This window comes from Agrobacterium sp. AGB01 (assembly GCF_014851585.1).
Lineage (GTDB): Bacteria > Pseudomonadota > Alphaproteobacteria > Rhizobiales > Rhizobiaceae > Agrobacterium.
In genome coordinates this window covers 806,766-862,915 of sequence record NZ_JACVAB010000002.1, presented here as the reverse complement: position 1 = coordinate 862,915, position 56,150 = coordinate 806,766, and the positions used below count along the sequence as shown (strand labels likewise).

Annotated in this window: 57 protein-coding genes and 3 tRNA genes (1 of these 60 only partly in view); 28 read left to right on the top strand and 32 right to left on the bottom strand. The window is 55.6% G+C overall.

From position 1 onward, the window contains the following. Window positions 1–422: 422 nt before the first annotated feature. Both IB237_RS10770 and IB237_RS10765 read left to right on the top strand, forming a co-directional pair. Window positions 423–626, top strand: coding sequence for a hypothetical protein (locus IB237_RS10770; RefSeq protein ID WP_192488617.1), 204 nt, complete (start codon window positions 423–425; stop codon window positions 624–626). Between the two features lie 279 nt (window positions 627–905). After that, the gene (locus IB237_RS10765; RefSeq protein ID WP_192488616.1) at window positions 906–1,145 is read left to right on the top strand and encodes a hypothetical protein; all 240 of its coding nucleotides are present in this window, start codon (window positions 906–908) and stop codon (window positions 1,143–1,145) included. A gap of 215 nt (window positions 1,146–1,360) precedes the next feature. Here the strand turns inward: IB237_RS10765 and IB237_RS10760 are convergent. Continuing rightward, window positions 1,361–1,434: transfer RNA gene (locus tag IB237_RS10760), tRNA-Gly, on the bottom strand. 25 nt (window positions 1,435–1,459) lie between these two features. Then, a tRNA-Tyr gene (locus IB237_RS10755) sits at window positions 1,460–1,544 on the bottom strand. Between the two features lie 213 nt (window positions 1,545–1,757). On the opposite strand from IB237_RS10755, the gene rlmB reads away from it, so the two are divergent. The 3 genes from rlmB (at window position 1,758) to IB237_RS10740 (ending at window position 4,046) form a co-directional block, all read left to right on the top strand. Further along, complete coding sequence (rlmB, locus tag IB237_RS10750) at window positions 1,758–2,651, top strand: 23S rRNA (guanosine(2251)-2'-O)-methyltransferase RlmB (RefSeq protein ID WP_192488615.1); 894 nt, start codon at window positions 1,758–1,760, stop codon at window positions 2,649–2,651. Window positions 2,652–2,731: 80 nt separating this feature from the next. Beyond that, on the top strand, window positions 2,732–3,592 hold the full coding sequence (locus IB237_RS10745; protein ID WP_210323878.1) for an AraC family transcriptional regulator: 861 nt from the start codon (window positions 2,732–2,734) through the stop codon (window positions 3,590–3,592). 82 nt (window positions 3,593–3,674) lie between these two features. After that, window positions 3,675–4,046, top strand: coding sequence for a cupin domain-containing protein (locus IB237_RS10740; RefSeq protein ID WP_192488614.1), 372 nt, complete (start codon window positions 3,675–3,677; stop codon window positions 4,044–4,046). Between the two features lie 94 nt (window positions 4,047–4,140). On the opposite strand, the gene IB237_RS10735 is transcribed toward IB237_RS10740, so the two are convergent. Then, the gene (locus IB237_RS10735; RefSeq protein ID WP_192488613.1) at window positions 4,141–4,353 is read right to left on the bottom strand and encodes an alkylphosphonate utilization protein; all 213 of its coding nucleotides are present in this window, start codon (window positions 4,351–4,353) and stop codon (window positions 4,141–4,143) included. A 163-nt stretch (window positions 4,354–4,516) separates the two neighbouring features. Here IB237_RS10735 and IB237_RS10730 point away from each other — a divergent pair, with 163 nt between their 5' ends. Next, window positions 4,517–4,906 (top strand): acyl-CoA thioesterase, encoded by a 390-nt coding sequence (locus IB237_RS10730; RefSeq protein ID WP_192488612.1) that lies wholly within the window; start codon window positions 4,517–4,519, stop codon window positions 4,904–4,906. Window positions 4,907–4,981: 75 nt separating this feature from the next. On the opposite strand, the gene IB237_RS10725 is transcribed toward IB237_RS10730, so the two are convergent. The 3 genes from IB237_RS10725 to IB237_RS10715 form a co-directional block, all read right to left on the bottom strand. Continuing rightward, a complete protein-coding gene (locus IB237_RS10725; RefSeq protein ID WP_192488611.1) occupies window positions 4,982–5,803 on the bottom strand; it encodes a hypothetical protein in 822 nt (273 codons plus the stop codon). A gap of 141 nt (window positions 5,804–5,944) precedes the next feature. Continuing rightward, a complete protein-coding gene (locus IB237_RS10720) occupies window positions 5,945–7,126 on the bottom strand; it encodes a DUF1501 domain-containing protein (RefSeq protein WP_192488610.1) in 1,182 nt (393 codons plus the stop codon). Window positions 7,127–7,129: 3 nt separating this feature from the next. After that, window positions 7,130–8,695, bottom strand: a complete 1,566-nt coding sequence (locus IB237_RS10715) for a DUF1800 family protein (protein WP_246787794.1) — start codon at window positions 8,693–8,695, stop codon at window positions 7,130–7,132. 186 nt (window positions 8,696–8,881) lie between these two features. On the opposite strand from IB237_RS10715, the gene IB237_RS10710 reads away from it, so the two are divergent. Both IB237_RS10710 and IB237_RS10705 read left to right on the top strand, forming a co-directional pair. Further along, a complete protein-coding gene (locus IB237_RS10710; protein ID WP_192488609.1) occupies window positions 8,882–9,286 on the top strand; it encodes a DUF2946 family protein in 405 nt (134 codons plus the stop codon). Window positions 9,287–9,338: 52 nt separating this feature from the next. Continuing rightward, window positions 9,339–10,778 carry a PepSY domain-containing protein gene (locus IB237_RS10705; protein ID WP_192488608.1) on the top strand — a complete coding sequence of 480 codons (1,440 nt, stop codon included), beginning with the start codon at window positions 9,339–9,341 and terminating at the stop codon, window positions 10,776–10,778. A 50-nt stretch (window positions 10,779–10,828) separates the two neighbouring features. Here IB237_RS10705 and IB237_RS10700 read toward each other — a convergent pair whose 3' ends face one another. Together IB237_RS10700 and IB237_RS10695 are read right to left on the bottom strand one after the other, a co-directional pair. Then, window positions 10,829–11,287: a GNAT family N-acetyltransferase gene (locus IB237_RS10700; RefSeq protein WP_246787854.1), complete on the bottom strand. Its 459-nt coding sequence runs from the start codon at window positions 11,285–11,287 to the stop codon at window positions 10,829–10,831. Window positions 11,288–11,315: 28 nt separating this feature from the next. After that, window positions 11,316–11,708 carry an Imm50 family immunity protein gene (locus IB237_RS10695; protein WP_192488607.1) on the bottom strand — a complete coding sequence of 131 codons (393 nt, stop codon included), beginning with the start codon at window positions 11,706–11,708 and terminating at the stop codon, window positions 11,316–11,318. Window positions 11,709–11,848: 140 nt separating this feature from the next. Between IB237_RS10695 and IB237_RS10690 the strand changes: the two genes are divergently transcribed. Beyond that, a complete protein-coding gene (locus IB237_RS10690; RefSeq protein ID WP_192488606.1) occupies window positions 11,849–12,298 on the top strand; it encodes a hypothetical protein in 450 nt (149 codons plus the stop codon). A gap of 93 nt (window positions 12,299–12,391) precedes the next feature. On the opposite strand, the gene IB237_RS10685 is transcribed toward IB237_RS10690, so the two are convergent. Further along, the gene (locus IB237_RS10685) at window positions 12,392–12,745 is read right to left on the bottom strand and encodes a DMT family protein (RefSeq protein WP_192488605.1); all 354 of its coding nucleotides are present in this window, start codon (window positions 12,743–12,745) and stop codon (window positions 12,392–12,394) included. A gap of 293 nt (window positions 12,746–13,038) precedes the next feature. Between IB237_RS10685 and uvrB the strand changes: the two genes are divergently transcribed. The 3 genes from uvrB (at window position 13,039) to IB237_RS10670 (ending at window position 17,371) form a co-directional block, all read left to right on the top strand. Then, window positions 13,039–15,951 carry an excinuclease ABC subunit UvrB gene (gene uvrB / locus IB237_RS10680; protein WP_192488604.1) on the top strand — a complete coding sequence of 971 codons (2,913 nt, stop codon included), beginning with the start codon at window positions 13,039–13,041 and terminating at the stop codon, window positions 15,949–15,951. An 88-nt stretch (window positions 15,952–16,039) separates the two neighbouring features. Continuing rightward, window positions 16,040–17,008: an alpha/beta hydrolase family protein gene (locus tag IB237_RS10675; RefSeq protein ID WP_192488603.1), complete on the top strand. Its 969-nt coding sequence runs from the start codon at window positions 16,040–16,042 to the stop codon at window positions 17,006–17,008. Between the two features lie 156 nt (window positions 17,009–17,164). Next, entirely contained in the window at window positions 17,165–17,371 is a 207-nt protein-coding gene (locus IB237_RS10670; protein ID WP_192488602.1) for a hypothetical protein, read from the top strand. Window positions 17,372–17,386: 15 nt separating this feature from the next. Here the strand turns inward: IB237_RS10670 and IB237_RS10665 are convergent, their stop codons facing one another. Next, window positions 17,387–17,827, bottom strand: a complete 441-nt coding sequence (locus IB237_RS10665; RefSeq protein WP_192488601.1) for a DUF1801 domain-containing protein — start codon at window positions 17,825–17,827, stop codon at window positions 17,387–17,389. A 164-nt stretch (window positions 17,828–17,991) separates the two neighbouring features. On the opposite strand from IB237_RS10665, the gene IB237_RS10660 reads away from it, so the two are divergent. The 3 genes from IB237_RS10660 to IB237_RS10650 all read left to right on the top strand — a co-directional run bounded on the left by IB237_RS10660 (window position 17,992) and on the right by IB237_RS10650 (window position 19,745). Next, on the top strand, window positions 17,992–18,471 hold the full coding sequence (locus IB237_RS10660; RefSeq protein ID WP_192488600.1) for a PRC-barrel domain-containing protein: 480 nt from the start codon (window positions 17,992–17,994) through the stop codon (window positions 18,469–18,471). A 218-nt stretch (window positions 18,472–18,689) separates the two neighbouring features. Further along, window positions 18,690–19,076 carry an ACT domain-containing protein gene (locus IB237_RS10655; RefSeq protein WP_246787792.1) on the top strand — a complete coding sequence of 129 codons (387 nt, stop codon included), beginning with the start codon at window positions 18,690–18,692 and terminating at the stop codon, window positions 19,074–19,076. A 72-nt stretch (window positions 19,077–19,148) separates the two neighbouring features. After that, window positions 19,149–19,745, top strand: a complete 597-nt coding sequence (locus tag IB237_RS10650; protein ID WP_210323915.1) for a DUF922 domain-containing Zn-dependent protease — start codon at window positions 19,149–19,151, stop codon at window positions 19,743–19,745. A gap of 27 nt (window positions 19,746–19,772) precedes the next feature. Here IB237_RS10650 and IB237_RS10645 read toward each other — a convergent pair whose 3' ends face one another. From IB237_RS10645 to IB237_RS10630, 4 genes are all read right to left on the bottom strand, one after another. Continuing rightward, complete coding sequence (locus tag IB237_RS10645; RefSeq protein ID WP_192488599.1) at window positions 19,773–20,393, bottom strand: J domain-containing protein; 621 nt, start codon at window positions 20,391–20,393, stop codon at window positions 19,773–19,775. Between the two features lie 380 nt (window positions 20,394–20,773). After that, window positions 20,774–20,849, bottom strand: a tRNA-Thr gene (locus IB237_RS10640). 122 nt (window positions 20,850–20,971) lie between these two features. Next, entirely contained in the window at window positions 20,972–21,328 is a 357-nt protein-coding gene (locus IB237_RS10635) for a nuclear transport factor 2 family protein (RefSeq protein WP_192488598.1), read from the bottom strand. 164 nt (window positions 21,329–21,492) lie between these two features. Beyond that, on the bottom strand, window positions 21,493–22,602 hold the full coding sequence (locus tag IB237_RS10630; RefSeq protein WP_192488597.1) for an endonuclease/exonuclease/phosphatase family protein: 1,110 nt from the start codon (window positions 22,600–22,602) through the stop codon (window positions 21,493–21,495). A gap of 232 nt (window positions 22,603–22,834) precedes the next feature. Here IB237_RS10630 and IB237_RS10625 point away from each other — a divergent pair, with 232 nt between their 5' ends. Next, window positions 22,835–23,581 carry a GGDEF domain-containing protein gene (locus IB237_RS10625; RefSeq protein WP_192488596.1) on the top strand — a complete coding sequence of 249 codons (747 nt, stop codon included), beginning with the start codon at window positions 22,835–22,837 and terminating at the stop codon, window positions 23,579–23,581. A gap of 34 nt (window positions 23,582–23,615) precedes the next feature. Here the strand turns inward: IB237_RS10625 and IB237_RS10620 are convergent, their stop codons facing one another. The 5 genes from IB237_RS10620 to IB237_RS10600 all read right to left on the bottom strand — a co-directional run bounded on the left by IB237_RS10620 (window position 23,616) and on the right by IB237_RS10600 (window position 29,681). After that, window positions 23,616–24,644 (bottom strand): ABC transporter ATP-binding protein, encoded by a 1,029-nt coding sequence (locus tag IB237_RS10620; RefSeq protein WP_192488595.1) that lies wholly within the window; start codon window positions 24,642–24,644, stop codon window positions 23,616–23,618. Continuing rightward, the gene (locus IB237_RS10615) at window positions 24,632–26,326 is read right to left on the bottom strand and encodes an iron ABC transporter permease (RefSeq protein WP_192488594.1); all 1,695 of its coding nucleotides are present in this window, start codon (window positions 26,324–26,326) and stop codon (window positions 24,632–24,634) included. Before IB237_RS10615 ends, IB237_RS10620 begins: the two co-directional genes overlap by 13 nt. An 8-nt stretch (window positions 26,327–26,334) precedes the next feature. After that, a complete protein-coding gene (locus IB237_RS10610) occupies window positions 26,335–27,318 on the bottom strand; it encodes an ABC transporter substrate-binding protein (RefSeq protein ID WP_192488593.1) in 984 nt (327 codons plus the stop codon). 89 nt (window positions 27,319–27,407) lie between these two features. Next, window positions 27,408–28,286 (bottom strand): PhzF family phenazine biosynthesis protein, encoded by an 879-nt coding sequence (locus tag IB237_RS10605; protein WP_192488592.1) that lies wholly within the window; start codon window positions 28,284–28,286, stop codon window positions 27,408–27,410. Between the two features lie 150 nt (window positions 28,287–28,436). Beyond that, window positions 28,437–29,681 carry a PLP-dependent aminotransferase family protein gene (locus IB237_RS10600; protein WP_192488591.1) on the bottom strand — a complete coding sequence of 415 codons (1,245 nt, stop codon included), beginning with the start codon at window positions 29,679–29,681 and terminating at the stop codon, window positions 28,437–28,439. A gap of 298 nt (window positions 29,682–29,979) precedes the next feature. Between IB237_RS10600 and IB237_RS10595 the strand changes: the two genes are divergently transcribed. Next, a complete protein-coding gene (locus IB237_RS10595) occupies window positions 29,980–30,432 on the top strand; it encodes an RbsD/FucU family protein (protein ID WP_192488590.1) in 453 nt (150 codons plus the stop codon). 59 nt (window positions 30,433–30,491) lie between these two features. Here the strand turns inward: IB237_RS10595 and IB237_RS10590 are convergent, their stop codons facing one another. The 4 genes from IB237_RS10590 to IB237_RS10575 all read right to left on the bottom strand — a co-directional run bounded on the left by IB237_RS10590 (window position 30,492) and on the right by IB237_RS10575 (window position 33,523). Then, window positions 30,492–30,881 carry a DUF4440 domain-containing protein gene (locus IB237_RS10590; RefSeq protein WP_192488589.1) on the bottom strand — a complete coding sequence of 130 codons (390 nt, stop codon included), beginning with the start codon at window positions 30,879–30,881 and terminating at the stop codon, window positions 30,492–30,494. Window positions 30,882–31,244: 363 nt separating this feature from the next. Next, the gene (ilvC, locus tag IB237_RS10585; protein WP_192488588.1) at window positions 31,245–32,264 is read right to left on the bottom strand and encodes a ketol-acid reductoisomerase; all 1,020 of its coding nucleotides are present in this window, start codon (window positions 32,262–32,264) and stop codon (window positions 31,245–31,247) included. Between the two features lie 70 nt (window positions 32,265–32,334). Then, window positions 32,335–32,958, bottom strand: a complete 624-nt coding sequence (locus IB237_RS10580; RefSeq protein ID WP_192488587.1) for a TetR/AcrR family transcriptional regulator — start codon at window positions 32,956–32,958, stop codon at window positions 32,335–32,337. A gap of 160 nt (window positions 32,959–33,118) precedes the next feature. Beyond that, window positions 33,119–33,523 (bottom strand): helix-turn-helix domain-containing protein, encoded by a 405-nt coding sequence (locus IB237_RS10575; RefSeq protein WP_192488586.1) that lies wholly within the window; start codon window positions 33,521–33,523, stop codon window positions 33,119–33,121. 160 nt (window positions 33,524–33,683) lie between these two features. Between IB237_RS10575 and IB237_RS10570 the strand changes: the two genes are divergently transcribed. After that, the gene (locus IB237_RS10570; RefSeq protein WP_192488585.1) at window positions 33,684–34,568 is read left to right on the top strand and encodes an SDR family oxidoreductase; all 885 of its coding nucleotides are present in this window, start codon (window positions 33,684–33,686) and stop codon (window positions 34,566–34,568) included. Between the two features lie 159 nt (window positions 34,569–34,727). On the opposite strand, the gene IB237_RS10565 is transcribed toward IB237_RS10570, so the two are convergent. Then, entirely contained in the window at window positions 34,728–35,636 is a 909-nt protein-coding gene (locus IB237_RS10565; protein ID WP_192488584.1) for an AraC family transcriptional regulator, read from the bottom strand. Between the two features lie 188 nt (window positions 35,637–35,824). On the opposite strand from IB237_RS10565, the gene IB237_RS10560 reads away from it, so the two are divergent. Next, window positions 35,825–36,871, top strand: coding sequence for an NAD(P)-dependent alcohol dehydrogenase (locus IB237_RS10560; protein WP_192488583.1), 1,047 nt, complete (start codon window positions 35,825–35,827; stop codon window positions 36,869–36,871). 83 nt (window positions 36,872–36,954) lie between these two features. Here IB237_RS10560 and IB237_RS10555 read toward each other — a convergent pair whose 3' ends face one another. Both IB237_RS10555 and IB237_RS10550 read right to left on the bottom strand, forming a co-directional pair. After that, a complete protein-coding gene (locus IB237_RS10555) occupies window positions 36,955–38,220 on the bottom strand; it encodes an NAD(P)/FAD-dependent oxidoreductase (RefSeq protein ID WP_192488582.1) in 1,266 nt (421 codons plus the stop codon). A gap of 83 nt (window positions 38,221–38,303) precedes the next feature. Beyond that, window positions 38,304–39,059 carry a pyridoxine 5'-phosphate synthase gene (locus IB237_RS10550; protein ID WP_192488581.1) on the bottom strand — a complete coding sequence of 252 codons (756 nt, stop codon included), beginning with the start codon at window positions 39,057–39,059 and terminating at the stop codon, window positions 38,304–38,306. 384 nt (window positions 39,060–39,443) lie between these two features. On the opposite strand from IB237_RS10550, the gene IB237_RS10545 reads away from it, so the two are divergent. Beyond that, entirely contained in the window at window positions 39,444–40,142 is a 699-nt protein-coding gene (locus tag IB237_RS10545) for a MerR family transcriptional regulator (protein WP_192488580.1), read from the top strand. A gap of 19 nt (window positions 40,143–40,161) precedes the next feature. Here the strand turns inward: IB237_RS10545 and IB237_RS10540 are convergent, their stop codons facing one another. Next, window positions 40,162–41,289, bottom strand: coding sequence for an ATP-dependent RecD-like DNA helicase (locus tag IB237_RS10540; RefSeq protein ID WP_192488579.1), 1,128 nt, complete (start codon window positions 41,287–41,289; stop codon window positions 40,162–40,164). 104 nt (window positions 41,290–41,393) lie between these two features. Here IB237_RS10540 and IB237_RS10535 point away from each other — a divergent pair, with 104 nt between their 5' ends. From IB237_RS10535 to IB237_RS10515, 5 genes are all read left to right on the top strand, one after another. Further along, window positions 41,394–42,686: an SDR family oxidoreductase gene (locus tag IB237_RS10535; protein ID WP_192488578.1), complete on the top strand. Its 1,293-nt coding sequence runs from the start codon at window positions 41,394–41,396 to the stop codon at window positions 42,684–42,686. 6 nt (window positions 42,687–42,692) lie between these two features. Beyond that, the gene (locus IB237_RS10530) at window positions 42,693–43,172 is read left to right on the top strand and encodes a DUF2269 domain-containing protein (protein WP_192488577.1); all 480 of its coding nucleotides are present in this window, start codon (window positions 42,693–42,695) and stop codon (window positions 43,170–43,172) included. Window positions 43,173–43,284: 112 nt separating this feature from the next. Continuing rightward, entirely contained in the window at window positions 43,285–43,659 is a 375-nt protein-coding gene (locus tag IB237_RS10525; protein WP_192488576.1) for a hypothetical protein, read from the top strand. Further along, the gene (locus IB237_RS10520) at window positions 43,643–44,203 is read left to right on the top strand and encodes an RNA polymerase sigma factor (RefSeq protein WP_192488575.1); all 561 of its coding nucleotides are present in this window, start codon (window positions 43,643–43,645) and stop codon (window positions 44,201–44,203) included. The genes IB237_RS10525 and IB237_RS10520 overlap by 17 nt, the downstream gene beginning before the upstream one ends. Next, entirely contained in the window at window positions 44,200–44,985 is a 786-nt protein-coding gene (locus tag IB237_RS10515) for an anti-sigma factor (RefSeq protein ID WP_192488574.1), read from the top strand. The genes IB237_RS10520 and IB237_RS10515 overlap by 4 nt, the downstream gene beginning before the upstream one ends. 6 nt (window positions 44,986–44,991) lie before the next feature. On the opposite strand, the gene IB237_RS10510 is transcribed toward IB237_RS10515, so the two are convergent. Then, entirely contained in the window at window positions 44,992–45,585 is a 594-nt protein-coding gene (locus IB237_RS10510) for a LysE family translocator (RefSeq protein WP_192488573.1), read from the bottom strand. Between the two features lie 170 nt (window positions 45,586–45,755). On the opposite strand from IB237_RS10510, the gene IB237_RS10505 reads away from it, so the two are divergent. Then, window positions 45,756–46,601 (top strand): aldo/keto reductase, encoded by an 846-nt coding sequence (locus IB237_RS10505; protein WP_192488572.1) that lies wholly within the window; start codon window positions 45,756–45,758, stop codon window positions 46,599–46,601. Window positions 46,602–46,992: 391 nt separating this feature from the next. Beyond that, a complete protein-coding gene (locus tag IB237_RS10500; RefSeq protein WP_192488571.1) occupies window positions 46,993–48,873 on the top strand; it encodes a methyl-accepting chemotaxis protein in 1,881 nt (626 codons plus the stop codon). Between the two features lie 104 nt (window positions 48,874–48,977). Here IB237_RS10500 and IB237_RS10495 read toward each other — a convergent pair whose 3' ends face one another. The 4 genes from IB237_RS10495 to IB237_RS10480 form a co-directional block, all read right to left on the bottom strand. Beyond that, on the bottom strand, window positions 48,978–50,612 hold the full coding sequence (locus IB237_RS10495) for a cisplatin damage response ATP-dependent DNA ligase (RefSeq protein ID WP_192488570.1): 1,635 nt from the start codon (window positions 50,610–50,612) through the stop codon (window positions 48,978–48,980). A gap of 7 nt (window positions 50,613–50,619) precedes the next feature. After that, window positions 50,620–51,630, bottom strand: coding sequence for a ligase-associated DNA damage response exonuclease (locus IB237_RS10490; RefSeq protein WP_192488876.1), 1,011 nt, complete (start codon window positions 51,628–51,630; stop codon window positions 50,620–50,622). Window positions 51,631–51,758: 128 nt separating this feature from the next. Next, window positions 51,759–52,331: an acetolactate synthase small subunit gene (gene ilvN, locus IB237_RS10485; RefSeq protein ID WP_192488569.1), complete on the bottom strand. Its 573-nt coding sequence runs from the start codon at window positions 52,329–52,331 to the stop codon at window positions 51,759–51,761. Between the two features lie 20 nt (window positions 52,332–52,351). After that, window positions 52,352–54,145, bottom strand: coding sequence for an acetolactate synthase 3 large subunit (locus IB237_RS10480; RefSeq protein WP_192488568.1), 1,794 nt, complete (start codon window positions 54,143–54,145; stop codon window positions 52,352–52,354). A gap of 365 nt (window positions 54,146–54,510) precedes the next feature. On the opposite strand from IB237_RS10480, the gene IB237_RS10475 reads away from it, so the two are divergent. Next, window positions 54,511–56,150, top strand: partial view of an ATP-binding protein gene (locus tag IB237_RS10475; protein WP_192488567.1) — the 5' portion only. It continues 343 nt past the right edge of the window; 1,640 of the gene's 1,983 nt are visible here — the first part of the coding sequence; the start codon lies at window positions 54,511–54,513; its stop codon lies off the right edge, out of view.

Genomic DNA, 56,150 nt, shown 5'->3' with positions numbered 1-56,150 from the left:
GGGCCCGGAACGCCTCATGATGAGGTGTCTTGCATGGGATGTACCATATGTTTATCGACGCTATCGTTACCCTTACTTTGATTATTGCGCCTCTCTATCTTTTCTTCCGCTGGGTTCAGGCGGATTCGGAAAGACAGGACAAGCCCACATCAAACGGATCTGCTTCCTTTCGATAAAGACAGCAGCACCGACAGTACGCGGCGATAAACCGCTCCGCCCCTCCCGGCTTTCAAATTCTCTTTCATAGCTTGTGATCCGCTTTTGCTTTTACGGTTCCGTACCGTAGGAATGCGATGCACATCACCCAAATGGGGCATTACAACAGCCTATTCTGGTGTTGAATTAACATCTCGTTCACCATAAGCTATCTGCTTCCGCGCCCGTATCGTGCAGGCGCGGCTGCAAAAACCCTGAAAGAGTTCATGCACACACCAGTCCTGATCACCGCCTATGTGCTGATTGCAGCCATTTTCATTGTCTATACCGGCATTGAAATCCTGCGCCACAATACAAAGCCGTGTTTCGCTCACTGGATTGGCATGAGCCTGTGCACCCTCTGGCCGGCACTGGTTGTCATGGCACTCATTTCGGTCTTTACAGGCAGAATGCGCCTCAGACAAAACTGAGTCCAAAGCAAACCGACATCACGTCATCTGTGACCATACACATCGAGACAAACCGCCTGTAAACATGGCTGCGACAGCCGTAAATCCTCTCCTGCCATCACCCCGGAATCACGACCCCGCCCGCCTCAGGAATAGGTGACGGCGGCTAGCGCCCTGATCTCTTGAATGTGAAAAACAACTGCGCCTGCGGTTCCAGCGTCTTTTGCGTCGCTCGATCAAAACGCCAGATTGACTCTTGTTTAAAATGAGAACATTTATAGAACAGATTTGAGGGACATTATGGCTCAGGCTGAAAAAATCATTGTAATGACGTTCAAGAAGAACCGCGGAGGCATCGTTCCCGGTGAAATGCGGACCGCTTCAAATGCAGTAGCAGCAGAGAAGATCGCCGCCGCGATGGCACCGCGTCACGTTGGCGTGGCCGCCTACAAGGTGATGGTTGACGATGAAAGCGGCGACATGGCGTCACCCATCCTGATCGCGTCTCACGGTGAGATTGCCGATCTGGACGGCGACTGATTGGTGACCTTCTTAGGCACACGCTACTCGCAAAAAACTGCGATTTTCTTGCTGAAAAAACGGTCTGAATCGCTCTGCTTTTTTACGGAGCTTGCGAAGCGTGGCGAATTTTCCGCTGCCGAATCGAAAAAAAACACGCAGCCACAATCGACCCGCGTGGACTGACATGCAGTGACACAAGCGAAGCAATATAAGATGTAAGTGATTGAATTGATTGGAGCGGGTAGCGGGAATCGAACCCGCGTATTCAGCTTGGAAGGCTGCTGCTCTACCATTGAGCTATACCCGCGGCGGTGATTTCGATCCGTGCAGAATGGTGGAGGAAGTTGGATTTGAACCAACGTAGGCTGAGCCAACGGATTTACAGTCCGTCCCCTTTAACCACTCGGGCATTCCTCCAGTATTCTGCGAGGATCAAGCTACCAAGCTTTAGTTCAGATTTCCGTGTCCGGCGCGTCGCCGTTCGTCGTCTGTGGCCGGGTATATGACTGCCCGATCTTCATCTGTCAACACGCCCTGTCACGAATTTTTCGAAAAAAATTCAATTGCCTTACACAGGCTGTGGATAGCGCGGGGGCTGGTGTGATGAGATCGCCGGAGATATAAGGCGCTATGAGCAACGACGATCAAAATGACAAATCCACCCGCGACACGCACTACGCTAACCTGCGTCGTGCCGTACGCGATGCAAAACGCGAACGGGGTGAGATTCCCACCCCCGCCTTCCAGAAACGCAAGCGCCAGGGCGCTGATGATTGGAAGCCACCGCAGCTGAATGCCGATCAGGTCTATCTGTATGGCCTGCACACAGTCCGCGCGGCACTTTCCAACCCGGAGCGGCAGATTATCAAGCTGTCGGTCACGCAAAATGCGCTGGCACGTCTGGAAATCGGCACCGCCGAAGAACAGAAGTTCCCGGTGGAAATGGTATCGCCGCAGGAAATCGACAAAGTTCTGGGACCAGAAGCCATCCATCAGGGCGTGATGCTGGAAACCCGGCCGCTTCCAGTGCGTAAATTGTCTGCCCTGAAGGACAGCCCGCTTATTCTGGTGCTGGATCAGGTCACAGACCCGCACAATGTCGGTGCCATCATGCGCTCTGCCGTTGCCTTCAAGGCTGGCGCCATCATCACCACCATCCGTCACAGCCCCACAGAATCGGGCGTCATGGCGAAATCTGCCTCCGGCGCGCTGGAAATGATCCCTTATATCCAGATCACCAATTTGGCCGATGCGCTGGGTGAACTGCACAAGCTGGGCTTTTTCTCGGTTGGTCTTGATTCGGAAGGTCCAGCCCCGATCGAACAGACATTCAGCGGCGAAAAGGTCGCTCTTGTTCTTGGCGCGGAAGGCAAAGGCCTTCGCCAGAAGACCCGCGAAACCGTCAGCGCACTGGCACGGCTGGATATGCCGGGCGAAATCAAGTCGCTCAACGTTTCCAACGCAGCCGCCATTGCACTTTACGCAACGCAGCAGTTCCTGGCTGGCGCGACATCTCGTAAGTAACCCACGCGTTTCGAGATCGCCCACATGACATCTTCCTTTCCCGAATATCCGAAAACACATTCGGGAAAGGTCTTCTGGCCATGAAAGATGTCGGCCACGGTTCTGTGCTTGCGCAGGGTGAAATGAGGAAAAACGGCTGGATCAGCCACGCCAACGATCCCGTCGGCATGGAACGCATCGAAGCCTTCTTTGCGGCGCGCGGTTATGAAATGCACCGCCACGATACATACGCCATAGGGCGAACCCTCTCCGGCATCCAAAGCTTCAATTACCGTGGCGCTCTGCGTAACAGTCGTCCTGGCGGCACCATGGTCCTGCATCCGGACGAAAAACATGACGGGCAGGCTGGCGCCGAAGATGGTTTTCATTACCGCATTGCCTATATCGAACCGGCCGCGATCCAGTCTGTGTTGCGCGGTCGCCCCCTGCCCTATGTGCATGGTGGCATTTCCGACGACCCACGACTGTTTGCGGCCACCGGCCGTATTCTGCGCAGCGTAGAGGACCGTATCGAGACCTTCGAATATGATGACGCCCTTTATGATCTGGCCCACGCCCTGGAGGCTGCAGCGGGCACGCCACCGGCCAGCGGCAAAAAACTGATCGATTACCATTCCGCTGAAATGGCACGGCAATATCTGCACGAGTTGCCGCAAACAGCGACGATGGAATATCTGGAGCGACTGTGCGGGCGCGACCGCTGGAGCCTGTCGCGCGATTTCCGCACCCTCTTTGGCACAAGTCCCTATCGTTACCTGACGATGCGCCGCCTCGATGCGGTCAAAACTGCACTACGCACCGGGCAAACATTGGCAGACACCGCCTTTTCCTCAGGTTTTGCCGACCAGAGCCACATGACACGGCAGTTCTCAAAAGCCTTTGGTATCAGCCCTGCCCGCTGGCTGGGCCTGCTATATCACCGACAGGTGACAACGAGATAACCAGCTGAAACGCTGCACGATCGTTCAAGACGTCGGTTGTCATCACGCCTAATGCTCAGGGCTTTCCAACAGGATGCCTGACATGCAGAAAACCTATACACCCGTCCGTTTCGACGAAAAATTCCCGCTGCTGACCGAGCACTGGCAGCCACGCGTTGTTGCGGAGATGAACGATTACCAGTTCAAGATCGTGCGTATTCTTGGTGACTTCATCTGGCATGAGCACGCACAGACCGACGAAACCTTTATCGTGATGGAGGGTTTATTGCGCATCGAGTTCCGTGACGGCGCCGTCACTTTGAAGGCTGGCGAGATGTTTGTCGTGCCGAAAGGCGTCGAACATAAACCTTTCGCGGAAAATGAAGTGAAACTGTTGCTCATCGAGCCGCGTGGTGTCCTCAACACCGGGGAAAGCGGTGGAGAGCGCACCGCCGTCAACGACATCTGGATTTGACGTCTGCCCCGCCAACGCATAGCCGATAAAAAAAGTCGCGCAGCGAAACCCGATGCGCGACTTTTGTTTTCATACCCATCGTCAGAAAAAAGTATCAGGCCTTTTTCAAAAACTCGGTGCGCAGCACCAGCCCCTTGATCTTGGCATGGCGGCAATTCACTTCGTCCGGGTTGTCGGTTAGCTGGATACCCTTGATCATTGTGCCACGCTTCAGCGTTTCGGAGGTGCCCTTGACCTTCAGGTCCTTGATCAGCGTAACATTGTCGCCGTCCTGCAGGATCGCGCCGTTCGAATCTCTCACATCCATCATCATTCCAATCGCGTAAATTGCTTTGTCCAGACGCACGGCTTAACGGTTGCAAATACGGATTGTCTAGTGCGGCATTGATTGCAGGTCGCCAACATATCCCATAAACTTCACCGACTTGCGGAATCGCAAAAATAACCAGCCGAATGGAGGCAGCACAGCAATGACCGACACCCCCAAGCCAACCGGAGAGTTGACACTTCGCACTCTCGCCATGCCAGCCGATGCCAATCCGGCCGGAGATATTTTCGGTGGCTGGGTTATGTCACAAATGGACTTGGCAAGCGGCATTCGCGCTGCAGAACGTGCTCGCTGTCGCGTTGTCACCGCATCGGTGAAGGAAATGGCCTTTGAGCTGCCGGTCAAGATCGGTGACACGCTGAGCATCTATACCGATATCGTTCGCGTCGGCCGCACATCCATTACGCTCAGCATCGAAGCCTGGGCACACCGTTCGCGCTATAACAAGCTGGAAAAGGTCACTGCGGCAACCTTCATCATGGTTGCGCTTGATGATGACGGCCAGCCGACACCGGTCCCTGCCGAAGTATAATCGCATTCCCCAAAGGGAATGTTGCAGGCATGAAAAAACCCTTCCGTCTAAGCCATACTGGAAGGGTCTTGTTTTTCAGAGCAGTCGCATTGCTTCGCCTGACATCGCCTTGCCAAATGGCGCGACCTTGTCAAACGGCTCCCAGAGGAACTCGCGCCACAGGCGGGCGCAACCGGAGCCATGGTCAAGACCAAAGCTCTGCGGGAAGTTCAGAACGTAACTGGCTGTGAAGATATCGCCACTGAACACCATTTCGATCGGGTTGCGCGCATCATGCATGACAACGGCCGCAAGGTTGCGTGCCCTGTGCAATGCCAACAGCTGCGAAATATCGATCTTGCGATGGGCATAGGCGTCGTAATAGGCCTGCGGCAACAGGATCGGATCGGTGCCGTAGGAATTCGGGTTCCAATTATGCGTCGCGATGGACTGTTTGACCTTGGCCAAAAGCTCAGGACGGAAACCGGTCTGCGGGTTTACCGCGAAAGAGACCAGCATCGCATTGTTGCCGATCATCGCCAGTCGCTTGTCCATCAGAATACCAAAACGAAGCGAAGCATAGGCACCAGCACTGCACCCAACGAACTTGACGTGGGTAATGCCGTTTTCGACAACATATTTGATCAGCCGATCGAGGATCTCGTCTTCATGCTCGAGATACCAAGAGGTCTTTTCTTCGACAAACCAGATGACATGCGCATGGTACTGCGGAATGACCGTGTAACCATCGAGATTGGTGTCAAATGGTACGCCCGGATTGGAGTAGGCCTTGTTGCCGTAACCGTTGAAACAGACGATCAGGTTTGTCGACCGTGAAGGGCGCACAACAGATAAAAGACGGCCTTTGGCCGGTGCTACCGGATTATTTGCAAGGCTATCATGCACCTGTATATTCATGCCTATCAAAGCTCCATCTGGACACCAGCAAATACAAGTGCTTTACGCAGCCAAACTTGCGCCAGAGTGGATTAAGGCATGCTCTAAAAGTGGCTTTCGACTAGCGAAAGCCCTTTGCTTCATAGGTCGGCACGAGGCCGATCACATTCGCAGATACGGTGAGGCCCTGTTGAAGTTTAAGCCAGGAAAAATGCCCGCGGTCAGATCATTCACGTTGACACCGAATTGTCGCTGCAACATTGCCGCCGCCACTTCGCGCACATCACCAGTTGGCATCAGATCACGGTCATCAAGCAGATTGCTTTCATCAAGGCCCGGCCACTTTCCTAGCACCTGCCCGCCGGCAATGTCGCCGCCAGCCACCAGCGCCACACTGCCGGTACCATGGTCGGTGCCGCCAGTACCATTTTCACGCACCGTACGGCCAAACTCGGTAACGGCAAGGACAACCGTTTTTTTCCAGACATCATCACCCAACTGGTCTTTCAGCGTGTTGATGGCAATCATCAGGTCTTTCACCGTGCGAGCAAATTGGGCTTTCTGTCCTGCATGGGTGTCCCAGCCATCAATCGAGAAGCTGGCAATGCGATAATCCTCACGCAGCAGACCTGCCGTCAGATTGGCAACATCCCGAATACCCTGTCCGCGTTTTTCATCTTCAAATAGCATGTCGGCCGACATGTCGGTTTTCAGTGCTTCGCCGAGAACACGCGAAAAATCGGGATCATTGGCGTAGAGTCGTTTCAAGAAACCGATCTCGTCTTCCGGCATGGTAATGTCGGACACCGATGACCAGACATCGACCTCATTGGGTCCGGACAGGATCAGCTCCATCGATGTGTTGATGTCGATGGCCTTTCGATCGGCAGAGCGCGGAATGGTCGACAGCGCGCGGTTCAGCCAGCCGGATCGTTCGTCATGTACGGCCTCGCCACCGCTCTCCAGCATGTCCTGCCCGTCAAAATGGCTACGTGCATCACGATATGGCGTTGAAACCGCATGCACGAAGGCCAGTTCTTTTCCCTGCCACAGCGGCATCAGCGCTTCGGCTGCCGGGTTCAGGCCAAAAAATCCATCGAGATCCAACAGTCCATTATCGGGTGTCATCGCCAAGCTCGGCCGCATGGCGGCAAACAGCGGATCACCAAATGGCTGCACCATGTCCAGCCCGTCCATCGCACCACGCAATACAATGGTCACGAAACGGTTGTCGCCCGGCATGGCTGCAAAACTGACCGGCGAAAAAGCCGGCACGGCAGCGGCACAGCAGGCCGTCGCCAGAAAACTGCGGCGGCTCAAAAGCATGTCTTCAGAGAAAGTCATAATCTATCTCCTGTTGAATTCCGGTGATGAAAGAACAAGCGTTATGCCGCTGGCCCGGTTTGGGGCCTGCTGCACAACTTTAATCGTGTCGTCTCGCGCCATATCTGCCAGCGCGTTTTGCAAAAGAGTTTTCGGCTCGATATTGCGGCCAAGACTGTTGGCGGCTTTTCGCGCCCATAAAATGCGTTCGCTAATCTGGCTGGGGGAAAGCCAGGTCGCTACCCCCTCTTCAAATCCAGCCGGACTTGGCGGCTGCCACACCGGCTGGCCCATGCGTTTCAGCGCAGCAATTGTCATGCTACGGGCAAGTCCGGGTTTGCGGACATTGCCGGTGGCGCCCGGCACCGCCTCACCCTTTGCCAAAGGCGCAGGTTTTGCCATGTCGCCAAACATATCCGATCCGCTATCCGTCCCAGATGCAGATCCCGGATTTTGCGCAGGATTCGTCGACATCGCCGGAGCAGTGGTATTGTCAGCCACATCGGCAGAGTCACCATCGGGAGACATTATATCACGCCAACTTTTACGGTCTATGCCAAGCGCGCGTAAACCGGACACCACATAGTCAAAAGGTAGCTTCATCTTGCGGCCGGGGTCGCTCCACGCCCTTGGCTGCGACACCATCGCCTCATAAACCTTGGCCAAATTACCATCGCTCGCCCGCCAGGTATCGACCATAGCCTTGATCATGTCGGTTGGTGGCTCGTCGGCAATGAAATGCGCCACCAGTTTGCGACAGATATGTTCAGCCGTCTCATGTCGTGCGGCGAGATCATCCAGCATCGACAAGCAATCATCGACCGACCGTTTGCGGCCACCATAGGAAACGCCGAGCACATCGATCTGCCCCGGCTCGGCCAGACGCGGGCGAAACAGCATCTCATACTGGTCATTGACAGTCATACCGGTCAGCACCAGTGCAGCGGATCGGACATCCGTCTGGGTGTAGCCGCTGCCCGCACCCATCGTGTGCAGTTCCAGCAGTTCTCGACCGAGATTTTCATTGAGCCCGCGTCTGCGGTTCTGCGCCGCGGCCGAATCCGGGCCAGCTGACCGGTCCTGATCGAGGTAGATCAACATGGCTGGGTGGAGGATTGCGGCCTGCAACAGATCTCGGAAGGAGCCGGCCAGATGCGGGCGAATGGCTTCGCTCTCATAAAGCGGCGTCAGCAACCGCATCGGCAGGGTTTTATAGGCACTGACGGAAAAATGGTCGAACCAGAAGCCGGACAGGCGCTCGTAAAAACCGTAGGGCGAAAACACCGCCTGCGTCACCCGTGCCACGGCATCGCGCTGGAAGGCCTGATTGGCCTTTTGTTGCAAAAGCTTGCGCCCCTCACGATCCCTCTCACCACCATTGTTAATGGCACGAATTTCCTTCAACCCTTCGGCAAGGTCATCGGCGCGTTGCCGCGCTTCATCTATGCCACCTCTGGGAAACATCGGTTCTGACCGGCTGCCATCGGCCAGTTGGCCAAGCAGATCATCCAGCCGCTCGCCTTGCTTTTCGTGAGGTGACAGGCCGTAACCAAAACGGATCGCAGCCATAGTCGGAGAGTAGGAAACCATATCTGCCACTCCTGCCAACATTCGGGAAGTGACAGGCTCTCAAGCAAAACGGGCGGCAATCGAGCGAAACTGCGGCCTTTTTCAGACATGGATAATTTGTAATCCAGCCTTCCATTTTAATACCGGCAAGATCACGGGACAGAGCGTCACAGTGACAAGGCAAAAAAACTGTGCCAGTCAGGTGCGATGAAGCTCATTCGCAAAATCATGCAGGATCGCAGTTCGGCTGGCGCTGTCGCCATGCTGGCGCTGCTGCTGTTTTTGCTGCAGGGGCTGGCCAATGGCGTTGCCCATGGCAACATGGCCACCATGGCGCTGGCTGCAGATGAGATTATCTGCTCCAGCCATTCCCCTGCTGGCGCGACAGAAAAACAGGACCCGGCTGGCAAACTTGCCAATAATTGCTGTGGCACGCTCTGTCGCCTGGCATCGGTTTCTGCCGCCGCCCTTGTGGTCACGCCAAACGAACTGGCAACAGCTCTTCTGCCAAAGGTGGATATCGCCTTTGTGCAGCCGCAGGCTGACCAGCCGGCCACGCCACCCAATCGGGAATCGCAGCCTCGCGGACCACCTGTTTCCAAGCAAGTCTGAAAGAACAACACACCGGCCCTGCCGGTCATCCTTTCATTTTGCGGAGACATCCATGTCCGTTACCACCTCTTTCGAGGGGCCGCGCGCGCCTGCGCAATCCTCTTCGATTAATCTCTATCGCGCCGTCTGGCGCTGGCATTTTTATGCCGGCCTGTTCATCCTGCCCTTCATGATCACGCTTGCCATCACTGGCGCGCTCTATCTGTTCAAGGACGAGATCGACAATGTCATTCATTCCGATCTCAAGCGCATCGACATCTCGCAGATTGCGTCAAAAGCCAATCCATCCGACATTGTCGCGGCAGCTCTGGCTGCGGTTCCTGGCACGGCGGTCAAATACACCACACCTGACAACCCCGCTGCATCGACCGAAATCACCGTTAGTACGGCGGAGGGAAAACGTGCCGTTTACGTCAACACCTATACAGGCGAGGTGTTGGGTTCGCTGCCCGATCGCGGCACCGTCATGTGGACCGTGCGGTATCTGCACAGCCTGAAATACTTCGGCACCTACGCCCGTTATTTCATCGAAATCGCCGCAGGCTGGTCCATGCTGCTGGTGGCAACCGGCATCTATCTGTGGTGGCCACGCAACCAGACCGGCGGCGTGCTCACTGTCCGCGGCACACCAAAAAAACGGGTATTCTGGCGTGACATCCATGCGGTAACCGGAATTTTTGTCGGCTTCTTCATCGTCTTTCTGGCGGCCACGGGCATGCCATGGTCGGGTGTGTGGGGCGGCAAGGTCAATGAATGGGCCAATGGCAGCAATTTCGGTTATCCATCCGGTGTGCGCGTTGATGTGCCCATGTCGAAGCAGAAGCTTGATGACATCTCGAAAACCTCATGGTCGCTGGAGCAGGCACAGATACCGCTGTCACAGGGTCATGACCATGGACAGGGTGATAGCGGCCATGAAGGTCATAGTGGCCACGCCACCATGCCTGCCACGCAACAGGCACCAGCAATGAGCGATACGATTGGCATAAACGGTGCCATTGCCCGTTTCGAGAAGCTTGGCCTGACACCGGGTTACGCCGTGGCCCTGCCGACCAATCCATCCGGTGTCTATAGTGGCTCGATCTATCCCGATGACCTGTCCAAACAGCGCGTCATCCACCTCGACCAATATAGCGGCGAAGCACTGATCGACATGAGCTATGCAGATTACGGTCCGATGGGCAAAGCGCTGGAATGGAGCATCAACACCCATATGGGCCAGCAATTTGGTCTGGCAAACCAGATCGTGCTGACCTTGGCCTGCCTGGCCACCCTGCTATTGGCAGTCTCCGGTGGTGTCATGTGGTGGAAACGTCGCCCCAAGGGTTCGCTTGGCATTCCGCCGATGCCACAGGAGCGACGGGTCATGCGTGGCCTGATTGCGATGCTGGCGATTGGCGGCATTCTTTACCCGTTGGTCGGGTTAAGCCTGCTGGTGATGCTGGCGCTGGATTTCGCAGTTCAGAAAATCGGTAAAACCAAAATCGCCTGAGAAGAAGAATAGGAAATAGTGGCCGGGCGCCATCCCGGCCTCTTCTGCCCCTAAAGATAAAATGCTTTACAGACCAGACCATTCGGCGTGCGATACGTCTGAAAACCCATGGCCTCATAATAGGCCTGCCCCAACATATTGTCCGCGCCAATGCTGGCATCGATGCTGCGCAGGCCAAACTCTCTCGCAGCACGCAGCGTATCCTTGAACAAGGCCGAGCCGACACCTCTGCGCGCGGCAAGCGGGCTGACATGGGTGCCGATTATGCCCCAACCTTCAGCCACGTCCCAAGGGTTCCCCACCTTCGCAAGACGCAGCGATTGAAACCCGAGAATACGCCCATCGTCGTCTTCCGCCACTACGCACTGTATGCGGTCCTCCGGATCGATGTAAGCGGCCATAATAGTAGCCTTGTCGGTGGGCGTCTTGCGCAAACCGGCTGCGAAAATTTCGTTTTGCACGGCTGCCATGCCCTCTGCATCATCTGACATTGCAGGTCTGGTTTTCATCATACAGCCTTCATATCGAGATTGGGTATCACTGCAACGTCACACTATGCTCCGGGTTGAGTAATGCAGGGAAAAACTCGTCTGGACGCGCAACATCGAATATGATCTCGGCGTTGATTTGTCCCCTGATGACGCATTTGTACAGCCTGTCGTCCACCTCACTGAACTGCAGATAGGAGATGTCACGGATCACTGGATCGTTCTCACTGACACTATATCGTTCGACACCCCAAAACCTAAGCCTCATGCCAACCGTGTTGAAGTCCTGCCATTTGGGCGGCATCGATATCGCTCTCTCCGTCAGGATAATTTGGAGGGAAACAGCTCTTCCATATTCCACGTCCAGACGTACCAATTCTACTCTCGTCATTTCAGGCACGGCACCAAAGACATTTTCAAGAAGTTGTGTATTCGCAAACATCGATCGTCGCATGTCTGAAACTTTTCATTCTTCCGTGGCCAAATCCCGACCAGTTAAAACTGGTTGATTGCCGCTCGCAATCTCGCCCATAGGTATATGCTCAACAAGCATGCACTGATAACAAAATCAATGGAGCAACAATGTCCGACACGATTTTACGTTATGTCCCGGCCGATCCGTTCTGGCAGCCAACGACAGAACAGGCGGACAAGGCAGCGAGTTTGCTGAGGGCCATGGCGCCGCTTTCCGAGAATGTCTCGGGCCACTTCGAGGACGATGTGCGCTTTTATGATCCCGGAGAGAACTGGTCGGGTGTAAAATGCCCCAACTGCAAGGCGGATGTCGAGGGCTGGTGGGGCGAAGCCATGGACACGGCCTTTGCCAGCGAATTCAAAAATCTTTCCGCCGAAGCTGCCTGCTGTAGCACGACCGTGAATTTGAATGGGTTGGACTATGTCTGGCCCGCTGGCTTTGGGCGTTTTGCGCTCGAGGCCCTCAATCCCAATATGGATGACACAACGCACAAGCAGGATCAGCAGCTTGCCGAAAGCCTCGGCGCGCCACTTCGAAAAATCTGGGCCAGATATTAAGCCAGCCCAGATCCGTAAATGCACGATGTGGCCGCGCGGACATCATCGTTCCGCGACAGCGTGGGGTGCATAAAACCAGTAGAATGCACGATGTCAGGTTCTGAAGATAAATGACGCGCCCAGCGCAATCAGTGCAAAACCGATAACGTGGTTGATGGTCAGGCTTTCCTTCAGCCAGAAGATCGAGAAGCCGGCAAATACGATCAGCGTGATCACTTCCTGCATCGTCTTCAGCTGCGCTGTCGAATAGACCTCAGAGCCAATACGGTTGGCAGGAACCGCCAGACAATATTCAAAAAACGCGATGCCCCAACTGGCCATAATCGCCAGAAACAGGGCGCTGCCCTTATGCTTGAGATGCCCATACCAGGCAAAGGTCATGAAGACGTTTGAGGCAATGAGCATCAGGACAGGCCAGATGTGGGCAGGGCTGAATGAAAAAGGCATGATCGACCTTTGGAGATTGTGAGGAAAACCGGAACCGAAAAACAGAACATCTTCGGAATTTGGCCACTTGCTTACAGCATCTGGCCAAAAAGTGTACTGGGCTTTTTTGCGAAGCAGATGCCCTGATGTAGAAGGTATCAGCTCCATTCTTTCACCTGCCGCACGGCAATGAAAACGGAGGATAAAACACGCCAGCATTCGTTCGGTTCCATGCAGGGTGACGTTTCCTTTTTGTACTCATTTTTTCATTGCCGCCCCTTCCTTTTTGAGCGGACTCTCTCCATATTCCGGGCATGGCCAAATCTCCGAAAAAACCCACCGACCAGACCTCGCGCTCCGATGGCTTTGCTGAAATGCCGCAGGCACCTTTTGAAGGTGCGCCGCTTTCCGGCAGCGTTGCTGATTGGGTAAAGCAGCTCGAAGCCGAAGCGGAAGCATCCTCAGTTGAAACGCAGCGGGAGATTGCGTCCAAGGCGGGCAAGCACCGCAAGAAGATCGAGATTGAAGCGCGCAAGGCTGCAATCGATGAAGCCGCAAAGACTGCAAAGGGCAACAAGGCCACATCGCAAAAGACATCGCGCGGTGTGTCGATTGGCGCATCCAACGACCCCAAGACCCGTGCAGCTGCCGGTCTGAACCCGGTTGCCGGTCTCGATGTCAGTCTTGAAGAGGCGGAAAACCTCGCCACCGGTGCCGTCACGGCCACGGTTGATGCGCTGTCGAAGCTGATTGAAAGCGGTAATCCGCTGTTCAAGGATGGCAAATTGTGGACGCCGCATCGTCCTGCTCGCCCGGCCAAATCCGAAGGCGGCATTACGATCCGCATGCAATCGGACTTCGAACCTGCCGGTGATCAGCCAACCGCCATTGCCGATCTGGTCGAAGGCATCAATTCGGGAGAACGCTCGCAGGTCCTTCTCGGCGTGACCGGTTCGGGCAAGACCTTCACCATGGCCAAGGTGATTGAGGCAACCCAGCGTCCTGCGGTTATTCTTGCACCAAACAAGACGCTGGCCGCACAGCTTTATTCCGAGTTCAAGAACTTCTTCCCCGACAATGCGGTGGAATATTTCGTTTCCTACTACGATTATTACCAGCCGGAAGCCTATGTGCCGCGCTCGGATACCTTCATCGAAAAGGAATCGTCGATCAACGAACAGATCGATCGTATGCGCCACTCCGCCACCCGCGCCATTCTGGAGCGCGATGACTGTATCATCGTCGCTTCGGTCTCCTGCATTTACGGTATTGGCTCGGTGGAAACCTACACTGCCATGACCTTCCAGATGCAGGTGGGCGACAAGCTGGACCAGCGTCAGCTTCTGGCCGATCTCGTGGCACAGCAATACAAACGGCAGGACATCAACTTCGTGCGCGGCTCCTTCCGTGTACGTGGTGACACGATTGAAATCTTCCCGGCCCACTTGGAAGATGCCGCATGGCGCATTTCCATGTGGGGCGATGAAATCGAAACCATCACCGAATTCGATCCATTGACCGGTCAGAAAACCGGCGATCTGCAATCGGTGAAGATTTACGCCAATTCGCACTATGTCACGCCGCGCCCGACGCTGAATGGCGCCATCAAGTCGATCAAGGAAGAGCTGAAAGGCCGCCTTGCCGAACTGGAAAGGGCTGGCCGCCTGCTCGAAGCGCAGCGTCTGGAACAGCGCACCCGTTACGATGTCGAAATGCTGGAGGCCACCGGCTCCTGCGCCGGTATCGAAAACTATTCCCGTTACCTCACTGGCCGTAATCCCGGCGAGCCACCACCGACGCTGTTTGAATATATCCCTGACAACGCGCTTCTGTTCATCGACGAAAGCCACGTCTCCGTCAGCCAGATCGGTGGCATGTACCGAGGCGACTTCCGTCGCAAGGCAACGCTAGCGGAATACGGCTTCCGCCTGCCCTCCTGCATGGACAACCGTCCGCTGCGGTTCGAGGAGTGGGACGCCATGCGCCCACCAACCATCGCTGTGTCGGCCACACCTGGCTCCTGGGAAATGGAAGAGTCCGGTGGCGTTTTTGCCGAACAGGTCATTCGCCCCACCGGTCTTATCGATCCGCCGGTCGAGGTTCGTTCTGCCCGCACGCAGGTTGACGATGTCTTGGGTGAAATCCGCGAAACTGCACAGGCCGGATACCGCACGCTGGTGACGGTTCTGACCAAACGCATGGCGGAAGACCTGACCGAGTATCTTCATGAACAAGGCGTACGCGTGCGCTACATGCACTCGGACATCGACACGCTGGAGCGTATCGAGATCATCCGTGACCTGCGTCTTGGCGCCTTCGACGTGCTGGTTGGTATCAACCTGCTGCGCGAAGGTCTCGATATTCCGGAATGCGGTTTTGTCGCCATTCTCGACGCCGACAAGGAAGGTTTCCTGCGTTCGGAAACATCGCTCATCCAGACGATCGGCCGTGCTGCTCGTAACGTCGACGGCAAGGTTATCCTCTACGCGGATAACATCACCGGCTCGATGAAACGCGCCATGGAAGAAACCAGCCGCCGCCGTGAAAAGCAGATGGCCTACAATACCGAACACGGCATTACGCCGGAATCGGTCAAGGCGCGCATCTCGGATATTCTTGATTCAGTTTATGAGAAAGATCACGTAAGGGCTGATATTTCTGGCGTTTCTGGCAAAGGTTTTGCCGATGGCGGCCATCTGGTTGGCGCCAACTTGCAGGCACACCTCAACGCGCTGGAAAAACAGATGCGCGACGCAGCAGCCGATCTCGACTTCGAAAAGGCCGCGCGTCTGCGCGACGAAATCAAGCGCCTCAAGGCTGTCGAACTGGCGGCCATGGACGACCCTATCGCCAAGGAAGAATCCAAGGCGCAGGAAGGCATCAGACGCGCCGCGCAGGCCACCCGTGAATCCCTGTTCCAGAAACCATCGCTGGATGACATGGGACCGGGCACGGACACCGCCAAGCCGTTGTTCCGCAAAAACACGCTCGACGAAATGACGGTTGGCCGCACCGAAAAGCCCGTGCGTGGTGACGTTCCTGAAAAACCGGCAAGTGAGGGCGGCAAGCGGTTCTCACCGCTTCTCGAAGGCCAGCCGGAAAAACGCACTGACGACCCTCGCCCGATCACTCGTGCCAAACCCGGCGTCGGTTCCTATGAAGATGCGGTGGACGAAAAACAGCGCAAGGGCCGCACAAAAGGCAAGACCGGCAAACCGGGGCGTTAACCACAAACATGTAGCGCAGGAACCCAACCTGCTCGTTAACGTTGCTGAACTTTGTGGGGAACCTGCGAACCCGCAAGGGAGAGACGGCATGATGCGAAAAAATCTGGCAACCCTTTGCCTTTTCCTGTCCTCCGGATCTGCCTTTGCCGGGCAGATTGGAGATGCCACCTTCAACAGCAAGGCGCTTGGCGCCGATCTCTCAGTCAACATCTATCGACCGGATGGAGAGCCGCCCGAAAACGGCTGGCCGGTGCTGTATCTGTTGCACGGCCATGACGGCGACCAGAACAGTTGGCGCGATCTCGGCAACATCCAGAAAACACTGGATGGCATGATCGCCTCAGGCACCATCGGTCCGCTGGTCGTGGTCATGCCGGGCGCAAAGAACAGCTGGTATGTCGATTCATCAGCAGTTGGCGGGCCGGGTGATTACGAGACAGCCATAACGGGCGACCTTCGCTCCCATGTGGAAAAAACGCTCCCTGTTCGTCAGGACAAGCAGGGTCGCGCCATTGCTGGCCTCTCGATGGGCGGGTTTGGCGCACTGCGTCTTGCCTATGACCACGAAGATCTTTTCACAGCTGTCGCCAGCATGTCCGGCGCCATTTGGCAAAACGTGCCAGCCGAAGATCTCGATAAAACGCCCGCCGAACTGAAGCTCATTCAGGACAGCGCCTTTTTCCACCGGGTTGACCGCACGACGATCACCAGCGGTATCGTCCTGCCATCAACCGGCGATCATTTCTCCGGCGCTTTTGGCACGCCATTCGACGCGCGCCTGTTCAATGAAAAGAACCTCTTCACTCTGGTCGCGCAACATGTCGTGGAAGGACAGGACTTGCCTTCCACCTATCTCACGGTTGGCGACGATGACGGCTTTTATCTCTGGCGCGGCGCCGTTGCCCTGCATGAAACATTACAGGCTGACAATCGCACATCGGAATTGCGCATCACTGACGGCGATCACGTCTGGACCGTCTGGAAGACCTCAATCATCGATGTGCTGAAATTCATCGACAGCAAATGGGATAGCGACAAGGATGTCGCCGAGAATTAGCCGCAGATATTCACCTTCTATTTGCCAAACTTGCGGAGCATTTGGCGCCTACGTGCCCAGCAGTCGCATAAGTCGTATTTTGCTATTATGCGTTAAACCTGCATCAACCCCTTGCTGGCATATCTCCACCCAAAGCAAAAAGGAGACATGCCTCATATGATGATCGGTTTTAAAAACACCCACAATCAAACCGTCTACGTCAATCCGGCACAGGTGCTTTACGTCGGTGCATTCGAAGAGGACGTGTCTATCATCGCCATGGCGCTGGCAGTCTCCGGCGGCAAACCTCTGATGCTGCATGTCCGTGGCAGTGTTGATCTGGTGCAGCAGAAACTCTCCGGCACGTTCCCGTCGCGTACATAAGTTTTTCTGGACGCTTTATGATGATCCCGCTTTTTTTGTAGAGCGGGATGATTTTGATTTATGAGAGACATTTCTCTCTGCGGCCGCACGAATGAGCGCTTTCAAAGCCTCTTCATCAATCGCATCATCTTCATGAAAATCGATTGCGCGGCGCGTATTGCCCTCAAGGCTGGAATTAAACAGCTCGGCAGGGTCCGCGACTGACGCACCATGGGCAAAGGTCATCTTGACCACATTTTTGTAGGTCTCGCCGGTGCAGATAATGCCGGCATGTTCCCAAACAGGCACGCCGCGCCATTTCCATTCTTCGATCACCTCGGGCACCGCCTGTTTTATCAGTGCGCGAATTTTCGCAAGTTTTGCACCGCGCCAGTCACCCAACTGTTCGATCCTCTCGTCGATCAAAGCAGATGGATCACCCTTGTGTTGCACATGGTCCTGTTTTTTATCCGACATGATTGTCACCTGTACCCTTGGGAACCGCGTCATGATCTCAATCCTCTTATAGCGTATTTCAGATCATGCTGACGATCTAATCTACATTTTTTGCTGGAACCAAAACAATGCCTGTCCGTTACTTCCCCGAACATAGCGTTCGATACTGAAAGGGAAGAAACATCATGAAAAACAAGGTTTTCGCACTGGCTGCTGCTGCAGTCCTCACCTCCTCTGTTGCCTTTGCACAGACAGCGACAACCCCGGCTGCACCGTCCGCTGCCGCCCCTGCAGCTGCTGGCGCTGACGCCACTCTGGCGGGCCCCGGCATCACAATGGGCATGACGCCAAATGGTCCGCTGAAATTCGTCAACGTGCAGAAGACCGATCTGACCGCCTCCCAGCTGGAAGGCCTGGATATCTACAACGCAGCCGGTGACGACATTGGCGAGATTGAAGATGTGGTGATTGGTGACGGCAAGTCGGTGATTGGCCTTGTTGCCAGCGTCGGTGGCTTCCTTGGGATCGACAAGAGCTACGTGGTGCTTGATCCGGCCTCGGTGGCTGTCCAAAACGATAACGGCACATGGAAGGCCTATGTCGACACGACAAAGGAAGCGCTCGAAGCCGCTCCTAAACTGGATTACGACAAGCTGGACGACTGATCCCCCTTGTCAGCTCCAGCGAAAAGCCCTTGCTGAAAAGCAGGGGCTTTTTTCGTTTTGAATGCCGCCCTGCTAATCGACGCGACTTTGATGTTGCTTGATAATCAACACCAGACAGGCCATCGTCGGTTCATCTTGATTTGCTGGAGATCACAAATTTGCCGCCGGATGTATCGACAGGAGCAGTCGTTCAGGATCGTGCCGGGATGATAGCGGGCATGACCCCGACGCTTGATACAGAGACCTATATTTTCTGCGCACTACCCCCGTCCGGTGCAGATCGACACATTATTCTCAACGCCCTGGCCACGTTCCATGAAGCCGAGGGCATCAGCCTCATCTTGCCGCTCAGCAAAGCAATATCGCTGGACCTGCCAATGACCCAGCCGCCAATGTCTCGAATTACTCTTGAGGTATATTCGTCTCTCGAAGGTGTCGGTTTGACCGCCGCGGTATCCACTGCACTGGCTGACAAAGGCATTGCCTGCAATATGGTCGCCGCGTTACATCATGACTATGTGTTCGTGCCGCATGACAGGGCAAACGAGGCCATGGATATTCTGCGCGCCTTGCAAACATCGGCCTTACGATCGGTGGGCGATTGATTTTTACAATGAGGCCCGTGGTCGGTGAGCGGGTTGCTGATATGGAAACTCCGAGTGATCACGACCCGCACCATGAAAAACGCTGCCATCCCTGCCCTTCTGACATTGCTGGCTTTGCCCGCTGCCGCTCACGCCAATAACTGGCGCCCGGCTGAACAGATCAAACCCTATACGGTGCGCGGTTCAACCGGCATGGAACTGTACCAGTCGATTGGTGCTCGCGGCCCCGAGGCCGGCTCCGGCCAGGCCATTGCCTACACCACCTTTAAACTGACCTGGCGCCGGGATTACCGGCCACTGCCGGATGGCGCTTGTGTGCTGGCCTCCGCCCGGCCCAATCTCACCATCATCTACAGCTGGCCCAAACCCGCTACAAAACTGTCTGGGGCGATGGCAGACAGCTGGCAGACATTTATTCAGGGCGTCGAGACTCATGAACGCGTTCATGGCGAGCACATTCTCGACATGGTCCAGAAAATCGAGGCTTACAGTGTAGGTCTGAGAGCCGAAAACGACCCGAAATGCCAGAAGGTTCGGGAGGTTTTGCAAAAGCGGCTCGGTGAACTTTCCAACGAACAGCGCCGTCGCAGCAGTGATTTCGACCGGGAGGAAATGTCACCCGGTGGCCGGGTGCACCAACTCATTCTGGCGCTGGTCAATGGACCGTAATCCAATGACAGAAAACCGGCTGGCGGTTTATTCCGCCGCCTCTGCTTTCAGCGTCACGACGCGTTCCATCATCTCGATTTCGTAGGAATAGCCTTCCAGCATGGTATAGGCCTGCTCGATGGCCTCGATCTGCGCTTCGGCATTACGAATGGCCTCGGCGATGGATTGGCTGCGAGAGCGCAGCATGGAGCCGAGCACATCGGTTTCCGGCTTTTTGCCCAGCCTGTCCATATGTTTGCGCACGCGCGTGCGATGACGCTCAAGCTCGAGAATGTGGAAACGGCTTTTGAGAATGTCGTCCGTCAACTTGCGGCGCATCGCAGCAACCGGGTCGAAACTGCCCGGCTCGCGCTCATCCAGAATGAACTCGTTGACCAGTGTTTCAAGCATCAGCAAACCTTTGAGATCCTTCGGATCTGCCAGTTGCGGATCATAACCGGTGTCATCGAACACCTTGCGGCGCACCGGGTCCTTCAAAAGATCATAGGCTTTTTGCAGGCTGGAGAATTGCTCGGTATCGCCGCCACTATCCGGATGCGCGTTTTTTGCCAGCTTGCGATAGGCAGCCTTGATTGCTGCCTCATCCGCATCACGCGCCACACCAAGCAAAACATAGGGATCGATCAACACAGCACCTGTTTTACGCATTCACACCAAGGGCGACGATCCACCCTCATGAAGCAGACCATACGCAATTTTCACGCCCGACGGCAGTCCTTGATGTCAGTTTTCACGACAAACCTGCCATACCCGTGGTGATAAACCCACCATCAGCCATGACATTTCAAAGCGGAAAACACGCTTTAACCGCAATTTTGTCAGGCGCATGTCCATCTTGCCAACAATGCCGACAAAACTGTGGAAAGCGGAAGTCGGGGAATCAGAAGGTTCAATTTCTCGCCTAGCCCAAACTCGGGCGGCCATCAGACACGTCTGCAACTTCAGGCAATCGTGTCTTCGCAAAATGAGCGCGAGACGTTGACGACAATCTATCGTCAACTGCAATGCATTGATTTAAAGGGAAAAACTGGTGCCCCCGACAAGGTTCGAACTCGTGACCCCCTGATTACAAATCAGGTGCTCTACCAACTGAGCTACAAGGGCAATCCAGTGCGTGTGGAATTACCAGATTCTTTTTCTGTGTAAAGCGAAAATTGAAAATAAGCATGCCGAACATGCATTTTTTTGTTCGCAAACCTGAAATGCGGATTTGTAGAGGCTAAGCCTTACTCATCGTGCAGATAATAAAGCTTGTGAACGATCAACCACTTACCATCGATTTGTAGCAGTGAGAGGTAATTGGTGAAGTTCGCCCCTGCAAAACTATCGCGCAGTTTGACGGACGCGGTCTCGCCAGCGGTATCAATGCCAAGAATCTCATAATCGAGCTCATGGTCCGGTGACGGAGAATCGACAGACTTGATCTGATCGATGAAATCACTGAGAGACAGCCACTCAATACCGCCCTGATAGTTACCGACGATGGCGGCTCGCGGATCGAAAAGTTCCCGTAACCTGTCCTCATCGGCAAAGGTCATGGCGTGTACATAATCAACGACAGTCTCAGAAATGGAACCGGGCATCGTTTTGGCCTCGCGTTTATGTTTCTTCCATTCGCATGTTTTAGTCAGTCAACTTGAACTGAAAGACAACATACACCTGAAACAACTTACTCGCCAGAACCCCCAGTTGTCGCCGGTCCACCCCCACAGCTCTAATCTATGCAGGACAGCGCCGCGCTGGCTCATCACTCCAGATCCAGGGTCATCACGACAGGGCAATGGTCAGAAGCCTTTGGCCTGTCCCAGCCAGTGCGCGGATAACGGTCCACCGCCTGCCCTGGCGGAAAAATGGTGCGGAAAGGCTGGCCATTGCGAATAATGTCCGGCACTTGGTTTTGGTTGAGGCTGGCAAGGCGCGGTGATAGCCAGATGTAATCAAGCTGGCAGAGATGCTGTTCCTGTGGTCCACGCGAATGATACAGCGTCCACCGGTCCATCACGTCACGGCGCAGCATAGGGTTAATGGCAAAACCATCGGCACTCAGCACTTTCAACGCGCTTTCATCCTCTTTGACAGGTGTGAAGGTGTAGCCCTTGCGCCGGTCACCGTCGATCAGCACTTTTTCCTGATAGTCATTCATGTCGCCACAAATGGCGAAATTCATGTCGCGCGCCTTGCCTGCGCCGAAGCGGCTTTCAATAATATGGCGCACGGCTTTCAGTTCGGCATGCCGGATGGCCATGGTGCCAAGTCGCGCATCCGTCGATTCCCGCGAATTGGTCATCGATTTCAGATGCACCACGTAAAGCGTGAAGGGTTTGCCGCCGATACGCAGGTCAAGTTCCAGGCAGTCGCGTTTGAAGATCTTGTCATCTGGCTGGTTGGTGACAGAGATATCGGCGTTAAAGAGATGCAGGTCGCGGTAAGTCAGTGCCGCATGGCTTTTGATATCTACCAGTTCGATGCGTTGCCCGTCGCGGGTTTCCTCGCGCATGATGACGGCGACATCGATGCCGCGGCTGTCATTGCCCTCCACCAGATATTTCTGGCGATAGCCGTTGCCGACCATACGAAAGAGATAGCCATATTCGAAGGCCTGCAAGGCCGCCATGTTGTCCACTTCCTGCAGGCAGAGGATGTCGGCATCCGCATCAGCTATCGCCAGTGCCGAAAGCTGGCGGGTATCGTCGGTGGAAGATACCAGACGCGCACTTTCCAAGGCCTGATAGGTCGCCTCGTCACGGATCTCGAAAAGCTGCATCGCCCTGTCGCGGCGAGTCTGGTTGCGAAAGCCTGTAAAATCAAAGCGGGTGAGCAGGTTTTCGATGTTGAAAGTGGCAAGCCTGAGCGACATGAATCATTCCCGTTTATGCAACAACAGCAACTTAGAACCTTAGCTGTTCGGCGGGCAAGAGAACATGCGTTCCATCGGAGATGAGGTTTTGAGCCGTCACAAGAGGGGTCAAAAACCATGCCAGTGGATAATGCACCAATTAAATACGAAAACGTCGCAATTTAACGGTTCCGTTCAGACAATTTAAAACTGCGGCATGGTTAGTCCCGGATCGAATGGAACCAAAAGATCAATGATTGATTTTCGGATTATCACACTCAAGGCTCTGGCCACGGGAATATTCGCATTAGGCGTGACCCTGCTGATATCTGTGACATTCGTTCCCATGATGGGAGGCAAGCTTGCGGGCGCTGGACTGATCATGACGATCATCTGCCCGCTTGCAAGCGCAATCCCCATGTCGGCCCTTCATTACTGGAATACTGCAAGACTGCGTCTGGCCCGCACGGAAGCGGCCGAAGCGCGCGACGAGTTGGCCTTTGCCTATGAGCAATTGCGGATGTCATCGCGTCTTGATCCGCTGACCGGCATTCTCAACCGCGCCACCTTCATGGACGAGCTGGAAAAGGCAAGTCTGGGACAAAAGAGCGGCGGCTTGCTGTTTTTCGATCTCGATTACTTCAAGACACTCAATGATACCTATGGCCATGCTACCGGCGATGCAGCGCTACGCCGTGTTGGCCAGTTGGTGTCACGCATGAGCGCAGATGACGATATTGCTGGCCGTATTGGCGGCGAGGAATTTGCAATGTTCCTGCCCTTCCTCAAACGGCAGGACATTACCGAGGCGGCGGAAAAAATCCGTGTCGCCATCGCCAACCTGAAGGTCACGACCACAGATGGCGACAAGATCGGGCTGAGCGCCAGCTTCGGTGTTGCCTATTGCGAAACCGGTTTTGATCTGTCCCGTATGCTGCAGGTGGCCGATGCCAACATGTACAGCGCCAAACGTCAGGGTCGTAATCTGGCGGTCAGTTGAAGCCTGACAGACAGTTGCCGTCAGGCTTTTTTCGCTACAGCCGCCAGGCAGCTCTGATGGCAACCGGAATAAAATCACCAACATTTGCAGCATCGCGGCTATAGGCACGCAGGCTCTGGCCATCGGGCAGTGTCAGGCGCAGCGCATAACGCTCCCCTTCATAGAGAGATGACGTAACGCGGCAACGAATACCATCTGCGTCCTGCACCACATCCTGCGGGCGAACAAGAATATCACCGGTCGGCGATACGCCTTTTCCCTTGGCAAAAGCCGGTGCCAGAATGCTCCAGTCCAGTTCGCGATTGTCCTGTTGCGGCAGCGCCAGAGAAACGATTGCTCCCTGCCCGACCAGAGAACCGACCAACCGCCCTTCCGGACGGGCATAAAGCTCCGCTGGTGGTGCCACCTGCAACAGCTTGCCTTGAGACATCACAGCCACATCGGTTGCCAGCGCCATGGCCTCGGACTGGTCATGGGTGACGTAGATCATCGTGGCACCGGAACTGATGTGAAACTCACGGAAGGTCTCTTCCATCTCCTGGCGCAAATGCCGGTCGAGATTGGCCAGTGGCTCATCCAGCAACACCACATCCGGCTCTGTCACCAGGCACCGCGCCAGTGCCACACGCTGACGTTGGCCACCGGAGAGTTCTGACGGCCGGCGGTTGGCGTAGTTTTCCAGTCGCACCGCCGCCAGTGCGGCGGCGACCTTGCTGCGGTACCGCTCGCCGGAAATGCCACGCACCTTCAGCGGATAACCGGCATTGTCAGCCACCGTCATATGCGGCCACAGTGCGTAGGACTGAAACACCATCGCCATGTTGCGGCGTTCCGGTGGCACCATGCTGCCGGCGTCGGCCAGCACACGCTCGCCCAGCAGAATGGAACCATCGCTTGGCTGCTCGAAACCGGCAATCATGCGCAGCACCGTTGTCTTGCCGCAACCGGAAGGCCCCAGCAGCGCCAGAAAACCGCCATCACGAATGGTCAGCGAGACATCGTCCACTGCAGGTTTGCCAGTACCAAAGTCCTTGGACAAACGGTTGAGGATCAGTTTTGCCACGGTACAACTCCCTTCGGCAATTTGCGCCCAAGCAGTTCCAGAAGCAGCATGAGAATGATCACCATGGCCACGACAAGAACGGACAGTGCAGAGGCAAGATCGAAACTGCCGCTATCATCAAGATTGTAGATAACCACCCCAAGTGTCTGGGTGCCGGCTGACCACAGCAGCGCAGACACCGTCAGCTCATTACAGGCGATCAGAAAGACCAGAATAATCGACGCCCCAGCCGCCGGTGCCACCAGCGGCAGGATGATATCCTTCAACCGGCGCCAGAACCCCGCCCCGGCCAACCGGGCTGCCTCTTCCAACGCAGGATCGAATTGCGAGAAGGCACCAACCATCGGCTTGAGGCTGACGGCAAAGAACGATGAGAAATAGGCCAGCAGAATAATCCAGATCGTGCCGTAAAGCGTCACGCCGACAAAAGGCAATGGTGCGGCCAGAAGCAGGATGAAGGCCACGGCAATAACGATGCCCGGCAAGGCATAGGGAATATCCACCAGCGCCGACAGGATGAACATGAAGCGGCTTTTCGCCCGCACCAGAAAATACGCCGTCAGCAATGTCACCAGAAGGAGACCTGCGGCCGTAACACTGGCGAGGAACATCGAATTCAGGAAGGCAGTACGCGTCGAGGCCTGCCGGAACAGGACTTCCTCATAGGCATGCAAGGTTGCTGTCTTGAGGCTGAGTGGCACACCATAGGCCGGTGCAAGCGAGCTTGCGACAAGGGCTGCCAGCGGCGCAACCAGAATGAAGAAGATGGCAAGCCACAGCAGGACTTCGAGCGGCAAACGCCAGGAATGTAGCCGGAAGGTCGCGACCTTGCCCGACAGACCGATGATGCGGTAATCGCGGCCCTTCATGGCTCTTTCCTGCACCGCAAGACCGGCCACCGAAATAATGGCAATCATGCCCGACAACATGGCGATGTCGCCAAATGTGCTGGTGCCGAAGCTGGCAAAGCGGCTGTAGATCAGCGTCGGGAGCGTGAAAATCGAGGCCGGGATGCCGAGAATGGCCGGAATACCGAAATTGCCAACGCCAGAGACAAAAGCAATGGCCGCACCGGCAATCAGCCCCGGTGTCGACAGGGGAAGAATGACGTCTTTCAGCACCCGCCATGAGGTGGCGCCCGACAGGCGGGCGGCCTCGATACCATCCTGCGGCAGCGCCAGCAGGCCAGCCCTCAGGGAAAGATAGACCAGTGGCGCGTGTTGTACGCCAAGCAGCAATGCAATGCCGCCGATCGAATAAAGCGGTTGTGGCGAACCCAGAGCTGGCGCGAGGCCAATCGCCTTCAACAACGTGCTTGATGGACCCGTCATGCCAATCCACGACAGGGCCGTTACCTGTGGCGGGATCATCATTGGCAACATGAACAGGAAACTCATGGCAGCCTTGCCGCGCACGTCGCACAGCGTCAGTGCCAAGGCGAAACCGCCGCCAATCACAACGGAAATGATCATGCCAAGAAATGAGGTGACCAGACTGTTCAACACCGCTCGCCACAGGGCTGGATCAGTCAGCAATGGCCATAAGTCACCATTCAGTGACGATAGAATTCCGGTATAGGCAAGACGCCCCAGCGGCAGGGCGCTGAGGACGAAAACCACCAACACCACAAAGGGAAACAGCCAGCGCGGCTGGCTGTTTGCTGATGCATTCAAAACGGACATAATGTGATTTAGCCGTTCGAACCGAAGATGTCGGAGAAGGTCTTCAGGTCTTTCTCGGAGTTCTTGAGAGCTTCCGGAGCATTGATTGGCAGAACCTTGATCTTGTCGCGGACCGGGAAACCTTCTGGCAGAGCGACGTCGTTGCGTGCTGGAATGTAACCAAGCTTCAGGAAGCCTTCCTGGCCGTCCTTGGATAGAACGTAATCAACGAACTTCTTGGCGGCTTCCGCATGCTTCGTTGTGGACAGAATGCCAACCGGCTCGGTCACGGCCGAAACACCCTCTTCCGGGAAGATGAATTCAATCGGCGCGCCCTTGGCCTTTTCGCGGATTGGCATGTAGTCAACCACAACGCCATAAGCCTTTTCGCCAGAGGCAACAGACTTCAGCACACCACCATTACCGCCAGCGGCAACCGCACCATTTTCCTTGAGCGCCTTGTAATAGTCCCAGCCAAGGCTGTCGACGCCAGCCAGCGTCTGCGCATGAATGAGAGCTGCACCCGAGGTCAGCGGGCTTGGCATGGTCACCATGCCCTTGGCTTCCGGCTTTTCCAGATCCTTCCAGCTGGTTGGCTTCATCGCAGCGGCAGTGTTGTACATGATGCCGCTGGTGATCAGCTTGGTGGAGTAGTAATAACCATCGGCGTCATACAGCGAAGCGTCGAGATTGGCGGCTTCCGGCGACTTGTAGGCCATCAGCTGACCAGCCTGCTTCATGCGCTCCAGGGTTACCGTGTCGGCAATCAGCAGAACGTCGGCAACCGGATTGCCGGCTTCGATTTCCGCCATCAGCTTTGCCATGATCTTTGGCGTTCCGTCGCGAACCCACTCGACGTCGAGGCCGGGATTGGCAGCCTTGAAGCCATCGACTGTAGCCTGCGCATCTTCATTTGGCTGGCTGGTGTAGAGCACCAGATCAGCAGCGTTGGCGCTGCCAACAATCATTCCAAATGAAACGAGAGCAGTGAAAGCGGAAAGAAGGGTTTTCATGGGTCCATTCCTGTTATGAGGTGGCCCCGCTAAAACACATATCTATAACATGTATGTGACAGTCCATTTTTCAGGCCTGTCAATACACCTCATATCACAACACTACCTGCGATAACGCCGGTCACCTCACCAGCGATCCAGATGTCGTCGTCCAGCTTCTCGACATAGACGCGCCCGGCACGACCAAGCACCGTGCCCTGACTTGCGACATAGCGTTGTGGCGCGACACCTTTGCCCATGAGCCACTGGGCAACACCGGCATTGAGACTGCCGGTGACAGGGTCTTCGCAGTTGTCGCAAAATGCCCGCAGCTCGAAATCGGTTTCAACCTCGTCCTCATGGGTGCATGGTGCCACCACACCAACTTGAAAATGTCCAAGTGCCGCATAATCCGGCCGAATATTCAAAACATCCGCTCTGGTTTTCAACAGCAATGACAGCCAGCCCGGACCATTGTCCGTCCAGTTTGCGTCGACGATGGCGCTGGACGCCACGCCAAGGGCCGCAGCTACCGTCGCCAGCGTCTCGGCATCGACAGACCCGGATTTGCGCAAAGGCGGTGCGGCAAATGCCGGCCTGCCGTCACTGATGCGGATACGCACCAGTCCTGCCCCACACTCCTGCACAATGTCCTGCATTCCGGTTTTGCCATGATAAGCAAGCCAGACATGGCAGGATCCAAGTGTCGGATGACCGGCAAAGGGCAACTCACCCATTGGGGTAAAAATCCGCACGCGATAATCAGCACCATCAACCGTCGGCTTCAGCAAAAACGTGGTTTCGCTAAGATTTGTCCAGCTGGCAAACGCCGCCATTTGCGCGTCCGAGAGATCATCAGCATCGCAGACCACCGCCAGCGGATTTCCCTTGAATGGCTGTGAGGAAAAGACATCGACCTGGTGAAAGGCATGTGTTTGGGTCACGGAGAATTCCCTTGGGAAACGGGCGTCAGATGGTCTGTCATTCATGCAGGCACAGGCAGGTGCTGCCGTAAAAACTGACAATAAGATAGAAAAAGAATTGCCGGCAAACGCGGACAGCCGGCAACATGCGGCTTGAAACCGCAGATGAAAGGCAGCGGGATACTTCTCCCGCTACCCTCACGCATCAACAACCAATCAGATGATTGGCATCGTCGCGCTGGTTGTCGCTTCTGCACCGGCAACCAGACGACCAAGGCGCTTGATGCCCTCGTCGATCATCTGCTCGTTGGCGCAGGAGAAGCTGATGCGCAGCGTGTTGCTGCCCGAACCATCAGCAAAAAATGCCTTGCCCGGCACGAAGGCAACGCGCTCGCTCGACAGAGACTTGGCCAGCAATTCAGCACCGTCAATGCCTTCTGGCAGCGTCACCCAGATGAACATGCCACCTTCTGGTTTTGTCCAGCGAGCGGTCTTCGGCATGTATTTTTCAAGGGCTGCCAACATGGCATCACGACGGGCGCTATAGGTTGCCTTGATCTTGGCGACCTGCTTGTCGAAACCGCGCGAAGCAACATGTTCGATGGCCATCTGGTTGATGGTCGAGGAATGCAGGTCAGCAGCCTGCTTCATCAGAACCAGCTTGCGGATGACTGGCATGGAGGCAACAACGAAACCAACGCGCAGACCAGGTGCCAGCGTCTTGGAGAAGCTGCCGCTATAGATGGTGCGGGTGTTTTCAATGCCGCCGCTGCGCTCAATGTCGAGTGCCAGGATCGGCGCAATTCCTTCGCCGTCAAAACGCAGGTTCTGATAGGCAGCGTCTTCCAGAACGGCGATATCCAGCTCATCGGCCAGTTCCAGCAGCTTCTTGCGGTCTGCAAGGCTGACGGTTTCACCGGTCGGGTTGGAGAAGTCGGCAGACAGATAGGCAAACTTCACCGAACCACCGGCCTTGGTGGCGTTTTCACGGTAGGTTTCCGGCGTGCGGTTGCCGCCCGGGTTTAGCTGGTCATAGGTCGGCTCATAGGCGTTGAAGGCCGAGAGAGCGCCAAGATAGGTTGGCCATGTCACCAGCGCGGTATCCTTCGGCGACAGGAACAGCTTGCCGAGATAATCGAGCGCCTGCTGCGAACCGGAGGTGATGAAAACATTGTCCACGGAGCATTCAATGCCGATCTTCGCCATGTCGGCAACGATCCACTCGCGCAGCGGCTTGTAGCCTTCGCTGACGGAATATTGCAGGGCAGAATTTACCTGTGCACCGGAAAAAATATCGGAATAGGCCTGCTTGAATTCCTGATCTGGGAACAATGCAGGGTCGGGAATGCCGCCTGCAAACGAGATGATATCCGGCTGCTCGAGCAGTTTAAGCAGCTCACGGATTTCCGACGCCTTCATGCGCGAAGAGCGCGTGGCGAAAATATGTTCCCAATCAAGCATGGGTACGTTTCCTCTTGTTTCGTTTTTTGTGCTTTTATCTTTACAGAAAACTCGAAAGGTCAGCAATGCTGACTTATCGAATTTTGGTACTATTTTTCGACTCTACGACGCACTCCCAAATGCAGCCGCACACTCCATTACAACTCCCTTTAAGACTTAACAATTCCCAACTGTCAGCAGTTGAACGGTGCACTCACCTGCCCCCATCAGCCAAACAATGGCCAATCACGCATTGACGAAACGGTAATTTCCGGGTCGATTGCACGGCAACTGATTTGCATTTTTCGAGGAGGATAGAATGCTCAAGAATATCGACCCGGCGCTCAATGCCGATGTTCTGCATGCGCTACGCGCCATGGGTCATGGCGATACGCTGGTCATTTCCGACACCAACTTCCCATCCGACAGCGTGGCACAACACACCGTAGTCGGTCAGGTATTGCGCATGGAAAACATTTCTGCTGCCCGCGCCATGAAGGCAATCCTTTCGGTTCTGCCGCTGGACACGCCCTTGCAGCCCTCCGTCGGCCGCATGGAAGTGATGGGCGCACCGGACCAGTTGGAGCCTGTGCAGGCCGAAGTGCAGAAAGAAGTTGATGCCACCGAAGGCAAATCCGCCCCGATGTATGGCATTGAGCGCTTCAAGTTCTACGAGGAAGCCAAGAACGCTTACTGCGTGATCACCACGGGTGAAACCCGTTTTTACGGCTGCTTCATCCTGACAAAGGGTGTGATTCCACCAACAGCCTGAGTGCGGTCCTCTGCACCAGATGAAAACCTGAATGAGCGGCCCCCTGCCCGCTCATTCCTTCAAACCGGGATTGGCGTGCCCTGATGAAAACGCAACTGCCAACCTGCGCCCTCCCGGCTCCAGATTGACGATCGGTTAGCGCGCTCGATGTTCTCACCGTATCTGACTTCGCTGACATAGGTCACCTGCACGACATCCGCAGACAGATGACGAGCATGGAATTCTGGTAGCGGAATGGTCGCATCAATTACTTCTGCAGAATGCGTATCAAAAAACATCTCCGCACGCGCATAGGTCTTGCCTGAGCGGCCGAATTCAAAAAAGTCGGCAGCAAACACCTTGTCCATCAACGCGTTGTCAAAACGCGTCTCGCCGATCCACAGGCACTCTTCCAGCCTGCGGATGGCATCCCAATCTTCTTTTGTTAGAGACACATCTGCGTCGCGCATAAGGCTGCCCTGTCTGTTTTATCGGGGTTTATCAGACCAGTTTTTACCGGGTTTCACAATAAAGGAAGCAGCGACTGGCGACTACCTTGCTCACCCCTGCGCCCCCCCCGACGCCGTCATGTCAGGGCTTGTCCTGAGGATCTAACCCCTTCACCCAAATCGCAACGTCAGCAGATCCTCGGGACAAGCCCGAGGATGACGCCAAGTTAAGTGACGCAACAAAAAAGGCCAGAGCTTTCGCCCCGGCCTCTATCAATTCAACCTAAGCAAATGGCTTAGTTGACAGCTTTGTCAACCACCTGTTCTTGCCGAGACCCACGATGCCGCAGGCACGCAAACAACAAACAGGGATCGGCCAATGGCTTAGTTAACAGCCTTGTCGACCAGCTTGTTTTTGCCGATCCATGGCATCATGCCGCGCAGCTTTGCGCCAACTTCTTCGATCTGGTGAACATCGTTCATGCGGCGGATGCCCTTGAAGCGTGCGCCACCAGCCTTGTATTCCTGCATCCAATCAGACGTGAACTTGCCTGTCTGAATGTCTGTCAGAACGCGCTTCATTTCAGCCTTCGTTTCGGCAGTGATGATGCGAGGACCGGTAACGTATTCGCCCCACTCCGCAGTGTTGGAGATGGAGTAGTTCATGTTGGCAATGCCACCTTCGTAGATCAGGTCTACGATGAGCTTCACTTCGTGCAAGCACTCGAAGTACGCCATTTCAGGTGCGTAACCGGCTTCGGTCAGCGTTTCGAAACCAGCGCGGATCAGTTCAACCAGACCGCCGCACAGAACAACCTGCTCGCCGAACAGGTCGGTTTCGCACTCTTCACGGAAGTTGGTTTCGATGATGCCCGAACGGCCGCCGCCAACGCCACAAGCGTAGGACAGAGCAACTTCAAGAGCGTTGCCGGAAGCATTCTGGTGAACAGCAACGAGGCAAGGCACGCCGCCGCCCTTCTGGTATTCGCCGCGAACCGTGTGGCCTGGGCCCTTCGGTGCGATCATGACAACGTCAAGCGTGTCCTTTGGCTCGATGAGGCCGAAGTGAACGTTGAGGCCGTGCGCGAAAGCAATCGCTGCGCCGTCACGGATGTTGCCAGCAATTTCTGCCTTGTAGATGTCGGCCTGCAGTTCGTCAGGCGTTGCCATCATCAACAGGTCTGCCCACTTTGCAGCTTCTGCAACGGTCATGACCTTGAAGCCGTCAGCTTCTGCCTTCTTGATGGTCGGCGAACCGGCCTTCAGCGCGATAACGATATTCTTCTGGCCGCTATCCTTGAGGTTGAGCGCATGGGCGCGGCCCTGCGAGCCGTAACCGACGATGGCGACATTCTTCGCCTTGATGAGGTTGAGATCGGCATCACGATCGTAATAAACGCGCATATCAGTTCCTTCTCTATGCTAATCAGGTTGAGACGGTGCGGGAAGGCAGCCCTGTCCCGCAGCCGCGTGATTATTTCTGCACACCATAGAGCGTCAGAAATGCCGTAACGGCCTTTCTTGCCCGTGGTGCGAAATCCTTTTCCGGTGCCTCGCCCAGCAGCATGCGAACATGCAGATCCGAGACGATAAGACCGTAAAACATGCGATAAGCCTCTTCGACGTCATCGATGCGAAGTAGGCCGGAGCGACGCCCCGTCTCCAGCAGAGCCTTGGCGCGACGGTCGATCTGGCGACGGCCGCGCTCCAGAAGCAGCGTGCCAAGCTTGGAGCCGTCACGGCTGCTCTGCCCGACCGCCAGACGGTTCAGCGCCAGCGAAACGTCGCCTGCCAGAACGTCCAGCAAATCATGGGCAAAAACGTCAAGATGTTCTTTCAGCTGCTCAACGCTGAGGCGTTCACCGGTACGCTCGATTGTGCGGACCTTGCTCTGCTGAAAGGTGATCATCGCAGCCAGCAGACCATCACGGTCGCCAAACCACTTATACAGGCTTTCCTTGGAACAGTTGGCCGCGCGTGCCAGACCGGATGTGGTCAGCGCTTTATCCCCACCCTCGACAAGCAATTTCAAAGCCTGCTCCAGAACAGCGTTCTGACGCGGCGAAAATTCCTGTGTTGTGATTGGATCGGTTGTCACGGCATTCACTCCAGAAGTACGGATTAGTACCGTACAGTACGGTTCTGGCGATGGATAAGAGAATGCCTTGTCCGGGTCAAGATATTTTTTAAGAGAACGTTACGATTTGGCGCAGCGCAGCATAAAAGCTGCGACGCAACCAATCTCGCTTTCGCGGCAGTCAGACAGCCTTGTCGAATTCGGCACGCGCAGTCCGCACAGCATGCTGGTTTTCCAGCGCCCAAAGGATAACCTTCGACACAGGTTCATAAAGCGAATGCCCGAGCGGCGTCATGCGATATTCAACGCTTGGCGGCTTTGTCGGGAAAACCTCACGTTCGACATAACCGTCGCGCTGCAAATCACGCAAAGTCTGCGTTAGCATCCGCTGCGAAATATCGGGCACCATGCGCCGTAACTGACCGAAACGATAGGGTTTTTCAGCCAAGGCCTCCAAAAGCAGAGTTGCCCACTTGCCACCAATCTGGCTGAGAAGATCACGCACCGGGCAATTGTCGAAATCCAGCGCCGAATAATCGATAGTGCCGCTGTTTTTCGGTTTGAAGCCGGAAGTTGGCGCATCCATGGTGGTTCCCTTTTGGTAACGATCTACCCCGAAAGTGCCTTCTTTACAGCACACGGTCAATTCCTATTTTAGCCTTGGTCTCTTTTTGAGAGCAGCAAAACAAGCCGCCGCTCATAACACGCAAACCAGCGCCACACGAAACCAAACAAGGAAACACGCCATGAGCAAAATTCTCGTCACCGGAGCAGCAGGCCAGCTTGGTAAAGCCGTCATTCAGCATCTTCTGGAGACTTACAAGGTGCCTGCATCCGACATCGTCGCCGCCAGCCGCGACACATCCAAGCTCGTCGATTTCGCTGCCAAGGGCGTTGAAACCCGCAAGGCTGATTTTGATGATGAAGCCTCTCTGACAGCAGCTTTTTCCGGCATCGACAAGCTGCTGATCATCTCCACCGACGCTCTTGCCGTGCCCGGCCAGCGCCTCAAGCAGCACACATCAGCCGTTAATGCCGCGGCCAAGGCCGGCGTAAAACATGTGCTTTACACGTCCATGCCAAACCCGGACAAATCGCTGGTTACCTTTGCACCTGACCATCTCGGCACAGAACAGGCCGTGAAGGCGAGCGGCCTGCCCTATACCATCATCCGCAATGCCTGGTATAACGACAACTACCTACATGCCATGCCGCACAACCTGCAGACCGGACAGTGGTTCACCTCAAGCGGCACCGGCAAGGTTCCCAACATTTCGCGTGACGATTGCGCCCGTGCAGCCGCCGCTGCCCTTGCCAAGGGCAAGGCAGAAAACAAGACCTACACCATCACTGGTCCGCAGTCGCTGAATGCCGATGAGGTCGCCGCCCTGATCACCGCCGCTACCGGCAAACCGCTGGCCGTCGTCCAGATCAATGACGAGCAACTGAAGCAGGGCATTGAAGGCGCAGGTCTTCCCGGTTTCGTCGCCGACATGCTTGTATCGGCCGATGCAAATATTCGTGCGGGCAACTTCGATGGCGTCACCAATGACTACGAAACGTTGACCGGCGAAAAGCCGCAGTCTGCGGCTGATTACTTCAAGGCCAACAAGGCAGCCCTGATCGGCTGATTCCATCAAGGTTTCTGAACGCACAAAAAAGGAGGCAGGCCAACACCTGCCGCCTTTTGCATTTCGGTTTTTCTGTCGTGATTTACTCGAAGAAACCGCGCCAACAGATTCTAAACATACCCGAATCGCCACGTAATAACCTTGCGGCATCCAGTCTCGTTATTCCGCAGCCATGCTTTCGCGTGACGCCTCAACATCGCGGGCTGGCGACAGGCCGTAGACACGGCTGTATTCCCGGCTGAACTGCGAGGGGCTTTGGTAACCGACACGGTGACCAGCAGTGCCGGCGTCTAGCCGTTCCAGCAACATCAACCGCCGTGCTTCCTGCAGGCGAAGCTGTTTCTGGTACTGCACAGGTGTCATTGCGGTGATTGCCTTGAAGTGGTGATGAAAGGACGACACGCTCATGCCGACATGATCGGCAAGGTCTTCAATCCGTAACTGGCGGGCAAAGTTCTCGCGCAGCCAGGCAATGGCACGGGCAATGCGGTTACCATGTGTGTCGGCCGCAACGATGCCCATCAATTGCTCACCAGCTGGCCCAGTCAACACGCGGTAGAGGATTTCCTCTTCTATCAGCGGCGCCATGGCTGGAATGTCGGATGGACGATCAAGCAAACGGAGCAACCTTGTGGTTGCATCGAGAAGTTCCGGTGTTGCCGCGTTGACGACAATGCCCCGCTGGCCGGTTGCAGTCTCTGCACGCCGCCGGATATGGGCGCGGGTCATAAGATCCAGCACTTTTTCACCGCTGATGGCAAGCGTGATGCAGAAATGCGGAACTTGTTCGCTGGCCTCGACCACACGCCATGCGACAGGTAGGTCCAGCGAACTCAGCAGATAGTCACCCGCCGCATAATTGATGGTGTCTGTACCCAGTTGCAGGCTTTTAGCGCCTTGAATCACCATCGCAAGACAAGGACGGTAGCTACCGTGGCACGGCGCACTTGGTGACGAGCGTTTGCTGATACCCAGACCGTCGACGGCCGTCTGCACCTCTCCGTCAACAGGCGCGTAACGCGCAGCGATCGAAGCGATTTCATGATAGGGGCTAAAAGGCAGCGTCATTGGTCAAGTCTCTTCGAGAAAGAACGGATCCGGTAGGCTACATCTAGATTACGGCGGCCCTTTCGCAAAGGCCACGCCCATTCAATTTGCAGGATCGTGCAAAAAGGCTGGAGGATCGCTCTAACGGCACAGCGCATTTTCATTGCAGTATCCGCCATCGCTTTCCCAAACCTGAAAGGAAACTTCAGATGGCTATTGCAAGAGGTTATGCTGCGACGGATGCGTCTAAGCCACTCACTCCTTTTACCTTTGAACGTCGCGAGCCGAATGACGATGACGTTGTCATCGACATCAAATATGCGGGCATCTGCCACTCCGACATTCACACTGTTCGCAACGAATGGAAAAACGCCGTTTTCCCAATCGTTCCTGGCCACGAGATTGCCGGCGTCGTCAAGGCTGTCGGTTCCAAGGTCACACGCTTCAAGGTCGGCGATCACGTCGGCGTTGGCTGCTTCGTGGACAGCTGTGTCGGCTGCGCAACCCGCGATCTCGACAACGAACACTACATGCCAGGTTTGGTCCAGACCTATAACGACAACGATGCTGATGGAAAAACCAGAACGCAGGGCGGTTACTCCGACCATATCGTTGTCAAGGAAGGTTATGTCCTGTCGATCCCGGACAACCTGCCGCTCGACGCCTCCGCACCACTGCTGTGCGCCGGTATCACGCTTTACTCGCCGCTTCGTCGTTGGGAAGCCGGTCCGGGCAAGAAAGTTGCCATTGTCGGCATGGGTGGTCTTGGCCACATGGGCGTAAAGCTCGGTGCTGCACTGGGCGCAGACGTGACAGTGCTTTCGCAAACGCTTTCCAAGCGTGAAGATGGCCTTAAGCTCGGCGCGAAGGAATATTATGCCACCAGCGACGCATCGACCTTCGAAAAGCTGGCCGGTACATTTGACCTGATTATCTGCACCGCAGGTGTGGCCATCGACTGGAACGCTTATCTCGGTCTGTTGAAGCCAAAGGGCAGCATGGTTGTGGTTGGCGCGCCTGAGCATGCCATTCCGGTTCACGCCTTCTCGCTTATCGTCGGCGCAAGAAGCCTGTCCGGTTCGATGATCGGTTCGATCAAGGAAACCCAGGAAATGCTGGATTTCTGCGGCAAGCACAACATTGTCTCGGAAATTGAAAAGATCGACATCAAGGACGTCAACGAAGCCTATGAGCGGGTGCTGAAGAGCGACGTTCGTTACCGCTTCGTCATCGACATGGCGACACTTCCAGCCTGATTGCTGACCAATGGTCTGAATAAACAAGGGGCAGGATGCGATATGCATCCTGCCCCTTTTGTGTTTGTATCAGACGCGTGGTGTCACGCCTCGTCTTTGAGAGTTTCTTTCTGGGTAATCAGGCGGGCGCTGTGCTGACCGCTAAGATAGATCCACAACCAGCTCCATGCCACCGCAAGACGCGAGCGCGTGCCGATCAGGAAGTAGATGTGGGCAAGACCCCAGATCCACCAGGCAAGCCCGCCCTTGAGGCTGAACTTGCCGAAGTCGATAACGGCCGCACGTTTACCGATCGTCGCCAGATTGCCCTGATGCCTGTAACGAAACGGTGCTGTGAATGGCACGCCAGTCAGACGGGCAACGATGAGTCTCGCAACATAACTACCCTGCTGTTTTGCCGCTGGCGCTATACCCGGCACCGGCTTGCCACTTTGCTGCGTTACGGCGGCCGTATCACCAATCACGAACACATCAGGATCACCCTCAATGGTCAGGTCTGGCCCGACAATGGCGCGCCCTGCCCGGTCGGCGGCGATGCCAAGCCATTGCGCGGCGGGAGATGCCTGCACGCCTGCCGCCCACACCACGGTGCGGCACGCCACAAAACGATCTCCAATTGTCACACCTTCATCCGTGCAGGCTGTAACCGGTGTGCCAAGCGAAACCTGTACGCCAAGCTTTTCCAGCGCATCCTTGGCATAAGCGGAAAGGTCTTCGGTAAACACCGGCAATACACGTGGACCAGCCTCCACCAGAATGACCTTGGCTTTGGTGGTATCAACACGGCGGAATTCCGGTGGAAGAATTTTATGCGCCAATTCGGCAATCATGCCGGCCATTTCCACACCGGTCGGGCCAGCGCCGATAATGACGAAGGTCAAAAGCGCTTCGCGCTCCGCCGGGTCGTTGCTGAGCTCGGCCTTTTCAAAGGCCAGCAGCAAACGACGGCGTAACGTTGTGGCATCCTCCAGGGTCTTCAGACCCGGCGCCACGCTTTCCCACTGGTCATTGCCAAAATAGGCATGGCGTGCACCGGTTGCCAGAACCAGCGTGTCGTATCCGATGTTTTCACCGGTCTTCAACTGCACGGTTTTTGCCGTACGGTCGACGCCGGTCACCTCAGTCAACAGCGTGGTGACCTCTTTGCGGTCCTTGTACAGCAGGCGAATAGGCCAAGCGATTTCGGATGTGGCAAGAACGGTGGATGCGACTTGGTAGAGCAGTGGCTGGAACAGGTGATGATTGCGTCGGTCGATCAGCGTTATGCGAACAGGAGCGCCTTTCAGCCCATGTACAAGCTGAAGCCCGCCAAACCCGCCTCCGACAACAACGACATGATGTTCCTGCATAAAACTGCCCCTTGGTCATAATAAATAAAGCCCGCGCATGGGAATGCGCAGGCCCAATTTATAAAGCCAAAACTTGACAATAGTTATGAAATATCCTGACCGCAGGCGCGGCAAAAACGCCGCACCGTCTCAACCATGCCATATTCCAGAGCATCCGCAGTCAGCCCGTGACCGATGGAGACCTCGGCCAAATAAGGAATGCGCTTGACCAGCGCCGGTAGATTGGCAACCGTCAGGTCATGACCAGCATTGACCGCAAGCCCTAGCGCCCTGGCGTGATCGGCCGTCTGGCCCAAAGCCTCAAGCAGTACTGCCTCTTTTGCCGGATCATCATAACAGCCACCAAACGGGCCAGTGTAAAGCTCGATACGTGCGGCACCGGTTTCAGCAGCCAGTTCCACGGCAGAGCGGTCTCCGTCACCATCGGCAAACAGCGACACGCGCATGCCACTGGCTTTAAGACGCGCCACGGTTTCCTTGAGGAGACTTGAATGTTTGTGAAAATCCCAACCATGGTCGGACGTGGCCTGCGACGGATCATCCGGCACCAATGTCACCTGTTCAGGCTGTGCCTGTTCGCACAGCAACAGAAATTCTTCCGTTGGATATCCCTCAATGTTGAACTCCGCCTGCGGGAACTCGTCATCAATCAGCGCGCGCAACACAGGCAAATCGGAAAACCGAATATGGCGCTGGTCTGGCCGCGGATGCACCGTCAGACCGCTGGCACCGGCCTGAAGCGCCAGTCGGCCAAAATGCTCGACATCCGGCCAGGGCAGATCGCGCCTGTTGCGCAGCATAGCTATGGCATTGAGATTAACGGATAAAGTGGTTGGCATGACGGCAGCCCTTGGAAAAGCAAATCAGGAGTGAGTACTCTCTTTTATCAAGGATGCAGTAACAGAAGGGCAACAACCAGGAAAAAATGTATTCGGCATGGAACAGAATCAGAAATGGGTTCATTATGCTAAATTCGCGCAATCCGCTGAAAGGAATGCCGCCCGTGAGAGATGTTTCCGGCCATAGGACCAATCACACAAACGACGCTCGCCTTGTGAGTGGCACACCTCATGATTGCGCCAGGCAAACATTTCACTTCAGACATCAACGATGAAAGACCAGACACGCGAGAGGGCCAATCTCGCGCGGTTCATTCATGGAATGTAGCGACTGATCAAGAAGGAATGCTGTAAAGATATTCACGCATGGAGGGGGGAGACCTTATGCAGAAGGAAAATACGCCCGACGGTCAAATACGTGCGAAATCTAAGTCGTCGCTTTATGACGAACATATTTTCTTGCCAGACCTCAAACTATCCCTACGCTTGCCGCCAGAGCCGGTTGGAATAGCAGAGATGGCTAATCTTTTTGGCGTCACCCATAGAACGTTGCATTTCTACGAGGAAAAAGGACTGCTGTCGTCCCGCCGTTCTGGCCTGATGCGCATCTATTCGCATCGCGACGTCAATGTCATGGCGCTGGTCAACACCTGCCGCGAAGTGGGCATTCCTGTTGCGGTCATTCAGGAATTCATGGAAAAGCTGGCTGATGCGGATTCTCAAAGGGAAGCGACAGCGCTTTTCGAAGACTTGCTCAACAACCGCAAACGCGAACTGACTGCTGATCTTTCAACCATGCGCCGGCAAATGCAACAGATCAGCAATCTGCTGGCACCGGATGACGATGATGACACGGTTCAAACCGGCCCGTCACCTGAAGATACGATCATACTGACCGACATCGAACGCAAATGCCTGGAACTGATGGCGGAAGGTTATGCCTCCGTTCGTCTGGCGCGTGCCGTTGGCCTGCGCACCGAAGAACTGCAGAAAATCGAATTGGGCATTATCCAGAAATTTAGCGCCAACAACCGCTTTCAAGCGGTTGCCAAGGCCGTATTGCTTGGAATCATCCCCGCTTGAAAGAACGGGAATAGTCGCCCTATCGAACGATTGTCAGTGTTTCTGCCGCGCGGGTAATGGCTGTATAAAGCCAGCGCTCGCGGCTGTCGCGAAATGCGAAACTCTCGTCGAACAACACAACATTGTTCCACTGCGAACCCTGCGCCTTATGCACAGTCAGCGCATAACCGAAATCAAACTCGTCGTAACGCTTGCGCGTCGTCCAGGGAATTTCGGTTTCGCTTTCCTCAAACGCCGCTTTCAGCAGTTTGATCTTTGCCGCACCGCGATCCATATCGTCGTCTTCGGGACGGATCATCAGGTTGATGCCGGGTTTTACCGTCTCGCGCGATGAACTCATCACCTGCCAAAGCGAGCCGTTCAGCAGGCCCTTGGCAGGGTCATTGCGCAGACATACCAGCTTGTCACCCGATTGCGGGTAATCGGCCGAAAAGCCCTTCAACTCGCGAAGACGCTGGTTGTAACGACGACGGGTGCGGTTGGTACCAACCAGAACCTGATCGGCGTCCAACACCAGTGACTGCGTCACCTCGGATTTGGAAATCACCTGCGCGGAACCATAATCGCCGCGCATGATCTCGCGACCCTCGCGCACATCCATGGCCAGCTGGATGATCGGGTTATCCTTGGCCTGACGATGAATTTCGCTCAGCAGATAATCCGGTTCCTGCTCGGTAAAATAACCGCCACCGGTCACCGGCGGCAACTGGCCGGGATCACCCAGAACAAGGATCGGCGTGCCGAAGCTCATCAGGTCCTTGCCCAGTTGCTCGTCCACCATCGAGCATTCGTCGATAATGATCAGAGCAGCTTTGGCCAACGGGCTTTGCCGGTTGATGGAAAACATCGGCGCGATGGAGGTCTTGCCGGTTTCCTCGTTTTCGATGGCTTCTTCACCACGTGGTCGATAAATCAGCGAATGTATGGTGCGGGCATTGGACGCGCCGCGGGAACGCAGCACCTGTGCCGCCTTGCCGGTAAAGGCCGCAAACAACACGTCGCCATCCACATTCTCAGCGAAATGTTTGGCAAGCGTCGTCTTGCCCGTGCCGGCATAACCGAAAAGCCTGAAAACCTGCGAACGGCCTTCCTTGAGCCAACGCGAAACGGCTTTAAGAGCCTCGTCCTGTTGCGGTGAAAATTGCATGCGCTCTCTTCGCAGGATTCGGGGCAACTGCGCAACCGCAAACTCTCCGTGGAAGTTTTCCTTCCATGCGTGCCAGCGAAGGCAATAGCGCCTAAAATGCCCCCATGAAGATACTGATTCTCGGCGCAACAGGTTTCATCGGCTCAGAGATTGCAAGGAAACTTGCCCTGCAAGGCCATCAGGTTACCGGTCTTGGACGCGACCCTCAGCGGACAAAATACAAGTTACCAGACATGCAATGGGTCAGCACCGATCTGGCGCGCATGGGCGAACCATCGGCATGGCAGGCACTTGTGGAAAGTCATGACGCCATCGTCAATTGTGCCGGCGCCCTGCAGGATGGCCTGGCCGACAATCTCGCCGCCACGCAGGAAAAATCCATGCTGGCACTCTATCAGGCAGCGCAGGCCGCAGGTGGCCGGCTGATCATCCAGATCTCCGCCAGAACCGCAGGTGCAGCATCATCCCTGCCCTTCCTCGCCACCAAACGGCGGGCTGATGAAGCACTTGTCGAAAGTGGGCTGCCTTACGTCATTCTGCGACCGGCACTGGTCATCGGCCGCAATTCACATGGCGGAACATCGCTGCTGCGCGCACTTGCAAGCATGCCACGCATATTGCCGCTCACCCACGCAGACAGCCCTGTTCAAACTGTTGCCATCGGCGCCGTTGCGCAGATGGTTCTCTTAGCACTCAGCGGATCGATCCCTCCCAGAAGCGACGTCGACCTCGCTGCCGATGAAAAGCACACACTCGGCTCGCTTGTTCTTCTGCACCGCCAGTGGCTGGGCCTGCCGACTGCGCGGATCATTTCGCTGCCACCCGCCATCGCCCGACCGGTCAGCTGGTTGGCAGATTTGGCCGGACGTCTTGGTTGGCGCTCTCCCCTGCGTTCCACCGCGATGCAAGTCATGTCGGAGGGCGTCATTACCTCCGCCAGAACAGATGCCAGACATTACGGTGTGCTGCTGAAAACCGCACATCAGACATTACAGGCAAGCCCTTCAGGTGTGCAGGACCTGTGGTTTGCACGATTGTATCTGCTGAAACCGGCAATCATTCTGTGCCTGTCGCTGTTCTGGCTGCTGTCTGGCCTGATCCCGCTTTTCGACCTGCCACGGGCATCCGGTCACTTCCTGCCCTTCATGCCATCCATCGCAGCAATCACTATTACCGTCGCCACCTGTGTGCTGGACATGGCGCTGGGCCTCGCCGTTCTGGTGCGGCCTTTTGCACGCAGGGCCATGCTCAGCATGTTGCTGGTTACCGCCGCCTATCTGGCTGGCGGCACGGTGCTGGAACCGGGACTGTGGCTTGATCCGCTGGGGCCGCTTGTCAAAGTCCTGCCCTCCATCCTGCTCACACTGGTCGCGCTGGCGACATTGGACGAACGATAGGCCACCATGCTGGAAGAATTTATCCGCCTTGCCCATGTCATTGGCGCAACCGTACTTCTGGGCACCGGTGCCGGCATTGCATTTTTCATGGTCGTAGCACGCCAGACCGAAAACCCTATACTGATTGCCCATGTCAGCGGCACGGTAGTGATTGCCGATACGCTGTTCACGGCAACGGCCGCCATTTTCCAACCGATCACCGGATACCTGTTGGCTGAAAGCATCGGCTGGCCGCTGACAGAAGGCTGGGTCTTCCTGTCGCTTATGCTTTATGTCTTTACCGGCCTGTTCTGGTTGCCGGTGGTGTGGATACAGATCAGGCTGCGTGACATCGCCCGCCTTGCCGCAAAGGATAACACGCCATTGCCAACACAGTGGTTCCGGCTTTACCGCATCTGGTTTGCCTGCGGTTTTCCAGCCTTCTTTGCCGTCATCGGCATATTCTGGCTGATGTTGATGAAACCCGACATTCCGCTTTGGAACTAAGCGTCGAAACTGCATCGAAAGATTTTTTCCAAACCACGGAATAAATCCGCCTCCTCTGGTGTCTTACTCCATGTGACCGGCTGTTTCGCCGCACCAAACGAGGAGGATCTCCATGAAAACGCTCGCACTCATTCCTGTTGTCATGCTGGCCGTTGCCAGCACGGCCTATGCTGCCCCCATGCTGAAGACCGTGAAAACCGACAAGGGCGAAGTTCTTGCCGGCGACAAGGGCATGACGCTTTACACGTTCCAGAACGACAAAAAAGACGTGTCCAATTGCTACGACAAATGCGCGACCAACTGGCCGCCACTGATGGCAAAGGCCGACGACAAGGCTGGCAACGGTTACACCGTGATTGATCGCAAGGATGGAACAAAACAGTGGGCCAAGGATGGCAAACCGTTGTATTATTGGGTCAAGGACATGAAGGAAGGTGACGCTACGGGAGATGGCGTCGGTGGAGTTTGGCATGTCGCAAAGCCATGACGGCATGAACAATAACGAGAGGCGGGAGCCCAAAGCTCCCGCCGACAGTTCGTTCGAGGGCCAAATGCTGGCCCTGATGCCCTTGTTACGCCGGTATTCCCGCAGTCTTTCCCGCTCTGACAGTGACGGGGAAGACCTGCTGCAGGATTGCGTGGAACACGCCTTGTCCAAAAAGCAGCAGTGGCGCGGATCGCAGATGAAAGCCTGGGCCTATGCCATCATGACCAATATTTCCCGCAACCGTTACCGGGCGGAAAAACGCCATCCGTCTGAGAATATCAACGCCTGCGAAAACGAAATGGTGACCGAACCGGCAAGCGATACGCTGGAAAACAAGCGGCTGCATGATGCCCTTGCCCAGTTGAACCCTGACCTGCGTGCTGTTTTGATGTTGGTGACGGTAGAAGGTTACAGCTATCAGGAGGTCGCAAACCTCATGAATATACCGCTCGGCACCGTGATGTCGCGCCTTTCGAGAGCGCGAGAAACGGTGCGAATTCATCTGAGCGAGGACAATATCATACCACTGCGGAGACCGAAATGACGAGAGACAATGCCATAACGGAAAGCGATCTTCACGCCTATGCAGACGGACTGCTGGGTGCCGAAGACCACGCCCGCGTGGAGCAGTGGCTCGAGTCGAACCCGCAGGACCGCGCCAAGGTTACGGACTGGCACGACCACGCCAAGGCCCTGCGACAGGCGTTCGCCCCCTACCACACGGCAAAATATGACGACCACAAACTGCTGCATACCCTGCAAGACAGTGGCCGTCGCCTTATGCCCGTCCTGATGCGTGCTGCTGCCGCCTGTCTGATTTTTGGCGCTGGCGCCGTTGCCGGGCAATTTGTACCCTTGCTGCCTCAAAAAGCAGATCCGCTTCGGACGACGCAGGTCGTGGCCGATATTTCGACACAGGCAGAATCTGCCTATCTCATCTATGCCAGCGAAGTCCGCCATCCCGTCGAAGTCGGAGCAGACCAGCAGGCACATCTGTCGACCTGGCTTGGCAAACGTTTAGGGTATCCTTTCACCGTCCCTGACCTGACCTCAGTGGGGTATGAGCTGGTTGGCGGCAGGCTGGTGCCGGTCAGTGGCAAACCCGGCGCCATGCTGATGTACCAGAACGGCAGCGGTGAACGTGTGACCGTGCTGGTGGGCCGTAATCCGCAAAACCGCACAACCAGTTTCCGATTGGCAAATGCCGACGGTGTGTCGACCTTCTACTGGATCGACAATGAACTCGGTTATGCCGTGTCGGGCGAAATCTCGCACACAGATTTGCGCCGTATCGCCGAGGAATGTTACCGCCAGTTTCCGACCTGACCAACGCTATTTCAGCATTGGCCAGAGGCTGAGAACCAGAAGCACCGCCATGGTGATGTTGAACCACTTTAACCGCACCGGCACCGAAAGCCATTCCCGCAACGCGGAGCCAAAACCTGCCCAGGTGGAAACACTTGGCAGGTTGACGGCAGCAAAGGCCACCCCGACCAGCAGGACGGTGGTGAAATACTGGCGCTCATCCGTATAGGTCGCCATGGCTGTCACTGCCATCACCCAAGCTTTCGGGTTGACCCATTGAAACGCGGCAGCTCCCAGAAAGGTCATCGGTGCGGCCCCGGTCTTGCCCTCGGAGAGGCTGCGCGACATACCTATCTTCCAGGCAATCCACACAAGATAAAGACCACCTGCGAATTTCAATGCCGTGTAGAGCATCGGCACAGAATGCAACAAGGCACCCAGCCCAAAACCAACGCCGATCAGCAGCGACAGAAATCCGGCACCGATGCCCAGCATATGCGGAACCGTTCGACGGAAGCCGAAGTTCACCCCAGAAGAGAACAACATCATGTTGTTGGGTCCGGGTGTGATGGATGTGGTAAAGGCAAAAAGGACAAGCGCCAGAAATGTTTCGATAGTCATTCGACCTCCAGAGGTGCGCCAGATTACCCACCGCGTGCCATAAGAACCAGTCGCAAACCGTCATAACAACATTCACTTTTTTTGATAGATTGCGCCAACGGCGATGCCACACCGGACCGGTTTGATTCTATTGTCTGCGGGCTCGCCCGCCAGTGATGAAGGGGTTCCCCATGCAAGAAGACATTCCAACTGTTAGCCTGCCCTCCGGCGTGAATGTTCCCGCACTGGGCCTTGGCACATGGATGATGGGCGAAGAATCGCGCAGCGAACCGGATGAGATTGCCAGCATTCGAAAGGCAATCGATGTCGGCATGACATTGATCGACACGGCAGAAATGTATGCCGATGGCAAATCCGAAGAGGTGGTCGGCAAGGCGATTGCAGGGCGACGTGATCAGGTGTTTCTGGTCAGCAAGGTGTACCCATGGAATGCCGATAGTAAGGGCACAATCGACGCCTGCGACCGAAGCCTTGAAAGGCTGGGCACCGATTTCATCGACCTCTATCTCCTTCACTGGCGTGGGCCACATGCGCTACGCGAAACCGTCGCCGCCTTCGAGACCCTGAAACAACAGGGCAAGATTGGCGAATGGGGCGTCTCCAACTTTGATACCTCTGACATGGAAGAGCTGTTTGCCGTTCAAGGTGGTGGCAACTGCGCCGTCAATCAGGTGCTCTACAATCTGTCACGTCGCGGACCGGAATACGATCTGCTGCCCTGGTGTCAGCGAAACCGCGTACCGCTGATGGCCTATTCGCCGATTGAACAAGGCCGTATTTTGCGCAATGCCGAACTGATCCGTATCGCCAAAGCCTATCAGGCAACACCGGCACAGATCGCCCTCGCCTTTCTGCTGGAGCGCGACGGCGTGATTGCCATTCCCAAAAGCAGCCACCCGCAGCGCGTCGAGGAAAACCGAGGCGCCGCTGGTCTTGATATCAGCGATGAGGACTGGGATGCACTGGATGCCGCCTTCCCGCCACCGGCGAAAAAAATGCCGCTGGAAATGCTTTAGCCGCGCACAAACCTCACGCCGCTATTTGCCCACTTAAATTCCGTTCGCAGTTCACCGTTTTGTGAAAAATGCGCGCAAAGGTCGCGCACGTTTCTCGTGGCTTTTCGCCATAATTCAGAAACACAAAAATCTATTTTTGGTTGTGCATTTTCAATCAGACCTATCAAAATACAGGGTATTTTTTGCGGCCTTCAACCACAGGAATAGCGCGTTTAACCAAATGAAAAAAAATTAGAAATTATTATAATAAACGACACTAAAGTACCCATTCAAAATTGTGCCGCCGGCTTTAACCATTCTTTACACAACCATCGCGCTAAAACAAAAACAAGCACAGGATTGTAGGTAATTCACCGACAATGTGCGCCATGGTGAAACAAAGCTGACAAACATGAAAATCAAGACACTCCTCCCCAGCCTATTTGGCCTTCTCGTTGTGCTTGGCGTCGCGCAAGGAGCAATTGCCCTCAATTCAATTTCAAACCTGAAGGATGCAACGGAAGGCGTCAATCATCGCCTGGCCCGGTCCGAAGTTTTGTCGCAAATCAACATGCTGTTCGGCGACGTAAGACGCGCCTATGTGCAGGGTATGAGTGCCGGCACGATTGAGGAAGTCGATGCGGCAATCGCATCCATTCACAAGGCACAGGCAGACCGCAAAAAGGCTGCCGATGAATTTGGCGCAACGATCACCTCGCCAGCCTTGGTGGAAAAATTCGCCATCGCGGAAAAATCCGTCACTGAATATGAAGCCGCTGGCGCGGCATTCATCGAATATATCAACAATGGCCAACTCTACGAAGCCAAGGGTTACATCCAGCAAACCCTGACGCCGATGGGTCAGGAAGCCGTTGCCAAGATGAACGACACCCTTGATCTGAACAGCAGCCTCGGTCGGGAAGCAGCAGCTGGCGCACAAAAGACGGCGAGCTTTGCCAACACTGTCACCATTTTGTCGATCATCGTTTCAACGCTGATCGCGATCGCCGCAGCAGTGCTGAGCCATATCCGTATTTCCCGTCCGATCACCGAGATCACCGATGCCATGAACAAGCTGGCCGCAGGCGATAACGCCAGCACCATTCCGCATAGTGGCCGCAAGGATGAAATTGGCGATATGTCTGCCGCTGTTACGGTGTTCCGCCAGAACGCCATTGAGCGTGAACGTCTGGAGCACGAAACCGAAGCCAACCGCAGCCTCAGCGAAAAAGAGCGCCTTTCCCGCGAAGAGCAAAAGGCCCGTGAAGCTGCCGAAGTTCTGTTTGCCGTCGATAATCTCGGCACGGCGCTCGACCGTCTGGCAGCGGGTGACATGGTCTACCGCATCGAGGAAAAGTTTGCCGGTCAGCTGGATCAGCTGCGTACCAGCTTCAATACCTCCATTGCCAAGTTGCATGGCGTTCTCAGCTCGATTGGCGACAACGCCCGCATGATCGATGCGGGCGCAAATGAAATCCGCTCCGCCGCCGAAGACCTCTCCAAGCGTACCGAACAGCAGGCCGCATCAGTTGAAGAAACTGCAGCAGCCCTTGAGCAGGTGACCACCGCCGTCAAGGATTCCGCCGTTCGCGCCAGCGAAGCCGGTGAGCTGGTATCGCAGACCCGTGTCGGCGCTGAACAGTCCGGTCAGGTTGTCCGCAAAGCGGTCGTCGCCATGCAGGGCATCGAAAGCTCATCCAACGAGATTAGCAACATCATCGGTGTAATCGATGACATTGCGTTCCAGACCAACCTCCTGGCGCTGAATGCCGGTGTGGAAGCAGCACGTGCCGGTGAAGCTGGCAAGGGCTTTGCCGTCGTTGCCCAGGAAGTACGCGAACTGGCACAGCGCTCTGCCAAAGCCGCAAAAGAGATCAAGGCGCTGATCACTACGTCCAGCGAGCAGGTTCGCCAGGGTGTCGAACTAGTCGGTGAAACAGGCCGCACACTGGAATCCATCGTCGCGGAAGTTCAGGAAATCAACCGCCACGTCCATTCGATTGTCACCTCTGCCAAGGAACAGTCGACCGGCCTTTCGGAGATCAATACCTCCGTCAACCAGATGGATCAGGGCACCCAGCAGAACGCCGCAATGGTCGAGCAATCGACTGCAGCCAGCAACAGCCTTGCCACACAGGCCGCTGCGCTGACATCGCTGCTGTCGCAGTTCAAACTGGATAATGGCAACTCGTATGGCATTGCCACAGCCAATGAATATTCCACACCAGTACAGTCTCCGGCCCGCGCATTGGGACAGAAACTGGCCTCGTCCTTTGGTCGTAAATTCGGCTGATTCAGTCATCTGACACAAATAACAAAGCCTCCCGCAACAGACATTGCGGGAGGCTTTTCAGTATGTTGAGCCTGTTTCCTGAATCAAAATGCCACAAACATGAATCAGATTGGCAAGTTGGCTCCGCCGTCAATCATGGCGACCAGCGTTTCCAGCCTGTCAGCCTCCCGTGGCAGTTTGTCGGTTCGCAAACGCGAGATACGTGGAAAGCGCATGGCGACCCCTGACTTGTGACGTCCGGACCGGTTGATGCCCTCAAAAGCCACTTCGACGACAAATCCGAAATCCGGTTCGGCGCGAATGGAGCGCACCGGTCCAAACCGCTCCACCGTATTGTCGCGTACAAACTTGTCCAACACATCCAGCTCGGCATCGGTAAAACCGAAATAGGCCTTGCCGACAGGAACCAGCTGATCGCCATCCTCGCCGGACATCCAGACACCGAAAGTAAAATCGGAATAATAGCTGGAGCGTTTGCCGTGGCCGCGCTGCGCATACATCAACACCGCATCGACATTATAAGGGTCACGTTTCCACTTGAACCACGGTCCCTTTGCCCGCCCGGCCTGATAGGTGCTATCCAGCCGCTTGAGCATGATGCCTTCGATCACCGCATCCGGTGGATCGGCGCGCAGCCGCTCCAGTTCAGCCCATGAGGTAAATGGTACAAGTGGCGACAGGTCGAACCGGTCCGGCTTTGCCCCAGCAATCAGGCTTTCCAGCTTCTGACGTCGCTCGACAAAGCTCTGGCCGCGAATATCGACATCATCCTCAAACAAAAGATCGTAAGCGCGAATGAAGGCTGGATAATCCTGCAACATGCGACCGGAGACCGTCTTGCGGTTTAGCCGCTGTTGCAGATCGGAAAAGCTGGCAGTTGGCCGGTTCGAGGTGAATGTGCCTCCCACCAGCAACTCGCCATCTATTACACCGGTAAAATCCGCCGCGTCGACAATGTCAGGGAATGCATTTGAGATATCATCTCCGGAACGCGAATAAAGGCGGCATGTGCCGGACGCGCGCGACAACTGCACACGAATGCCATCCCACTTCCATTCGGCGGCGTAATCCACCGGATCAAGCGCATCGAGATCATTGTCGCCGACCGGCGTGGACAACATGACGGAATGGAAAATCGCAGGCGTTGCCAGAACTGGCCGGTCACTTTTACCCTCAAGCCACGCAAACAGCGGTTCATAGGGCGGCTTCAAACCGTGCCACAGCGTCTCGATCTCGATGATGTCTTTCGAGCCGAGTTCCGCCAGCGCCTGTTTTGCCAGACGGGCAGACACCCCGATACGCAAACCACCGGTGACAAGCTTGAGGAAGGCGAACCGGCCTGATGTATCCAGCCTGTCCAGCAAGCCACGTACCGCATTGCGGATTTCCCTTTTGCCAAGCGTCTGCATTTGCTGCACGACTTCGCCCAACGACAGGTCTTGACCCGACTTTTCCGGTTTTATCTCACCCTGATCCCAGACCAGCGCAACGGTCTCGGCAAGGTCACCAACATAGTCATAGGAGTAGCGAAAAAGTACCTCATCCATGCGCTCAAGTACAAGCTCGCGGATCATGGCCGGTTTGACACCCTTGAGGTCAAGCGTGCCTGCCAAGGCAGCCAACGCAATACCCCGGTCAGGGTCAGGTGTGGCGCGAAAATAATCGGTCAGCAATGTTAGCTTGGCATTGCGGGATGGTGTCAGAACCAGACGATCAAGAAGTTGGGCGAAAGCATACATATGTCTCTCAATCCCCCTCGTCTTCGTAACCGACAAGATTCAGCGGTTTGGCGGCAATGCCGTGCAGCTCACACCAGCGCACCAGTGCCTCCTCACGACCATGCGTCACCCAGATATTACCGGCGCCGGTATCACGGATCGTCTGCGTCAGTTCAGGCCAGTCGCAATGGTCGGAAATCACCAGCGGCAGTTCCACGCCCCGTTGCCGCGCCCGCTGGCGCACCATCATCCAGCCGGATGCAAAGGCCGGCACCGGATCAGAAAAACGCCGCGCCCAGCGATCGGCAAAGGCCGAGGGCGGCCCGATGACAACAGCGCCCTTGAATATGCCTGCGTCCTGTTTTTCCACGGTTGCTGGTCGCAAATCCCCAAGCGGGATGCCCTGCGACAGATAATAGTCGCACAGCCTGGCAAGCGCACCGTGGATATAGATCGGCGCATCATATCCGGCATTGCGCAGCAGCATGATGACGCGCTGCGCCTTGCCCAGCGCATAGGCGCCGATGATGTGAGTGCGCTCTGGAAACTGCTTCAGCGACTGCAGCAGTTTCGCCATTTCATCTCTCGGGTTCGGATGGTGAAAAACCGGTAGACCAAAGGTTGCCTCGGTAATGAACACATCACAGGTAACAGGCACGAAATCTTCGCAGGTTGGATCCGGGCTGCGCTTGTAGTCACCGGATGCCACGATGCGTGTTCCAGATTTTTCCACCGCGATCTGCGCCGACCCCAGCACATGGCCTGCCGGATAATAACGGATGGCGACGCCGTTGATATCGACGGTTTCACCGTGCGCAATCGCCTGCTCGCTTCCGCAGAAATCCTCGCCGTAGCGAATGCGCATGATATCGAGCGTCTGGCGGGTCGCGAGAACATGCTGATGACCTGCGCGGGCATGGTCCGAATGGCCGTGGGTTATCAGCGCCCTACGCACCGGACGCACTGGGTCGATATGGAAATCCCCTTGCGGGCAATAGAGACCATCCGGCGTGGGATAAAGCAGGGCTTCCGGTTTTATCATGAATGAAAACTACGCCCCTTGATCTGAGTATCACGCACCACGTGTCCAAGGCATTCTTTCAAACAAAAAAGCCGCCCGCAACGATGTGTTGCGAACGGCCTTGAGGTCATTTTGTTCCGGCAGGATTACATGCCCTGCGAACCACGGTTCATGGCAGCGATACCGGTACGGCACACTTCGATCAGGCCGAGTGGCTTGATGATGGCGACGAACTGGTCGATCTTCGAGGACTTGCCGGTGATCTCGAAAATGAAGTGCTCAACCGTTGCATCAACCACCTTGGCGTGGAAGGCATCGGCCAGACGCAGGGCTTCGGCACGGTCTTCACCGCCGCCGACAACCTTGAGAAGCGCCACTTCACGTTCAATCGGACGCTCCTGCCCCAGTTCACGGGCACGCACCGTCAGGTCAACAACACGGTAGACCGGAACGATACGTTCAAGCTGCGCCTTGATCTGCTCGAGAACCAGCGGTGTGCCGCGCGTGACGATGGTGATGCGCGACAGATGCGCCTCATGTTCGGTTTCGGAAACCGTCAGGCTTTCGATGTTGTAGCCACGACCGGAGAAAAGGCCGATCACGCGGGCCAGAACACCCGGCTCGTTGCTGACGAGAACCGAAAGCGTGTGGTTTTCAATGGCAGCGGTTTCCTTCGAAATGAAGTATGCGGAGCCGGTGGGTTGTAGGTGTGCGTTCATATCTATGTTCCTCCCGATCCTTAAACGAGCTGACGGCCCTTGGCATCGATAGCGTTGGCAACGGCTTCGTCGGTCGCTTCGTCCGGCAGAAGCATTTCATTGTGGGCCTTGCCCGACGGAATCATCGGGAAGCAGTTGGCAAGGTTGGCAACGCGGCAATCGAAGATAACCGGCTTGTTGACCGCAATCATCTCGGCGATCTTGTCGTCCAGTTCCTTCGGATCGTCGCAATACATGCCAACGGCACCGTAGGCTTCCGCCAGCTTGACGAAGTCAGGCATTGCTTCGGTGTAGGAGTTGGACAGACGGTTGCCGTGCAGCAGCTGCTGCCACTGGCGGACCATGCCCATATACTGGTTGTTCAGAATGAAGATCTTGACCGGCAGGTTATACTGGATGGCGCAGGACATTTCCTGAATGCACATCTGGATTGAGGCATCACCGGCAATATCGATAACCAGAGCTTCCGGATGCGCAACCTGAACACCAATAGCGGCAGGCAGGCCGTAACCCATAGTGCCGAGGCCGCCTGACGTCATCCAATGGTTTGGCTTTTCAAAACCGAAGAACTGGGCCGCCCACATCTGGTGCTGGCCGACTTCAGTGGTGATGAAGGTGTCACGACCCTTGGATGCCTCATACAGGCGCTGAAGCGCGTATTGCGGCATGATGACGTCTTTGGAGTTCTTATAGGCAAAGGAATTGCGGGCACGCCAGCGATCAACCTGCTCGTTCCACTCTTGTGTCTGTGCCTTTTCCGGCTTCTTTGCCATGGCGCGCCACAGGCGAACCATGTCTTCCAGAACATGGGCAACATCGCCAATGATCGGCAAATCAACGCGCACGTTCTTGTTGATCGACGACGGATCGATATCGATGTGGATCTTCTTGGAATTTGGCGAAAACGCGTTGAGACGGCCGGTAATACGGTCATCGAAACGTGCGCCGACGCAGATCATGACGTCGCAATCATGCATGGCCATGTTGGCTTCGTAGGAACCGTGCATGCCCAGCATGCCCAGCCACTTGTCGCCAGAGGCCGGATAGGCACCCAGACCCATCAGTGTCGACGTGATTGGGAAACCAGTCAGTTCAACCAGTTCGCGCAGCAAACGGGTTGCTTCCGGACCGGAGTTGATAACGCCGCCGCCGGTGTAGAAAACCGGACGCTTGGCCTGCGCCATCAATTCAACCGCAGCCTGGGCCGCATGAACGTCGCCCTGAAGCTTCGGCTTGTAATTGTTCTTGGAAACGGCTGCCGACGGCGGCGTATATGTGCCGGTGGCAAACTGGATATCCTTGGGGACGTCGACAACAACAGGACCCGGACGGCCGGACTGTGCGATGCGGAACGCTTCGTGGATGATGCCAGCCAGCTCGTTTACATCCTTGACCAGCCAGTTGTGCTTGGTGCAAGGGCGCGTAATACCGACGGTGTCACACTCCTGAAACGCGTCAGAACCGATGAGAGATGTAGGGACCTGGCCGGAAATGCAAACCAGCGGAATGCTGTCCATCAACGCGTCCTGCAACGGTGTGACTGCGTTGGTGGCACCTGGACCGGAGGTAACAAGCATGACGCCAACCTTGCCAGTGGAGCGGGCGTAACCCTCTGCCGCGTGGCCTGCGCCCTGCTCATGACGGACGAGAATGTGCTGAATGTCGTCCTGCTGGAAAATCTCGTCATAGATTGGAAGCACAGCACCGCCAGGATAACCGAAAATGTGTTCCACGCCGTTGTCCTTCAACGCCTGGAGAACAATTTCCGCTCCTGTCATACGGTTGCTGTTGTCTGTGGTTTCCTTATCCGTCATTGCCTTTTCCATCCCGCTTCTGGCTTTGGAATATCGTTGGACCAGTTGGCCCGTTTCGAGACATAAAAAAAGGCCCCTTGAGGAGCCTGTTTTAGCGCATGGGAGCTTTCGCCGGATGGTTACACCATCCTGCCCATGCGCCGTCCCACCACGATAAGTACGTTAAGATTTTTCATGGGTCGGAGTGTTAGCCAGAAAAGCATTATCCGTCAACGTATGTTGCTAAAAAAATCAGCTTCTATTTCATTTCGTTCCAGAAAACGGCATTTTCCGTAAGAAAGTTTCGCAAAATCCTTACGAGTTATTAAAGTCGAACCGGTAGCTTTTTCCCAACAAAAAATAGCAAGACAAGTTCAGGGAAAAACATGTTCAACGACGACCTTCGCAAATCGGCAACGGCCGGAGAGCAAGACAGACGCGATGAACATAGCGCAGCCAACCGTATGCTGGGCCGTGTCGTGTCTTGCACCGGTTCGCGCGCCACCCTGTCGAGCGTCGCTGCCGACGGGAAAACCGACCTGACGGAACTGTGGTCCGTTGGGCGACTGATTGCCATTGCGGTCGGCCAGAACCGCGTGATTGCCCTGACCTACGCCATGAATACCCAACACCATCAGTGGCGGGAAAACGAAAACAACAACTTCAATGTCGAAGCTGAAATTCTCGGTGAAATCCAGCGCCAGCCCGACGGCAGCGAAATCTTCACCACAGGCATTTCGCAATATCCGCATCTGGGCGCCATCGTTCACCGTATCCGTTCCGCCGACCTGATCCGCATCTATGATAGTGGACAGGACAGCACCTGCATCGTCGGTCGTCTCTCGCAGGACGAGGCCATTGATGCCGCCATTCATATTCCCTCGATGTTGTCGAAGCACTTTGCGGTTGTCGGCTCGACGGGTGTCGGTAAATCGAGCGCAGTCTCCCTGCTGCTGCAAAAGGCAATCGAGGCCGACCCGAAACTGCGTGTGCTGATTCTCGATCCGCATAATGAATTTGCTGCCGCATTCCCCAAACATTCTGTTGTGATCGACACCGACACGCTCGACCTGCCCTTCTGGCTAATGCGGCTTGAGGAATTTGCCGAGGTTCTGTTCCGCGGCCGTAAGCCGATACCGGAAGAACTCGATGTACTGCGTGACATTATTCCTGACGCCAAACGGGCGTTTCGCGGTTCCGAAAGCGCGCCTATGCGCCGCCCGTCGGACAAAAGTTCCATCACCGCTGATACGCCAGTCCCTTACCGTATTGCCGACCTGCTGGCCTTGATCGATGAACGTATCGGTCGCCTTGAAGGCCGCAGCGACAAGCCGTTCCTGCGTTCATTGAAAATGCGGATCATTTCCGCAATCAATGATCCACGCTACCACTTCATGTTCTCCAACAGCACGATCAGCGACACGATCATGGAGACCATTGCCCACATCTTCCGTATTCCCGGCAATGGCAAACCAATCTCCACCTTCCAGCTTGCCGGCATTCCATCAGAAGTCGTCAACTCGGTAGTGTCCGTGCTGTGCCGCATGGCATTCGAACTTGCCCTGTGGAGCAACGGCGCCATTCACATGCTGGTGGTGTGTGAAGAAGCACACCGTTACGTACCCGCCGATCAGGAGCTTGGCTTCGTTCCAACCCGTCAGGCCATTGCCCGTATTGCCAAGGAAGGCCGTAAATATGGTGTGTCGCTTGGTGTGATTACCCAGCGTCCGGGTGAACTCGACCAGACCATTCTTTCGCAGTGTTCGACACTGTTTGCCATGCGCCTTTCCAATGAGCGGGACCAGGATATCATCCGCTCGGCCATGCCCAATTCGTCGCTATCGACCATGAGCTTCCTGTCTTCCATCGGCAACGGTGAGGCCATTGCCTTTGGTGAAGCGATTGCCGTACCGATGCGCATGAAGTTTACCCGCCTTGCAGCGGGCAATCTGCCAAAGGCCGCAATCGCCTCGAGCAGGATTGAAGACCCAACTCCGGGCACCATGGACCTCAGCACCATCGTCAG

Coding starts and splice junctions, on each gene's coding strand:
- IB237_RS10770 (WP_192488617.1), top strand. CDS start 423: ATGCACACACCAGTCCTGATCACCGCCTATGTGCTGATTGCAGCCATT.
- IB237_RS10765 (WP_192488616.1), top strand. CDS start 906: ATGGCTCAGGCTGAAAAAATCATTGTAATGACGTTCAAGAAGAACCGC.
- rlmB (WP_192488615.1), top strand. CDS start 1,758: ATGAGCAACGACGATCAAAATGACAAATCCACCCGCGACACGCACTAC.
- IB237_RS10745 (WP_210323878.1), top strand. CDS start 2,732: ATGAAAGATGTCGGCCACGGTTCTGTGCTTGCGCAGGGTGAAATGAGG.
- IB237_RS10740 (WP_192488614.1), top strand. CDS start 3,675: ATGCAGAAAACCTATACACCCGTCCGTTTCGACGAAAAATTCCCGCTG.
- IB237_RS10735 (WP_192488613.1), bottom strand. CDS start 4,353: ATGGATGTGAGAGATTCGAACGGCGCGATCCTGCAGGACGGCGACAAT.
- IB237_RS10730 (WP_192488612.1), top strand. CDS start 4,517: ATGACCGACACCCCCAAGCCAACCGGAGAGTTGACACTTCGCACTCTC.
- IB237_RS10725 (WP_192488611.1), bottom strand. CDS start 5,803: ATGAATATACAGGTGCATGATAGCCTTGCAAATAATCCGGTAGCACCG.
- IB237_RS10720 (WP_192488610.1), bottom strand. CDS start 7,126: ATGACTTTCTCTGAAGACATGCTTTTGAGCCGCCGCAGTTTTCTGGCG.
- IB237_RS10715 (WP_246787794.1), bottom strand. CDS start 8,695: ATGGTTTCCTACTCTCCGACTATGGCTGCGATCCGTTTTGGTTACGGC.
- IB237_RS10710 (WP_192488609.1), top strand. CDS start 8,882: ATGAAGCTCATTCGCAAAATCATGCAGGATCGCAGTTCGGCTGGCGCT.
- IB237_RS10705 (WP_192488608.1), top strand. CDS start 9,339: ATGTCCGTTACCACCTCTTTCGAGGGGCCGCGCGCGCCTGCGCAATCC.
- IB237_RS10700 (WP_246787854.1), bottom strand. CDS start 11,287: ATGAAAACCAGACCTGCAATGTCAGATGATGCAGAGGGCATGGCAGCC.
- IB237_RS10695 (WP_192488607.1), bottom strand. CDS start 11,708: ATGTTTGCGAATACACAACTTCTTGAAAATGTCTTTGGTGCCGTGCCT.
- IB237_RS10690 (WP_192488606.1), top strand. CDS start 11,849: ATGTCCGACACGATTTTACGTTATGTCCCGGCCGATCCGTTCTGGCAG.
- IB237_RS10685 (WP_192488605.1), bottom strand. CDS start 12,745: ATGCCTTTTTCATTCAGCCCTGCCCACATCTGGCCTGTCCTGATGCTC.
- uvrB (WP_192488604.1), top strand. CDS start 13,039: ATGGCCAAATCTCCGAAAAAACCCACCGACCAGACCTCGCGCTCCGAT.
- IB237_RS10675 (WP_192488603.1), top strand. CDS start 16,040: ATGATGCGAAAAAATCTGGCAACCCTTTGCCTTTTCCTGTCCTCCGGA.
- IB237_RS10670 (WP_192488602.1), top strand. CDS start 17,165: ATGATGATCGGTTTTAAAAACACCCACAATCAAACCGTCTACGTCAAT.
- IB237_RS10665 (WP_192488601.1), bottom strand. CDS start 17,827: ATGTCGGATAAAAAACAGGACCATGTGCAACACAAGGGTGATCCATCT.
- IB237_RS10660 (WP_192488600.1), top strand. CDS start 17,992: ATGAAAAACAAGGTTTTCGCACTGGCTGCTGCTGCAGTCCTCACCTCC.
- IB237_RS10655 (WP_246787792.1), top strand. CDS start 18,690: ATGACCCCGACGCTTGATACAGAGACCTATATTTTCTGCGCACTACCC.
- IB237_RS10650 (WP_210323915.1), top strand. CDS start 19,149: ATGAAAAACGCTGCCATCCCTGCCCTTCTGACATTGCTGGCTTTGCCC.
- IB237_RS10645 (WP_192488599.1), bottom strand. CDS start 20,393: ATGCGTAAAACAGGTGCTGTGTTGATCGATCCCTATGTTTTGCTTGGT.
- IB237_RS10635 (WP_192488598.1), bottom strand. CDS start 21,328: ATGCCCGGTTCCATTTCTGAGACTGTCGTTGATTATGTACACGCCATG.
- IB237_RS10630 (WP_192488597.1), bottom strand. CDS start 22,602: ATGTCGCTCAGGCTTGCCACTTTCAACATCGAAAACCTGCTCACCCGC.
- IB237_RS10625 (WP_192488596.1), top strand. CDS start 22,835: ATGATTGATTTTCGGATTATCACACTCAAGGCTCTGGCCACGGGAATA.
- IB237_RS10615 (WP_192488594.1), bottom strand. CDS start 26,326: ATGTCCGTTTTGAATGCATCAGCAAACAGCCAGCCGCGCTGGCTGTTT.
- IB237_RS10610 (WP_192488593.1), bottom strand. CDS start 27,318: ATGAAAACCCTTCTTTCCGCTTTCACTGCTCTCGTTTCATTTGGAATG.
- IB237_RS10605 (WP_192488592.1), bottom strand. CDS start 28,286: ATGAATGACAGACCATCTGACGCCCGTTTCCCAAGGGAATTCTCCGTG.
- IB237_RS10600 (WP_192488591.1), bottom strand. CDS start 29,681: ATGCTTGATTGGGAACATATTTTCGCCACGCGCTCTTCGCGCATGAAG.
- IB237_RS10595 (WP_192488590.1), top strand. CDS start 29,980: ATGCTCAAGAATATCGACCCGGCGCTCAATGCCGATGTTCTGCATGCG.
- IB237_RS10590 (WP_192488589.1), bottom strand. CDS start 30,881: ATGCGCGACGCAGATGTGTCTCTAACAAAAGAAGATTGGGATGCCATC.
- ilvC (WP_192488588.1), bottom strand. CDS start 32,264: ATGCGCGTTTATTACGATCGTGATGCCGATCTCAACCTCATCAAGGCG.
- IB237_RS10575 (WP_192488586.1), bottom strand. CDS start 33,523: ATGGATGCGCCAACTTCCGGCTTCAAACCGAAAAACAGCGGCACTATC.
- IB237_RS10570 (WP_192488585.1), top strand. CDS start 33,684: ATGAGCAAAATTCTCGTCACCGGAGCAGCAGGCCAGCTTGGTAAAGCC.
- IB237_RS10565 (WP_192488584.1), bottom strand. CDS start 35,636: ATGACGCTGCCTTTTAGCCCCTATCATGAAATCGCTTCGATCGCTGCG.
- IB237_RS10560 (WP_192488583.1), top strand. CDS start 35,825: ATGGCTATTGCAAGAGGTTATGCTGCGACGGATGCGTCTAAGCCACTC.
- IB237_RS10555 (WP_192488582.1), bottom strand. CDS start 38,220: ATGCAGGAACATCATGTCGTTGTTGTCGGAGGCGGGTTTGGCGGGCTT.
- IB237_RS10550 (WP_192488581.1), bottom strand. CDS start 39,059: ATGCCAACCACTTTATCCGTTAATCTCAATGCCATAGCTATGCTGCGC.
- IB237_RS10545 (WP_192488580.1), top strand. CDS start 39,444: ATGCAGAAGGAAAATACGCCCGACGGTCAAATACGTGCGAAATCTAAG.
- IB237_RS10540 (WP_192488579.1), bottom strand. CDS start 41,289: ATGCAATTTTCACCGCAACAGGACGAGGCTCTTAAAGCCGTTTCGCGT.
- IB237_RS10535 (WP_192488578.1), top strand. CDS start 41,394: ATGAAGATACTGATTCTCGGCGCAACAGGTTTCATCGGCTCAGAGATT.
- IB237_RS10530 (WP_192488577.1), top strand. CDS start 42,693: ATGCTGGAAGAATTTATCCGCCTTGCCCATGTCATTGGCGCAACCGTA.
- IB237_RS10525 (WP_192488576.1), top strand. CDS start 43,285: ATGAAAACGCTCGCACTCATTCCTGTTGTCATGCTGGCCGTTGCCAGC.
- IB237_RS10520 (WP_192488575.1), top strand. CDS start 43,643: ATGTCGCAAAGCCATGACGGCATGAACAATAACGAGAGGCGGGAGCCC.
- IB237_RS10515 (WP_192488574.1), top strand. CDS start 44,200: ATGACGAGAGACAATGCCATAACGGAAAGCGATCTTCACGCCTATGCA.
- IB237_RS10510 (WP_192488573.1), bottom strand. CDS start 45,585: ATGACTATCGAAACATTTCTGGCGCTTGTCCTTTTTGCCTTTACCACA.
- IB237_RS10505 (WP_192488572.1), top strand. CDS start 45,756: ATGCAAGAAGACATTCCAACTGTTAGCCTGCCCTCCGGCGTGAATGTT.
- IB237_RS10500 (WP_192488571.1), top strand. CDS start 46,993: ATGAAAATCAAGACACTCCTCCCCAGCCTATTTGGCCTTCTCGTTGTG.
- IB237_RS10495 (WP_192488570.1), bottom strand. CDS start 50,612: ATGTATGCTTTCGCCCAACTTCTTGATCGTCTGGTTCTGACACCATCC.
- ilvN (WP_192488569.1), bottom strand. CDS start 52,331: ATGAACGCACACCTACAACCCACCGGCTCCGCATACTTCATTTCGAAG.
- IB237_RS10480 (WP_192488568.1), bottom strand. CDS start 54,145: ATGACGGATAAGGAAACCACAGACAACAGCAACCGTATGACAGGAGCG.